This is a genomic window from Micromonospora sp. C28ISP2-4 (assembly GCF_030519385.1).
Classification (GTDB): domain Bacteria; phylum Actinomycetota; class Actinomycetes; order Mycobacteriales; family Micromonosporaceae; genus Micromonospora; species Micromonospora tulbaghiae.
This window is the reverse complement of the sequence record NZ_JAUMKG010000003.1, coordinates 55409-110812: the sequence shown is the minus strand read 5'-3', so window position 1 is coordinate 110812 and position 55404 is coordinate 55409. Positions and strand designations below refer to the sequence as shown.

Sequence of the window (55404 nt, the reverse complement as noted above, 5' to 3'; positions counted from 1 at the left end):
CGGCTGCACGAGATGCTCAGCGCCGCGCTCGCCGAGCTGTCCGACGTGGACGTCGAAGTGGTGTACGTCGACGACGGCAGCGAGGACGGCACGCTGGCGGCGTTGCGCCGGCTCGCCGCGGCCGATCCGGCCGTCTGCTACACGTCGCTGAGCCGCAACTTCGGCAAGGAGGCGGCCATGCTCGCCGGCCTGCGCCGGGCCACCGGCGACGCGGTCGTCATCATGGACGCCGACCTGCAACACCCGCCGCGGCTGCTGCCCGAGATGGTGATGCTCTACCGCCAGGGGTTCGACCAGGTGATCGCCCGCCGGGACCGCCGTGGTGACCGGTTCATCCGGATGGTCGCCTCGCGCTCGTTCTACCGGCTGGTCAACTGGTGGATAGACGTCCGCCTGCTCGACGGCGCGGGCGACTTCCGGCTGTTGTCCCGGCTCGCGGTGAACGCGATCCTGGCGATGCCGGAGTACAACCGTTTCTCCAAGGGCCTGTTCTCGTGGATCGGTTTCCGCACCGCTGTGGTGGCGCACCGCAACGAGACCCGGCAGGCCGGGCGGAGCCGCTGGACGTTCGGCAAGCTGTTCAACTACGCGTTCGACGGCCTGCTGTCGTTCAACAACCGGCCGCTGCGCCTGGCCATCTACGGCGGCCTGTTCCTGACGCTCATCGCTGTGGGCTACATGGCCTGGGTGGTCGCGGACGCCGTGGAGAAGGGCATCGACGTGCCCGGCTACACCACCATCATCGTCAGCGTGATCGGGCTCGGCGGCATCCAGATGATGATCCTCGGGGTGATCGGCGAGTACATCGGCCGGATCTACTACGAGACCAAACGCCGTCCGCATTATCTGGTGCAGGAGACCGAGCGCGTCGTCGATACCCCCGGCCGGGCGTCCCGGATTCCGGAGCAGCGTACGGCCGCAGGCGAATCGATGGCCGACGAAACCGGCTGAACGACCCCGATCGGTGGCCGCCGATCACCTGCGAAAAGCGCTCTTTTCGCAGGTGGCGGGCGGTTGCTATGGTCGCCGCGACGCCGGAGACCGGCGCCGAGGAAAGGGTTGCGATGGGGCTGATGGACAAGCTCCGGGGCGAACTCATCGACATCATCGAGTGGCTGGACGACAGCCGCGACACGATGGTCTGGCGGTTCCCCCGGTACCAGAACGAGATCAAGATGGGCGCCAAACTGGTCGTCCGGGAGTCCCAGACGGCGGTGTTCGTCAACGAGGGGAAGATCGCCGACGTCTTCCCGCCCGGGACGTACACGCTGGAGACCCGCAACCTGCCGATCCTGTCCACCCTGAAGGGCTGGAAGTACGGCTTCAACTCGCCGTTCAAGGCCGAGGTGTACTTCGTCAACACCCGGCAGTTCACCGACATGAAGTGGGGCACCCAGAACCCGGTCATCCTGCGCGACGCCGAGTTCGGCGTGGTCCGGGTGCGGGCGTTCGGCGCCTTCGCCGCGCGCGTGGTGGACGCGGCGCAGCTGCTGCGGGAGCTGGTCGGCACCGACCCGCAGTTCCGCACCGAGGAGGTGCAGGAGTACCTGCGGCAGCTCATGGTCGGACGGCTGGGGGGCGCGCTCGCCACCGCCGGCGTGCCGCTGCTGGACCTCGCGGCGCACCAGGACGCGATCGGCCGCCGGCTGGCCGTCGTGCTGACCGAGGAACTGGCCGAGGTCGGCATCGCGATCCCCAAGTTCGTCATCGAGAACGTGTCGGTGCCGCCGGAGGTCGAGCAGGCGCTGGACAAGCGGACCAGCATGGGCGCGGTCGGCGACCTGGACCGGTACACCCGCTTCCAGGCCGCGAACGCGATGGAGGCCGCGGCGAACAACCCGGGCGGCGAGGCGGGCGCGGGCATCGGCCTGGGCCTGGGCATGGCGATGGGCCAGCAGATGGCCCGGACCATGGGCGGTGGCGCGGGCACACAGCCGACGCCGGCCCAGCCGGCCCCCGCCCAGCCGGCCGCCGCCGAGCCGCCGCCGCTGCCGGGCCAGGCCCAGTGGTACGTGGGCGTCGGCGGCCAGCGGCAGGGCCCGTACGACCTCGGTGGGCTGGCCGAGCAGGCGGGTGCGGGCGCGCTCGGCGCGGACACGCTCGTCTGGCGTGCCGGCATGGCGCAGTGGCAGCCCGCCGGGCAGGTGCCCGAGCTGGCGTCGGTGCTCGCCAGCGTCCCGCCGCCGCTGCCGCCGCAATGAGCGACACGGCTGTCTCCCCGCCCTCGTACCAGTGCGGGGGTTGCGGTGCCCGGGTCGAGTTCGCGCCGGGCACGACCGCGTTGAGCTGCCCGTACTGCGGGCACCGGCAGGAGATCGCCGGCGCGGGCCGGGAGGTGCGCGAGCACTCGTACGCGGAACTGGCGTCGCTGCCCCGCAAGCCGGCGGCGAGCGTCGCGGCGCACACGTTCGTCTGCCCGGGCTGCGGCGCCCGGACGGAGAGCGACGCGCTGGCGCAGCGCTGCCAGTTCTGCGCCACCCCGCTGGTGGCCGACGCCGGGGCGGGCGAGCTGATCGCGCCGGAGGCGGTGCTGCCGTTCGCTGTGGACCGCAACGGCGTGCGGACGGCCCTGGGCCAGTGGTGCCGCAGCCGCTGGTTCGCCCCCGGGAGCCTGAAGAAGATCAGCGAGGCGGAGACGCTCAAGGGCACGTACCTGCCGCACTGGACGTTCGACGCGCGGACCGTGTCGGACTACCGGGGTCAGCGGGGCGAGCACTACTACGTCACCGAGACGTACACGGTGACAGTCGACGGCAAGCAGGAGACGCGGACCCGGCAGGTGCGGCACACCCGGTGGCATCCGGCCGCCGGCACGGTCCGCCGGGACTTCGACGACGTGCTGGTGCCGGCCACCACCCACCTGCCCACCGAGCAGCTGGACAAGCTGGCGCCGTGGCCGCTGGCCGAGGTGACCGCGTTCCACGGCGACTACCTGGCCGGATACCAGGCCCTGCGGTACGACACCGAGCCCGAGGCGGGGCTGACCGAGGCGAAGGCGCGGATGGCGCCGGTCATCGAGCGGGACTGCCGGTCGGACATCGGCGGTGACGAGCAGCGGGTGTCCGCTGTGGACACCACGTACTCCGACGTGTCGTACAAGCTGGTCCTGCTGCCGGTGTGGATCGCCGCGTACCTGCACGCGGGCCGGTCGTACCAGGTTCTGGTCAACGCGCGGACCGGTGAGGTCATCGGCGAACGCCCCTACAGCACAGCGAAGATCGCGGCGGCGGTGCTGGCCGCGCTGGCGCTCGTCGCGCTCGTGGTGGCGTACGCGATGAGCCGCTGACGCGCGGGCCACCGGCATGCCGTGCCGGTGGCCCGTGCGCATCGCGCGGCGGGACTTCCCGTTCCGGCCCGCTCAGGCCCGCGCGCCGCCGTCGACCCGCAGCACCGTACCGGTCACGAAGGAGGCGCGGTCGCTGAGCAGCCACGCGGCGGCCTGGGCGATCTCGTCGGGTTCGGCGGCCCGGCGCAGCGGCGTGTGCGCCGCGAGACGGTCGATGATCCCGGGCGACTCGGCGTCCCAGGCCCGCATCATCTCGGTGAGCGTGCTGCCCGGGGCGATCGCGTTGACGCGGATGCCCTCCGGCCCGTAGGTCACCGCCGCGGACTCGGTGAGGCTGTTGACGCCGCGCTTCATCGCCCCGTACGCGGGCAGTTCGGGGTTGCCCATCAGGCTGCCGACGCTGGAGTTGTTCACGATCGCGCCGGTGCCGGCGGTGGCCCGGATCGCGGCGACCTCGGCGACCATGGCGAGCCACGGCCCCTTCAGGTTGACGGCGTAGACGTGGTCGAAGTCTTCTTCGCGCACCCGGTCCATCGGTCCCGGCGGCACGATCGTCGCGCCGTTGTTGAAGGCGACGTCGAGGCGCCCGTACACCTCGACGGCCCGGTCGACGGCGGCGCGCACGCTCGCCGCGTCGGCCAGGTCGCAGACCACGTACTCGGCGGTGCCGCCGGCCGCCCGGATCTGCTCGGTCACCGCCTTCAACTGCTCCTCGGTGCGTGCGGCGAGCAGCACCCGGGCGCCCTCGGCGGCGAACAGCCGGGCCGCCGCGGCGCCGATGCCGCGACCGGCGCCGGTGACGAAGGCGACCTTGCCGGCCAGCAGGCCGGCGGTGTGGTGGGCGGTTGCGTCGGTTCGTGTGGTGTCCATGGCGGCAAGCCTGCGTCCGGCCGCGGAGCCCATCCAGGCACCGCCGGTACCTGGTTACGCTCCGCCGCACACGGGCACACTGGGGTCGTGGACCGACGTGAGCTCGCGGTGTTCCTGCGCAGCAGGCGGGAGCGGACAGCCCCGGCCGACGTGGGCCTGCCCGCCGGGCGGCGACGCCGCACCCCCGGGCTGCGCCGCGAGGAGGCGGCGCGGCTGGCGTTCATCTCGACCGAGTACTACACCCGGCTGGAGCAGGGCCGCGGCCCGCGTCCGTCGCGGGAGGTGCTGGCCGGACTGGCCCGCGCGCTGCGGCTGTCCGACGCCGAACGCGACCACCTCCACCACCTGGCCGGGGAGCCGCCGGGACCGCCGCCCGGGCCACCCCGGGAGGTACGGCAGAGCGTGCTGGACCTGCTGCACCGGCTGCCGCAGGCGGCGGCGTTCGTGACGTCGGCGGCGTTCGAGGTGATCGCCTGGAACGACCTCGCGGCGGCCCTCATGGAGGACTTCTCCGCAGTGCCCCGGCGGGACCGCAACCTGGTCCGGCGGGCCTTCCTCGGTCCGCACCTGCAGGGCGCGGGGCGCGACGACGGGTCGGGCGCGGGTGAGTTCGGCCGCCACTCGGTCGGACGGCTGCGCGCCGCCGCGGCCCGCTACCCGGACGACCCGGAGATGACCGCGCTGATCGCGGAGCTGCGGGCCGGGAGCGAGGAGTTCGCCCGGTTGTGGGCCTCCCACGAGGTGGGCGGCGCGCGGACGCTGTGCAAGACGTTCCGGCACCCGCTGGTCGGGCCGGTCACGGTCAACTGCGACGTCCTCGACATCACCGACCGCGACCAGCAGGTGGTCATCTACACCGCCACGCCGGGCTCCCCGTCGGAGGAGGCGCTGCGGCTGCTCTCCGTGATCGGCACCCAGCGCATGACGGTCGAGCACTGAGCCGCCCGCGCTCTGTGGAACGCCACGGGTGTCCGGGCTGCCGTGCGACACCCGTGACGTTCCACTCTCGGTGGGTCAGCAGCCGATGCGGGTGGATCCCATCGCCACGTCGTCGTACCAGAGGGTGTCGGCACCGCCGCCGTAGCTCTCCCAGCCCAGCTTCAGGTCGGTGAGCTGCGGCCGCCAGGTGCGGTTGTACCACTGGCCGTCGATGTCGTGCGTCGGCACGCCGTCGGCGGTCAGGCCGGTCACTGCGACACCGTCCAGCCAGGTACGCAGCTGGCCGGCGGAACCGTCCACCATGAACTCCAGGCAGGCCCAGCGGTTGGCGGGCAGCGGCACGCTCTGCGCCACACCGGCCGGGCTCTGCTCGGGCAGCGTGGCGTCGTCGGAGGCGCGGTTCCACTGGAGCGCGCCGTTCTGACCGCCCAGCCGCAGGTCCCGGTTGCCGTCGGCGGCGTCGGACATGGTGATCATCGTGGTGTGGTCGGTGGGCTGGGCGGTGGTGTGCCGGACCCAGATCCGGGCGTACCTGATGCTGCCCAGGTTGCTGAGGTTCTTCGTGGTCCGGACGAACACGTGGTTGCAGTACCCGGCGGCGCCGTTGATCCGGACCGCGCGGCTGCCGCTGTGCGTGGTGGTCGTGTCGATGGTGGCCGTGCCGGCGCCGGAACAGTCAGGGCTCACCACGCTCCAGTCACCCGACGGCGTAGACCCGGTCTGGTTCTCGAAGCCGTCGCAGAGCACCGCTCCCGCGCACCCGCTCGGCGGCGGGGTGGTCGGCGGAGGCGTCGTGGTCGGCGGGGCCGTCGTGGGCGGCGCGGTGGTGGGCGGCGCCGTGGTCGGTGGGGCGGTGGTCGGCACCGTCGTGGTGGGCGGCGGCGTGGTCGGGCCGGGCCCGGTGCCGTTGCACGGTACGCCGTTCAGGCTGAATCCGGTCGGCGCGCCGCCGGCGGTGCCGAACGTGCCCTGCACGCCGAACTCGGTCGAGCCGCCGGCCGGAATGCTGCCGTTGTACGACATGTTGCGCGCGGTCACAGTCGACCCGGACTGGCTCACTGTGGCGTTCCAGCCGTTCGTGACGCGCTCGTCCCCGGCGTACGTCCAGGTGACCGTCCAGCCGGAGACGGCTGTGTCACCCGGTGACACCTTGATGTTCGCGGTGAACCCGCCGGGCCACTGGTTGGGTGTGTAGTCGACCCGGCAGCCCTGTGCGGCTGCGGCCGGGCCGGTGAGCAGGGCCGTACCGGCCGCGGTGACGGCGGCCAGCGCGGCGACGGCCGCCACGAGCGGGGCGGGGCGGGCACGGAGAATCGTCATGGGAAGTCCTTCGGCGTCGGACAGGGCGCAGCGACGCGCGTCCGGGACGGACGCCGCAGCGCGGGAGGGTGCGGCGCGGCGGTGCGCCACGTGGTCGATGCGTACGACCGATGTGCCCGGCTCGAAGGCGGCCCGGTCAGCCGCCGGGGTCCGGTCTGCGGACCTCGGCGGCGCCCGAGCCCAATCTATTTACCGTCGCCTATTCAATCAAGGTCTGCGCGCGCCCGTCATCCCGGATCGGCGCTCGCGCCGCCCAGCTGTGGTTGCCAGCCGTCGCGATAGCGGACACCACCGGGTCGCAGCCGGATCCGGTCGTGCGGCGTGCCCGGGACCGGCTCGGTCCGGATCGCCTGTGGCCGCTCCACGACGACGCAGACCTCCTCCCCCGGCCACCACCAGCCGCAGGAGCGGGCCAGGTCGGCCCAGGTGTCGAGGTGTCCGGCCTCGTCCGGCCCGTACCGGGCGAGGCCGAGGCGACGCAGCACGTCGTAGTACGCGATCCACGACGCGTCCTGCTGCCCGTACCAGCACACGGGCACCGGGCCGTCGCTCGCGAGCGCCCCACGCACCGGCAGGTAGAACCCGTGCGCGAGGCTCCGGTGCAGCGCCGTCCGCACCCCCTGGTGCAGCACGACCGCGAGCGGTACGCCGCCGTCGAGAGCCCGCAGCGGCGCCAGCTCGGGCCACGGCTCCTTGGCCTTGCCCGTACGCGCGGGTGACAGTTCGGGATCGGTGTGCACGACGCCCGCGCTCAGCGCGCCCCGGAGCTGGGAGACGACCATGGCGATGTCGCTCGCCAGCAGGGGTGTCCGGGGCGGTCGTACCGCCCGGATGCGTTCGCGGAGGTGGTCGAGTGTGGGCCAGCCGCTGACCAGCGGCATCGCCTTGTCCGGCGAGTCGACCCATTCGAACCGGGGCCGGGGTCGCGATGCCCTCGCGTAGACGGCGGTCAGGCACCGCTCGGCGGCCGGCCGGTCGGCCGGTTGCGTGGACAGGGCGTGGTCGAGCCATTCCTGGCGGATCCGGACCGCCTGCTGCCACAGGTCGTGCGGGGTCTTCGCGGCGCCGTCGCGCCGCGTGGGGGCGCTCATCGCGCCGGGGCGTCGCCGCCCTTCCGGTTGGAGATCATGGCATGACTGTGACTCACGTCGCGGCACCGCTCAAGCGAATTCCACCCCGTCGGTGACCGACCTGCTCACGCGACGCCCCGTCGCGTGGCCCGCAGGCCGCCCCACAGCAGGAGGAAGGCGCCGGCGATCAGGATCGGTTCCAGGGCGAAGCCCGCAGCCAGCCCGTACCGGTCCGCGAGGCCGCCCAGCACGAACGGGGCGGCTGCGGCGATCAGGCCGAGGATCAGCTGCGAGCGGGCGTTGGCCCGGTCCTCCTGCCCGTCGGCGGCGCCCAGGGTCAGCGCCAGCGAGAGCGGGTAGAGGTTGGCGATGCCGACCCCGGACAGGAACAGCGCTGCGACGGCGAGGACCGGCCGGCCGCTCAGCCAGAACAGGACGACGCCGGCGAGGGAGACGGCCAGCGAGGCGTACAGCAGGGTGACGGTGCGGCCGGGACGGCGGGTGAGCCGCGCACCGGCCAGGCGTCCGACGAGGATGCCCAGGAGGTTGCTGCTCAGTGCGGTGCCGGCGGCCGCAGCGGAGAAGCCGGAGTCGATGAGAATCTGAGGGCCGAAGTACACCAGGCAGAACTCGACGGCCGAGCCGATCGCCGTCAGCACGGCGAACAGCCAGCAGGCCGGCGGCAGCCGCCCGGTGTCCCGCGCGGCGTGCCGCTGCGCCGGCACTGGTAGCGGCCGGTTCCGGTAGCGCAGGTGCAGCACCACGAAGGCGACGGCCGGCAGGACGAACGCGGCGCGCCAGCCGATCACGGTGGCCGCCAGCGCGCCGACGGCCAGCGGGGCGAACACCGCCGACACTCCGGCGCCGATGTTGGCCTCGGTCAACGCGCGGTCGCGCCGGCTGCCGTGCCGGTCGGACAGGATCGCCTGGATGACTGTGAGCAGCATCGTTCCGGCCGTGCCGAAGACGGCCGCTCCGGCGAGCGTGGCCGGCACGCCCCGGCCGAGAGTGAACAGGCCGGCGCCGATGGCGGTGGCCAGGGCCGAGCCCCACAGCAGCGCGCCGCGGGAGAGGTGACGGGCGGTCCACGCGAAGCCGGCTCCCGCGAGGGCGGCTCCCGCGGACCAGCACACCTCGTACGCGCCGAGCACCGAGTAGGAGAAGCCGAGCTCGTCCCGCAGCAGCGTCACCGCAGGCGCGAACGCGTACAGCCAGAACGTGAAGCAGCCGAGCGCGGCATAGGAGAGCACCGTCGGCGCGTCGCGGACGAACCCATCAGCGCCGGCGAGCGGGTCCGACTCCTTTGTGTATCGATACACAGCTAGAGTATGGACATGGATCGCTCTGTCGACAACCCGAGGCGACGGCCGACGATGAGCGACGTGGCACGGGCGGCCGGAGTGTCGCCCATGACCGTCTCCTACGCCTACTCGCAGCCGGAGCGGGTCTCGGCCGAGGCCGCGGCGAAGGTGCGGGAGGCCGCCCGGCAACTGTCCTATCCCGGGCCGCACCCGGCCGCCCGCTCGCTGCGTCGCGGGCGCGTGGGGTCGCTCGGCGTCGTGCTGGGCGAGCGGCTGAGCTACGCCTTCGACGACCCACAGGCGGCACGGTTCCTCGCCGGGGTGTCCGACGTGTGCGCCACCGAGGGCGTCGGACTCACCCTCGTGCCGATCACCGGCGCGCCCTCGGACGCGCAGCGCGTCGCCCAGGCCGCTGTGGACGGCTTCGTCGTGTGGACCACGAGCGACGACGATCCGGTCCTGGAAGCCGTGGCCGACACCGGCCTGCCCGCTGTCGTCCACGCCGGCCCGGGCCGGCCGGGGATACCGGTGATCGGCATCGACGATCGCGCCGCGGCCACCGCGATCGGCCGGGTGGCGTTCGTCCGCGCCCGCCGCCCGGTCGTGCTCGGCTTCCCGCTCGACCGCGACCGCATCCGTCAGCTCCTCCCCGCCGGCCGGGTCGCGGAGGTGCGGTTCCCGGTGACCCGCCGCCGGTGGGAGGGCTTCCGCGACGCCTGGACCGACGACGCCCGCGCGGCCTCGCAGCTGCGGCTGGCCGTGTGCCCGGTCAACCATGTCGCCGAAGGTGAGCGCTTCGCCCTCGAACTGCTTCAGGGCGACGAACCGCCCGACGCCATCGCCGCGATGAGCGACGAACTGGCGCTCGGCGCCCTCCGCGCCGCAGCGCGCGCCGGGCTGCGCGTACCCGAGGACGTGGCGGTCACCGGCTGGGACGACAGTGACGCCGCCGGGCCCGCCGGCCTCACCACCCTCGCGCAGTCTCTGCGCGAGCAGGGGGCCGACTGTGCCCGTACGGCGCTCGGCCGTCCCCCCGGGTGCCCGGCGGGGCACGAATGGCGGGTCGTGATGCGCACGAGCACTCGTCGTCCACCCGGTCGTCACGGTCCGGCCATATAGTGACCGCGTTCGCAGTGTCCGACCAGGAGAGAAGGGAACACCACCGGCCCGTGGACAGTGACCACTTGACCCGACCCCCTGTCATCACCGCGCAGATGCTCATCCGCCGTCCGGCCGCCGAGGTCTTCCAGGCGTTCGCCGACCCGGCGGTGACCACGAAGTTCTGGTTCACCAGGAGCAGCGGCCGGCTGGAACCCGGCGCCGTCGTCACCTGGGACTGGGAGATGTACGGCGTCTCCACCGTCGTGACCGTCAAGGACGTGGAGGAGAACCGCCGCATCCTCGCCGAGTGGGATCCGGACTCCCCCACCCAGGTCGAGTGGCGGTTCCTGCCGGGCGAGGGCGACACCACGCTGGTCCGGGTCACCGAGACCGGTTTTGCCGGCACCGCCGACCAGGCCGTGAGCAAGGCGATCGACTCGATGGGCGGGTTCACCATGGTCCTCTGCGCCTGCAAGGCGCTGCTGGAGCAGGGTGTGCTGCTCAACGCGGTCGGGGACGCCCACCCGGCAGGCTTCGGGGACTGACCGCGGCGTCCGCCACAGCCGCCGGCGGTGCGAACCGGTCAGGCGCCGGCCACCGCCACCGGCGCGAACAGGGGCGGCGCCGGATCGGCCGCCCGGATCGCGGCCACGAGCTGCGCCAGTTGCGGGTAGTCGCCGCGGGCCGCACGGAGGAGGCGGTCCGCGGCGACGTGGTTGCCGAGGTACGACTCGGCGGCCGCCCGCAGAAGGAGCGCGACGGCGCAGAGGTCGGTCGGCTCGGCACCGGGGCGGACGTCGAGAAGCAGCGATCGCGCGTCCTCGGGCCGCTGGTTGAGCAGGTGGGCCAGGCTCATCGCGATCCGGGCGGTCAACACGCGCGGCTGCGGCCGGGCGGCGATCCCTGCGAGTTCCGAGATCTCCCGCACCTCGCGGCGTGCCACAGGCGAACCGGTCACCACCGCGGCGTACAGGTACCACAATCCGAACTGGACGCTCAGCGTCTGCCCGATGGCCGCTGCCGCAGCGGGATCGGTGCTGCCCGCACGAGCCAGCGCCGCAAGCCGCTCGGCTTCCCCGACCAGCTCCGCCGACTGCGTGTGTGCAGCGGTCAATCTCCGCTGGTAGGCGGCGAGGGCGAGGAGCGGATCGCCGCCGCAAGCCTGGATGCCGACCCCTTGCACATCGACACCCGCTCGGGCGACCGCCCGCAGTGCCCTGACCACCTCCTCCTGGTAGTAGCCCGCCCGCAGCGCTTCGCGGGCGGCTGCCGGAGCCCGGAGCCAGCGGAGCAGGTTCTGGCCGTCGCTGCGGGTCGAGCGCCCCGGAACGAGGTTGGTCAGGCCGAGCAGCGCCCCGACGAACGCGGCGGCGAGCAACGCAAACCGCGTCAACGCCGTACCGGTGGAAGTCGCCGCGACCACGAGTGCCGTCGCGGTGCCCAGGTTGGTCAGTGGGCCGCCGAGATGGAACAACACCATCCGCAGCGGTAGCGCCGCCGTCGACGGCGAAGGCCGGACCGACACCTCGTTGCGCCAACCGTTGAAGGGCGCGATCCGGACCGCGACGACCGGCAGCCCCAACAGCTTCGCCACGACGAGGTGCCCGCACTCGTGCAGGACGAGGTGCAGCCACAACGACACGCAGGTCAGGCCGGCGACGGCGATCGCATCCGGCACGGACTCGGTGACGAGCAGCGCGAACGCCGCCGTCTCCACCGCCAGGAGGAGTGACACGGCGACCAGCCGACGGCGGACCTTCACCGGGAGATGGTACGGCCGCACGGGCGGCGGCAGGGGTACGCGCGCCCTCGCGCCCGGCATCACCGCAGCCCGACGGTACGGCCGTGAAGCCGCAGCCCGGGCCAGGCGACGTGTCGTAGGCTTCGCCGGTGCTTGAGGTGTCGGGGGACTTCGAAATCCATGTGACGGCCCAGCCCTATGACGCGGAGAGGTTGTCCGCCCTCGCCGCGCGGCACGGGCTGAAGTTCGTCCACATCGTCCTCGACCAGGGTGCCTACGCCTCCCAGCCGATGGTCACGCTGACCGGGCGGGGCACGCACGCCGAGCAGCAGGCCGCGGCGGAGCGCCTGCAGGGCGAGGTGGAGGCGTCCGGGATCCACGTGTGCCGCACGAAGATCGAAGTGGCGCCGTGGGCTGCCGGTGTGCCGAAGTCGGACGAGGAGGCCGCGGCGGAGCCGGCCGCCCGCTACTTCGAGCATCACGTCAAACTGCTGCTGGCCGGGCCGACGGTGGCTCGGACACTGGCGCTCACCGATCTGGTCGAGCCGCACGGGGCACGACTGTCCCGCAACGCGCGCCGGGTACGCGCCGACGGTGTGCAGGAGCGGTTCGTCACCCAGCGCTGCTACCGCGTCGGGCTCGCCACGGCCGGGCAGCGCCTGGAGGCCCTCGTCGCGGCCGTGTCCGCCGCCGGCTTCGAGATCGCCGCGGTAGAGCAGGAGTACGTGGTGTTCGACAGCGGACCGGCCCGCGACCTCGGCTGGCTGCATCCGCCCGGAAGCCCGGAGGAGACGCGGCCGAACGACTGGATGACGAGGCGCGAGAACGCCATGCGGTCCGCGCCCGCACGGTCCCGGGGTTTCCCGCCGACCTACCAGCCGCTGCCCGCCGACGCTCCCGTCCGCCAGCGCGCCGCGTTCGATCCCGCGCTCAAGCACTACCCGAACGCGTACCGCGCCGGTGAGCCGGAATTCCTCGCGCCCGAGATCGGCCGGCGGTGGAGGGCCGCCCGGCGTACCGCGCTCACCGGCGTGCTGGCGGCGATCGCGGCGGCCCCCGTGGGCCGCCACCTGGTGCTGCGGGGCAGTGCGCTGATGCCGGTCCAGGTCGGCGCCGCCGCACGTGAGCCCGGCGATCTGGACTTCGTCGTCGTCCCGCACACGGTCACCAGCGGCAGCGACGAGGCCCGTACGCTGCTCGACGCCGTCAAGGCCGCCGTCCGGAGCATGCCGGACGCCGGCCTGCGACCGGACCGGATCAGCGAGGCGGCCATCTGGACGTACGAGCGGGCCGACGGCCGCCGCCTCGTCGTCCCGTTCGGCGTCGCCGGAGCGCCGGACGGCCACGTTCAGATCGATGTCGTCTTCGGCGAGGAGCTGCCGCTCCCACCGGAGGCGGTGATGCTCCCCGGTGTCGCCGATGCGGTGCTCGCCGCGCCCGCCGCGCTGGCGCTCGCCTGGAAGCTGCTGTGGCTGGCCACCGACGCGTACGCGCAGGGCAAGGATCTGTACGACGCGGTTCTGCTGGCCGAGACGACAAGCGTGGACCGGGATCTCGTCCGCCGCCTGATGCGGCCGGAGCTGGGCGCCGAGGCGGACGGCTTCGTCGCCGAGGACGTGCTGACGTGGAGCATCGACTGGGACAACTTCGTCGACGAGTACCCCGGGATCGAGGGACCCGTGGAGCAGTGGATGAGACGGCTAGCTCTGGCCCTCGAACGCGCCTGGGGACAGCCCGAGTCAGCTGAGCCGGCCGGACCCAGCGATGAGTTCGCTCGCCCTGGCCGGTCTGACCTGGTGTATCCGATCGGATGCGGAGAACCGGCAGACCGCCAGGAGGGACGAGAACCATGACCGTCGTAGACACCACTCCCCCGCCCGTCACGCGCGGGTTGCACCGGACCCTCTGGGCGCTGCAGGGCGTCCTCGGAGTCTTCCTCATCGTCGCCTCCGCCGGCCCCAAGCTGTTCGGCGAGACGAACGCGGTCCAGACCTTCGAGGACATGGGTGCCGCGCCCTGGTTCCGCTATCTCGTCGGCCTGCTGGAGCTGGCCGGTGGCGTCGGGCTGCTGGTGCCGCGACTCGCCGGGCTGGCCGCCGTCGGGCTCGCGCTGCTCATGGTCGGCGCCGCCGTCACCCAGGCGTTCATCCTGGACGGCGGCGCGCTGCTGCTCACACCCGTGGTGCTGTTCGCGCTGTTCGTGTTCATCGCGTGGGGCCGCCGCCACTCGATCCGCCGGCTCCTCAAGCGCTGAGCTGGGGGTGCGCCGGCCGATCCGTCAGGGCGTCCAGCGCACCCCCGGGTTCACCCGCCCGAACCAGTCGAAGACTGCCATGTTGTCCCACTGGTTCCCGGTGCCGTTGATGTTCGCCGGGTCCCACCCGTTGCCGCTTACTGCGTACCAGGTCGGTTCCCAGTAGAAGACGCCGACGGCGCCGGCGTTGCGGGCGGTGTTCTGGACCCAGTCGAACTCCTGGGCCTGCCCGGCCCAGGTCGCGCCGATGCCGTCGCAGGTGGCGTCGCCGATGGCGTTCGGCTCGCTGTCGGCGTTGTCCCGGGTGAAGGGGTACGCGGTCTCGACGATCACCACCGGCTTCCCGTAGCGGTTCCGCAGGTCGACGATGTTGTTGTAGAGGTTCGCCAGGCTGCCGTGCCACATGCAGTAGTACGACAGGGCCGTCATGTCCCACTGCACACCCTGGGCGCGGATGCCGTCGTAGAACCACCGGGCGTTCGGGTTGCTGTCGGCGTTCGCGGTATGGATCATCACCGGGATGCCGCCGCCGCAGGCCTTCACCGCGTTGTAGCCCTGCTTCAGCAGGCCGGCCAGCGGGGCGAAGTCGTTGTCGACGACCTTCCCCTCGTTCCACAGCATCCCGACGTTGATCTCGTTGCCGATCTGCACGCTGTCCGGCAGGGTGCCCTGCCCCCGCAGGGCGGCACAGACGTCGTAGGTGAAGGCGTACACGTCGTTGCGCAGCTGGCTCAGGCTGTGCCCGGCCCAGGCGGCCGGCTTGTACTGCTTGCCGGGGTCGGCCCAGGTGTCGGAGTAGTGGAAGTCGATGAGCACCTTGAGGCCCTTGGCCTTGGCCGCGCGCGCCTGGGCCAGCACCCTGCTCTTGTTGTTGTAGCCGCTGGCCGGGTTGTTCCAGACGCGCAGCCGGACGTAGTTGACGCCGGCGGACTTGAGGATGTCCAGCGGATCGCGGGCGACCCCGCCGGCGTCGTAGTACTTCGCGCCCAGGTCCAGGCTGCGCTGCAACGACGAGACGTCGGCGCCCCGCATGCTGAGCGTGTTCGCGGCGGCGGCGGGCGCGGGCGTACCCCCGAATGTGGTGGTGGCGGCGAGGACGACGGCCGTGACGGCCCCGGCCAGGCTGCGGCGGCGGTGTCGGGGTGTGGTCATGAGACTCCCTCTCAGCCGACAGTGCAGGGGGCGCCGTTGAGCGAGAAGCCGGTCGGTGGCGCGTCGCTCGCGCTCCACCGTCCCTGGAAGCCGAAGGTCGCGGAGCCGTTCGGCGCGACGACGCGGTTCCAGTCGGCGTTGCGGGCGGTCACGGCGGCGCCGGTCTGGCCGACGGTGGCGTTCCAGGCGGTGGTGACGTGCTGGTCCCCGGGGAAACTGAAGGTGACGACCCAGCCGTCGACAGGCGCCGTCCCGGTGTTCTGGACCGTCACCGCCGCCACGAAGCCGCCGGGCCACTCGGACTGGTTCCGATAGGTCACCCGGCAGGTCGAGGGCGGTGGGGGCGGCGGAGTGGACGTCGTGGGCAGGGTGACCGTGTCGGACGCGATCGACACGTTACCGGCCGCGTCCCGGGCCCGCACGTAGTACAGGTTGCGCAGCGGCGTCGACGAGGGCAGCGACGCCGTGTACGTGGTGCCCGCCACGGTGGCGACGCGCGTCGAGGTGAACCAGCCGTCGAACCGGTAGACGTCGTACCCGAGCACGCCGGTGTTGTCAGTCGACGGCGACCAGGACAGTGTGGCGGTCGAGGCGGTCACCTCGCCGACTGTGAGGTTCTGCGGTGCGCTCGGCGGGGCGGTGTCCGGGCCGGTGTCCGTCACCGGGGTGACCACCGTGAGCGCGTCGGTGGAGGGCGAACGGCGGCCGTCGCCGTCCCGGGCGGACACCCGGAACGAGTACTGCCGGCCCGGCTGGATGTAGCCGGTGATCGTGGTGGTGGTGACGTCGCCGAGGCTGACGCCGTAGACCACGTCGTCGAACGCCTGGTAGTAGGTGATGTCGTACCCGACGACGGGGCAGCAGCCGCGGGTGGCGGCGGTCCAGGTGAGGGTGACCGACGTGGTCCGTACCTCGGTGGCGGTCAGGTTCGTGGGCGCGCTCGGCGGGAACGGCGTGGTGCTGGGCGTGCTCGGCGTCGACGTGACCGGCGGCGCGGTCCCGGTCGGCTCCGCGACGGACACCGCGGCGCCGCCGGGCGCCGGCGCGACCTGAGGGTAGGCGGTGCCGGCGCCGGCCGGCGGCACGGCGCCCAGCACGGTGGCGAGCACCGCCGCGGACAGCACGGCGGCGGCGAGCAGGCCCGGCCGCAGGCGGCGGAACGGCGAGGACGAGGAGACGGCTGCCATACGTCGACGATGCGGTCAACCCATCGATGATCGCCAACGTATCTCACGTCTCGGTCGGTGCGGCGGCCCAGCCGGCCCGTCGTGAGGGCGGAAGCTCCGTCTCATTCGTCGTTTTGCGCCGCTCTTGTGGTGAATCGCCCACAATCGAGCTGACGGGTGAGCCGCCGCGGAACGGCCACCGCACGCACGAGAGGCCGGGACGGGAAACGGCGATGGCCACCTTCGAGTACCGCTGCCAGCAGGACGGCAACTTCGACGTCACGCTGCCGGTCGGCGCCGCGGACCCGTCGACTGACTGCCCCCGGTGCGGGGGCCCGGCGACGCGGGTGTTCTCCGCGCCCCGGCTGGGCCGCATGCCGGCGGCGCTGCGCGAGGCCATCGACCGGACCGAACGCAGCGCGGAACAGCCGGAGGTGGTCGGGCGGTTGCCCGGTCGCCGCCCGGTACGCCGCTCGACGAACCCGGCCCACGCCCGCCTGCCGCGATGGTGACCACGAGAAGGGCTCAACGCCGTGCCTGAACTGCTGTTCCCCCTCGACTCCGCCAAGAGGTTCACCGACCAGGAGAAGGTCGGGCACAACCGCTGGCATCCCGACATCCCGCCCGTGGCGACGGTACGGCCCGGACAGTCGTTCCGCGTCCACTGCCGGGAGTGGTTCGACGGCGCGATCCACAACGACGACTCCGCCGAGGACATCCGGGACGCGCCGCTGACCCGGGTCCACGCTCTCAGCGGCCCGTTCGCCGTCGAGGGCGCCGAGCCGGGCGACCTGCTCATGGTCGACATCCTCGACATGGGGCCGATCCCGCAGGAGTCCGGTCCGCTGGCCGGCCAGGGCTGGGGCTACACGGGCATCTTCCCCACCGGCAACGGCGGCGGCTTCCTCACCGAGCAGTTCCCCGACGCCTACAAGGCGGTCTGGGACTTCACCGGCCACAAGGCCACCTCGCGGCACATCCCCGGGGTCTCGTTCACCGGGATCTCCCACCCGGGGCTGATGGGCACCGCCCCGTCCGCGTCGCTGCTGGCCACCTGGAACCTGCGGGAGGGTGCGCTGATCGCCACCGCGCCCGACCGGGTGCCGCCCCTGGCCCTGCCCCCCGAGCCGCAGGACGCGATCCTCGGCGGCCTCACCGGCGCCGACTTCGACCGGGTGGCCGCGGAGGCGGCGCGGACCGCTCCGCCCCGGGAGAACGGCGGGAACCAGGACATCAAGAACTTCACCGTCGGCAGCCGGGTCTTCTACCCGGTGTACGTGCCGGGAGCCAACCTGTCCGTCGGCGACCTGCACTTCTCCCAGGGCGACGGGGAGATCACCTTCTGCGGCGCCATCGAGATGGGCGGGTTCATCGACCTGCACGTGGACCTGATCAAGAACGGCATGCAGACGTACGGCGTCGCCGAGAACGCGATCTTCATGCCGGGCGACACCCCGCCGCAGTTCTCCCGGTGGCTGGCCTTCTCCGGGATCTCGGTCACCCTCGACGGCGAACAGCGGTACCTCGACTCGCAGCTCGCCTACCAGCGCGCCTGCCTGCACGCCATCGACTACCTGACCCGCTTCGGCTACCAGCCGGAACAGGCGTACCTGCTGCTCGGCGCCGCACCGATCGAGGGCCGGCTGTCCGGCGTGGTGGACATCCCCAACTCCTGCGCGACCGTCTACCTGCCCACCGAGATCTTCGACTTCGACATCCGCCCCTCGGCCTCCGGTCCGACCCGGATCGATCCGGGCAGGGGCGCCCCGAAGGCCACCATGAGGTGAGCAGGTGACAGCACCACCGTTCCGGCAGGCTGATCAGGAGGTTCGCGCCGCGCGGGGCGCGGGGACGTCGGCGGTACGGCGCATCGCGGCGGCGCGACCCGGCGTGTAGCCGTACTCCCGGGCGAAGGCGGAGATGAACGCGGACGGGCTGGCGTACCCGATCCGGCGGGCGACCTCGCCGACCGGTCGGGTCTCCAGCAGCGCCAGCGACGCGCGCAGGCGCAGCTTCGTGCGCCACTGCGAGTACGACATGCCGAACTCGCGGTCGAAGTCGCGTTGCAGCGTCTTGACGCTGACGTGCAGGCGGTCCGCCCATTCGGCGAGCCCTGTGGTGTCACCCGGGTCGCTGGCCAGTGCCGTGGCGACCGCCACCGCGACGCCCGTACCGCCGGGCGGCCGGTCGTCGGGGCCGGACCGGGGAGCAAGCCCGGCCATGACGCGGCTGCGGGCGGCGGGGGCGTCGCGTTCGTCGTACCCCGGGGTGGTCAGTGCCAGGACGAGCCCAGCGGCCCCGGCATCGATGGCGGCGACGCCGGCCCGCAGCCCGTCGAGGGCGGCGGGCACCTCGCGCAGGCAGATCCGGTACACCGTCTGCCGGTCCGCCGCGTGCACCTCGTGGGTGACACCCCGGTGCACCCAGAAGACCTCGTCCGGTCCGAGGAAGGTCGTGTGCGGGCCGTGGCGGGCGGAGAGCAGACCGTCGGGTGACCAGTAGAGCTGGTGCAGGAAGTCCTCGCGGTTCTCGGCGAACGCCAGCCGGGTCACCGACCGGTAGCGCAGGACGAGGATGCCGTCCGGGCGGCCGAGGCCGTAGCCGAACTCCTCGCAGCTGACCGGATCCGCCGTGATCGGGCCGGTGACCATCACGCTCTGACCTCTCCCCGACATCGGTTGACCTCTGGGCGACATTCCGCCCGCGCGAGTAAGGCTAGCCTAAGCTCTGCAGCCCAGCGGGGCTGCACCTCTGTGTTGAGACCCCGAAGGAACTGGCAGATGTCCGTACGACAGCACTGGCGCGTGATCGCCGCCGCCGCGGTGACGCTCGCCGTGGTCACCGGTTGCGGCTCCGACGGAGGCGACTCCGCCGCCGAGTCCGGCGACGCCGCGACCCGCGTCTTCGCCGCCGACAACGGTGAGATCACGATCCCGGCCGACCCCAAGCGCGTCGTCGCCACCGGCTACGCGGTGCCGGTCCTGATCGAGGCGGACGCCGCCCTGGTGGGGATCTCCAGTTGGAAGCGCGGCCTGGCGCTGATGACCGAGCAGGACCGGGCCACCTACGAGCGGCTGCCGAAGGTCGCCGGCGAGGCCGCCGCCGAGACCAACTACGAGGCCGTCGCCGCGGCGAAGCCGGACCTCATCGTGATCGGGGTGCCGAAGCCGGCCCTCGGCAGCCTCGACATGAAGCGGCTGGAGAGCATCGCGCCGGTCGTCGCGATCGGCCCCACCACGCCCGCCGCGTGGCGTGAGCTGTCCCGCCGTCAGTCCGACGCCGCCGGTCGCGGCGCGAACTTCGAGGCGGCCAAGGAGGCGTACGAGAAGAAGGCCGCGGAGCTGAAGGACAAGTACGGCACCGCCCTCGCGGGCCTGAAGTTCGGACACGTGGGCAGCTACGGCGAGATCGCCAAGGGCACCTTCCACCGCGAGTTCGCCGGGTCGTGGGGCACCAACATCGCCCAGGACGCGGGCGTGACCTACTACGGCGAGGTCAAGGAGAAGGGCGGCGGCGGGCTCGACGTCACCGAGTACCCGGCGATCGAGGAGCTGCCGAAGAGCCTCGGCGAGGCCGACGCGATCACGTACACGCTCCAGCCCGACGGCACGCCCGCCGAGGCGGTGAAGCAGGTGCTCGACTCCGCGCTGTGGAAGAACCTGCCGGCGGTCAAGGCGGGCCGGGTGTTCGGGTTGCAGTACACGGAGGCGTCCACGTACGAGTCGGCCCTCAGGACGCTCGACTCGATCGACAAGGCATTCGCGCCGCTGCTGAACCGATGATCGATCGCACCGACCCGGCGGGCCGGGTCGCCGCCCACCACCGCGCAGGCAGTGGCACGGTCCGGATCGGCTACCCGATCGGGGTACGCACGGTCCGGGTCGTCGCCCGGCGGCGGCTGACCCCACGCATGCTGCGGCTGACCCTCGGCGGCCCGGCCCTCGCCGGCTTCCACACCTACCAGGCGGACGACCACGTCAAGCTCGTCTTCCCCGATCCGGACGGCACCCGCCGCGACCCTGTCCCGGACGGACGGGGCATGCTCGACTGGCCGCGCCCGCTGCCGACCACCCGCAAGTACACGGTGCGCCGCCACGATCCCGCCACCGGCGAGATCGACCTGGACTTCGTGCTGCACGACGGGGGTGTCGCGTCGGCGTGGGCGGACGCGGCGGCGGTGGGCGACGAGGTGACGATCGCGGGCCCGCCCGGGGCGAAGGCGTTCCCGCACAGCTACGACCACTACGTCTTCGCCGTCGACACCACCGCCCTGCCGGCCGTGGCACGGTGGCTGGAGGAGTCGCCGGCCGACGTGTCGGCGCACGTGGTCGCCGAGGTCGACGACCCGGCCGAGCGGGACTATCCGCTGGCCGCCCGCGACGGGGTGACGGTGACATGGCTGGTGCGCGCGGCCACCGGGTCCACGCTGGCGCGGCAGGTGACGTCGCTGCGGCTGCCGGCCGGGCGGACGTTCCTCTTCGCCGCCGGCGAGGCCGGTGACATCAAGCCGCTGCGGGCCTGGAGCGCCCGCCGCCTCGACTCGCTGATCACCGGGTACTGGAAGCGTGGAGTCGCCGGGCTTGAAGACTGACCTGTCCCGGCGGGTGGCGTTCCTGCTCGTGTCCGTCGCGCTGCTGGTCGTCGCGGCGGGCGCGAGCATGGCCGTGGGCGCGCGGCCGGTCGCGCCGGTCGAGGTGTGGCGGGCGCTCACCGACTTCGCGGCCACGACCGACCACCTCGTCGTACGCGACATCCGGCTGCCCCGGACGATCCTCGGCGTCTGCGTCGGCGCCGCCCTCGGCGCGGCCGGGGTGTTGATCCAGACGCTGACCCGCAACCCGCTGGCCGAGCCCGGCATCCTCGGCGTGAACGCCGGGGCCGGCTTCGCGATCAACCTGGGCGTGCTGGTGGGCGTCGCCGGGTCGCAGGCGGGCCAGCTCGTGCTCGCGGTGGCCGGCGCCGCGCTCGCCGCGGTCGCCGTCTACGCGGTCGGACGGACCTCGCCGCTGCGGCTGGTCCTGGCCGGTGTCGCGCTGAGCTGGGTGCTGATGGGCGTCTCACTCGGCCTGCGACTGGGCTTCCCCGACGTCTTCGACAGGTACCGGTTCTGGTCGGTCGGGGCACTGGCCGGCGCCGGGCGGACGCCGCTGGTGCTGCCCGTGCTGGTGACCGTGGTCGCCCTGGTGGCCGCGATGGCCGCGACCCGGCCGTTGAACGCGCTCGCCCTCGGCGAGGACGTGGCCCACGCGATCGGCGCTCACGTGACCCGGACCCGGATCACGGTCCTGGTGCTCGTCACGGTGCTGACCGGTGTCGCCACAGCGGTGGCCGGCCCGATCGCGTTCGTCGGGCTGATGGTGCCGCACCTGGCGCGGCGGCTCGCAGTCGACTCGATTCCGTGGATCATGGCGTACTCGATGCTGCTCGGCCCGATCCTGCTGCTCCTCGCTGATGTCGGCTCGCGGGTCCTGCTGCCCACGGGCGAGGTCCCGGTGTCGATCGTCACGGCGTTCCTGGGCGCTCCGGTGCTGATCTGGGCCGTCCGCCGCTACGGGGCGGCGGCGCTGTGAGCACCGTGACGCTGCGGGCGGGACGGTTCCTGGTCCGGGTCGAACGGCGCACGGCTGTCGCCTCGGCCGGGCTCGTCACGGCAGCGGCGGCGCTCGCCCTGCTGGCCCTGAGCCACGGGCCGCAGTGGGCGACACCGGCGGAGGTGTTCGACGCCCTGTTCCGGGGCGGCGACGCGGGATTCGTGATCCGGGAGTGGCGGCTCCCCCGGGTGGTCGCGGCGCTGATCTTCGGGGCCTCGCTGGGACTGGCCGGGGCGGTCTTCCAGAACCTGACCCGCAACGCGCTGGGCAGCCCCGACGTGATCGGGCTCGACGCGGGCGCGTACACCGGGGCGCTGGTGGCGATCACGCTGCTGAACGGCACCGCCGGGCAGCTCGCGGCCGGGTCGGTGGCGGGCGGGCTGCTCGCCGCCGCCCTCATCTACCTGCTGTCGCTGGACTCCGGGCTCAGCGGCGTCCGGCTGGTGGTCATCGGCATCGCCGTCAACGCGATGCTGACCGCGCTGAACTCCTGGATCGTGCTGCGGGCCGAGATCGACGTGGCGCTCGCCGCGACCGGGTGGAACGCCGGCTCTCTCAACGGCGTCGACTGGGCCGAGGTGCGGCTCCCGTTCGTCGTCATCGGCCTGTTCGTCCTGCTGCTCGTCGTCGTCTCGCACGCCATGCACCAGGCGGCGCTGGGCGACGAGATCGCGCGCACCACAGGCGTACGCCTGGGCCGGCTCCGCCTGCTGCTGGTCCTGGCCGGGGTGGGCTGCACCGCGACCGTGACAGCGGTGGCCGGGCCGGTCGTGTTCATCGCGCTCGCCGCGCCCCAGATCGGCCGGCGGCTCGCGCGGGCCGCGGGTGTCCCACTGGTGCCGGCGGCGCTGACCGGCGCGGTGCTGCTGCTGGCCGCCGACCTCGTCGCGCAGATGCTGCTCGCGCCGGTCGCCCTGCCGGTCGGGGTGGTCACCACGGCGATCGGCGGTTGCTATCTGATCTGGCTGCTCGGCATGGAGGTGAAACGGCGGTGACCAGTCGTCTGATCGCGGAGGACGTCACGCTCGGCTACGGCGAGCGGGTCGTGTCGGCGGGGGTGAGCCTGGCCGTGCCGGACGGCGCGTTCACGGCGATCGTCGGGCCCAACGCATGCGGGAAGTCGACGCTGCTCAAGGCCATGGTCCGGTTGCTCACGTCGACGTCGGGCGCGGTGCGCCTGGACGGCCGGGACGTCGCCGAGCACCGGCCGAAGCCGTTCGCCCGCCAGGTCGGCTTCCTGCCGCAGGGCCTCGTCGCGCCGGAGAACATCGTCGTCCGGCGGCTCGTCGCCCGGGGCCGCTACCCGCACCAGTCGCTGCTCGGCACCGGCACCGCCGCCGACGAGGAGGCCGTCCGGTCGGCCATGGCGGTTGCCGGCGTCACCGACCTGGCCGAGCGGCCCGTCGAGGAACTCTCCGGCGGCCAGCGGCAACGGGTCTGGATCGCCATGGTGCTGGCGCAGGAGACGCCGTACCTGCTGCTGGACGAGCCCACCACGTTCCTGGACATCACGCACCAGTACGAGCTGCTGGCGCTGTTCGCCAAGCTGCGCGACGAGGGACGCACCGTCGTCGCGGTGCTGCACGACATCAACCAGGCGTGCCGGTTCGCCGACCACATCGTGGCGATGAAGGCCGGCCGGATCGTCGCGCAGGGGCCGCCGGCCGACGTGGTGGACGCCGACCTCATGCGGGAGGTCTTCGGTCTGCCCAGCGTGGTGATGCCGAACCCGGTCACCGGCACACCGATGGTGGTGCCGACCGTGTAGAACGCTTCGAAGAGCGCCGTCACGTTGCGGCGAGCGCCTTGGTGATGTTCCGCTCGGCCAGATCCAGCATCCACTGCCGGTCCGGGAAGTCGGTGTCCGCGATCCGCAGTGGCCCTTCGATCAGGGACAACGTCTGCGCGTACCGGTAGAGCTCCAGCCGCTGGGGATCGAGATCGACCGGACGCAGCGCCGCGTACGTTTCACCGAAGCGCATCTGCAGCCAGGCGTGGTCCCATTCGACATCGAAGTACGTCAGCCCTTCGAAATCGATCATGACGGCCTCACCGGCGGGTGTGACGAGCACGTGATCCGGGCCGAGTTCACCGTGCACCAGCCCGTACTCCTCGCGCGGGGTGACCGCGCTCCTGAGGTGGCGTACATGGGCGGTGACCCGGTGATGGCCATCGGCCAGCCGGGCGTCACGGGCCGCTGCCGCGTCGAGGTGGCCGAGCGCACGGTCGACGATCACGTCCTCCGTGCGTCGGACCTGGGATGCCTCACCTCGGGCGACGGCCGCTACCTTGCCGTAGTGCGGCCCGCAGGCGGTGTGCATGCCCCGCAGGGCGTCACCGAGCGCGGACAGCGGCGCGGCAGCGGCGGCCGGGTCGTGTTCCAGCAACGCCTCCAGCCGTACCGAGCCCGCGTCCTCGACGAGCGCGATGTCGGCGTCGAGGTGGCGGCCCTCCCGGTCGATCATCATCAGATGCGGGACGCGCACACCCGCTGCGGTGAGCGCCGCGTGACCGGCGGCGAAGAGATCCGCGCCCGACGCATCCGTGAACGGGTCGTCCGGGACAGCCGGCGACGGAGGCCAGTAGTTCTCGTCCGCGGCCCACACGTACAGCATCACGGTTGTCCGGTCGTCCAGCCGAAGCCGGTAGACGCCCTTCTTCGTGCCGCCGGTCAGCCGGTCCAGGGCAGCGAGCCGCCGGTCGGAGCCGAACTGGTCCGACACGAGGTCGTGCAGGTCATCCGGCTGCAGGAAGGTCCGCGTCATGGCCGCCTCTCGTCGTACCGAGGCGGCAAGGTTGCCAGGCCGGGAAGCGGCGCACAACCGAGTTGACGGCCGTCCGGCGCGCCCTCGCCCGGTCCGCGACCCGCCACCACAGCTCTGCGGCCGGTCGGTGCTCGACTCTTCGCGGGGCGGTCAGGCCGGGGCCGGACCGCCCCGCCGCCGATCAGGCGCGAGTGCGCTGCCGCTGCCGGGTCGACACGACCGCGACGACGGCCATCAGGACCGCGACGACCAGGGACGGCAGGGCGTCCGGCCGGCGCAGCAGTTCCCCCGTCAGCCCGGCGTTGTCCAGCTGGTGCAACGTGCCCAGCAGCAGGGTGGGCACGACGCCGATCAGCAGTCGCTGGTCGGCGGTCGCCACCCACAGGAAGGCGGCCACCCCGGCGACGACCATGACGGCGGCGACCATCCGCGGACCCGCGTCGACCATGCGAAGGCCGCCCGCGGGGATCAGGTGCAGGGCGAGGATGCCGGCGGTGGCCAGGGCGGCGTTGGCCCGGGGCGCCGGCGGCACGTCAGCCGGGCGCCGCAGACCCAGCACGATCAGCGGCGCGGCGACGACCGGCGCCCACCACTGCGGCAGGCCGTTGAGGAACAGGTGCTGAGAGATCACTGTCGGCACAACCGCCGCGGTCACCGCCAGAACGGCGGCGGTGCGGGTACGGCCCGCAACGAGCGCCACCAGTGCGGCGGTCAGCACGACCTCGTGGATGCCCTGATTGCGCAGGACGGTCAGCGGGTCCGCGAACCCGCCGTACTGCAACGCCTCGGCGATGTCGTCCAGGCCGATGAGCACTCCCAGCGCCAGCACCGCCAGGGCTCCGAGGTGGATGCCCTGCCAGAACAGCACGGCGGCGGGCCGGGGCGCGGTGCTGCCGCCGTACACCCTCAGGCCGCCCCGGACGAGCGCGGCCGCCTCCCGGAGGCTGGGCCAGCGACGGTCGGTGGGGTCGTCGCCGATCAACGTGTCGATCAGCTCGTCGGCGCGTTCGCGGCGGTAGCCGGCCGGGTAGGCCCGCAGCAGCATGCGGTAGCGCTTCTCCAGGACATCGGAACTCATGCGGGTCTGATCCTCACTGTGGAAGGTTGACTGGCACTTGCCTGCGATGCGACACGGCGTGGCAGGCGGTCCATGACCACCCGGGCGGCCTGGGCGAGCCGGTCGGCCTCTTCGGTGAGTACGCGACAGCCCTCGTCGGTGAGCCGGTAGTAGCGACGGGCGCGCCCGTTGACGATCTCCTCACCGTCGGCGGTGACGAGTCCCTCGCCGAGCAGCCGGTCGATCACCGAGTACAGCGATCCGGCGGCGAGGGTCACCCGCCCGTCGGAGAGCTCGGTCACCCGCTTGATCACGGCGTAACCGTGGAGCGGACCGCCGAGCAGGGCGGCGAGGACGAAGTACGACGGTTCCCGTAGCGCGGGACGCGAAGCAGATCCCATGCCGCCGAATATACAACCAACTTGAATATCCGTCCAAGGCGACTGTTCACAGTGCCCCTTGCCCAAATTATCTTAATGGTTAAGGTAATCGGATGAGCGCATCGACCGACTTCTCCGTGGCGATCGCTGGCGCCGGCCTCTCCGGCCTCTGCCTCGCCCAGTACCTGACGCGCGCCGGCATCGACGTCCACGTCTACGAGCGGGACCCCGGCCCGTTCGTCAGGCGGCAGGGCTACCGGATCATCCTCGACCGGTACGGTCTGGCGGCGCTGCGCGAGAGCCTCCCCCGCCCGCTGTACCGCCTGGCGCTGGCCACCGGCGACGAGCCCGGGGGGCACCTGCGCTTCACCGACAGACGGCTGCGGGACGCCTTCACGATCACCTTCAAGGACGATCCGCACGAGACCCGTCAGGTGGACCGGCTGACGCTGCGGTCGATCCTCCAGTCCGGGCTGGACGGGCGCATCCACTACGGCAAGGCCGCAGTCGCTGTGGACAGCGGCGGTCCGGCCGGGCTGCGGCTGCGGTTCTCCGACGGCGGTGCCGCCGCGGCGGCAGTCGTGGTGGGCGCGGACGGCGTCGGTTCGGCGCTACGCGCGCAGCTCATGCCGGACGCCGACCCGGCCGACACCCCGATGGCGGGCATCTACGGCCGGTCGCCGCTGTGGCGCGACGGCACGAGCGTCATCCCGGACGCGCTGCGCACCAGCGGAGTCCTGTCCATCGCCGACCGGCCGGGCAGCGCCTTCTTCTTCACCTCCATGCGGTTCGGCGAGAGCCCACGGGAGGCGTTCACGCGGCTGGCCCCGGGCAGCTACGCCCCCACCGGCGACGACTACGTCATGTGGGCACTGCTGCTCCGGCGGGACGAACTGCCGACCGGCGTCCGCGGCGACCTGCGGGCGCTGTGGCACGTGGCGGCTCGGAGGAGCATCGACTTCCACCCGCTCGTCCGGCGGCTGGTCGACACGGCCGAGCTGGACGCCACGGTGCTCAACCTGTTCGCCACCGGCCGGCGGCCACACCGGTGGGCGGTGCCCCGGGCGACGATGACGGGCGACGCCGTACACGTCATGCCGCCGTTCGGCGCCCACGGCGGCAACACCGCGCTGCGCGACGCCGCCCTGCTCGGCCGCAAGCTGGTCGAGGCTCGAACGAAGGGCACGCCGGTGGAGGAGGCGATCGCCGCATACCAGGACGAGATGGTGCCGTACGCCTTCCGCGCCGTCGACACCGCCGCCAGACTGATGCACCGGCTCACCGGAGGCGCCACGGCACCGCACTGGGTGCTGACCCGCGTGCTACCTCGGCTGCACCGGGTCACCGTGCCGGAGGCATGATTGCCCGCATGTCCCACGATCCGGCCCGTGTCTCCGCGGTCGCCGACCTCATGCGCGCCGGGCGGGAGACGTCGCGGCTGTCCATGGTGTTCCGGTACGCCATCGCGGAGCGGCTGGGCGTCACGGTGAGCGACCTGGAATGCCTGGACTACCTGGCGGACGTCGGATCCGCCACCGCGGGGCAGATCGCCGAGCGGACCAGCCTCACCACCGGCGCGGTCACCAGCATGCTCCGCCGGCTCCAGCAGGCGGGTTACGTGACGGCCGAACGCGATCCGGCAGACCGGCGCCGGGTCGTCGTCGCGATACGGCCGGAGCGGATCGCCGACCTGGAGCGGCCGTACGAACGTTTCGCCGAGCGGGCGGAACGGCTCGTCGAGGGCTACCGCGCCGAGGAGGTCCAGCTGCTGGTCCGGCACCACCACCGCCTGCAGGCGATGTACCTCGCCGAGCTGGACCACCTCCGCGACCACGGCACCGCGCAGCGGCCCGCCTGAGCCGGCGCCTCCCGTCGCTGCCCCGCTATCCCACGGTCGCCAGGAAGTCCGAGTAGAACAGGCCCAGGCCCGCCGCGACGCAGACGCCGGCCACGATCCAGAACCGGACCACGATTGTCGACTCGCTCCATCCGGCCAGCTCGAAGTGGTGATGCAACGGCACCATCCGGAACACGCGTCGGCCGGTGGTCCGGTACGAGACGATCTGGATCACCCAGGTCGTGGTGATGATGACGAAGAGCCCGCCGATCAGGATCGAGAGCAGCGTCGTACGGGTCACCACCGCGAGCCCGCCGATCAGGCCACCCAGCCCGAGCGCCCCCACGTCACCCATGAAGATCCGCGCCGGGGACGTGTTCCACCACAGGAAGCCCACACAGGCACCGGCCGCGGCTGCCGCGATCATGGCGATCTCCAGGGGATCGCGGACCTGGTAGCAGTACTCGTTCACGCGCGCGTACCCGTCGTCGGCGCACCAGTGCCGGTACTGCCAGAAGCCGATCAGCGAGTACGCGCCGAGCACCAGGATCGACGCGCCGGTGGCGAGGCCGTCGAGGCCGTCGGTGAGGTTCACCCCGTTCGACATCGCCGTGATCACGAAGATGAAGACCATGACCGCGCCGACCTTGCCGACGTCCAGCCAGCTGATGTCGCGGATGAGCGAGATGTGTTCGCTGGCCACGGTCTGGCCGTTGGTGCTGGGCACGTAGAGCGCGGCCACGCCGAATCCGCCGCCGACGAGCGCCTGGCCGAGCAGTTTGCCCTTGGCGGACAGCCCGTCGGAGTTGCGCCGGCGCACCTTGAGGAAGTCGTCGAAGAAGCCGACCGCGCCGCAGAAGACGAACAACCCGAGCAGCACCAGGGCCGTCATGGTGGGGCCCTCCTGCGCGATCTGCCGTTCCGGCAGCGTGGTCAGGGCGAGATGCCCGGCGACGTACGCGAGGACCGTCGCCACGATGAAGACGACGCCGCCCATCGTGGGCGTGCCCACCTTGTGCTCGTTGCTGGCGAGCCCGATGGACCGGATCGGCTGACCGGCCTTCAGCGCGGTGAAGACGCGAACCGCCACCGGCGTGCCGAACAGGGAGATGACGAACGCGACAGCGGCCGCCACGATGACCGCCCTCACCGGCGGACCTCCACGAGGTCCGGATTTCGTACCGCTTCCCCACCGCTGTTCGCGAAGTCGTCGACCACGACACGTGAGCTTGCCATCCGGCGGCGGACGGAGCAGCCCCCTGACCGTCACCACGCCGAGGCTGGCGCGTACCCCGTAGCGTCGACGGCATGAGAACGCTGCTGGTGTCGCTCGCGGTGCTCGTGGTGGTGGTGCTCGCGCTCGTCGTCTTCGTCGCCCGGCGCGACCGGACGAGACGCCCGTCGGACGAGGATCCGGCTGCGGTTCGCCGGGCCGGCGCCGAAGCCACCACCCGGATCACCGCCCACCCGGGAGCGCCGCGCGTGCTGATCGTCACCACCTACGACTCCGACGCCGACACCCTGCCCGCCATCGAGGCCGGCGCCACCGGCTACCTCCTCAAGGACGCCCCACCCGAGGACCTGGCCGCCGCCGTCCGCACCGCCGCCGCCGGACGCACCACGCTGGCGCCCGCCGTCGCGGACCGGCTGATGAACCGCCTGCGTACGCCGGGCACCGCCCTGACCCGACGCGAGGCCGAGGTCATCGCGCTGGTCGCGGACGGCCTGTCCAACCAGGCCATCGGCGCCCGCCTCCACCTGACCGAAGGCATGGTGAAGTCCCACCTGGCCCGCATCTACGCCAAACTCGGCGTCGACTCACGCACCGCTGCCGTCGCCACCGCCACCGACCTCGGCCTCATCCGCCGCTGACCGGGCGTCCGACCGGCGGGCGGGCTGGAACAGCTCGACGAGGTTGCCGGCGGGGTCGGCGAGCAGGATCTGGCGTCCACCGGGGCCGCTCACCGGAGCGCTGCGGAACGGCAGGCCGGCGGTGCGCAGCCGGTCGATCTCGGCGTCGAGGTCGTCGACGGTCAGGTGGATCCGGTTGCGGCCGGCGGTGGTGGCGTCGGCCGGGGTGGCCCGGGCGCCGGAACTGGCCGGCCCGGACAGCAGCAGTCGCAGCGGACCGCGGATCACGTCGGCGAAGGCGGGCGCGGCGCTGGTGTTCAGGGTGAAGCCGAGATGGGCGGTGTAGAAGTCGACGGCGGCCTGGACGTCGTCGACGAGGTAACGGACGCTGGCGTACTGATCGGAGGCTGTCACGGCGGGACCTCTTTCATGGACGGATGGCGTCGAGGACCGGCAGCAGGCGCCGGACGCGGGTGTCGATGTCGGCTGCGACGTGCTGGAAGGCGAGGTAGCCCGCCTGGTCGGTGCCGTCGGCTGCGGGATCGGGAATGCTCCAGTGCGCGCGCCGGGGACGCCCCGGGAAGTCCGGAAGGACCTCGCGGGCCTTGTCGCACAGGCTGATCACGAGGTCGAAGCGGCGACCGGTGACGGTGTCGAGGTGTCGAGGGCGCTGCCCGGCGACATCGATGCCGAACTCGTCGTGCAGGACCCGGACGGCGTCGGGGTGAAGGCGGTCCTTGGGACGGCTGCCGGCGCTGACCGCCTCGGCCCGGCCACCGGCGCGGTGCCGAAGCAGCGCCTCGGCGACCGGCGAGCGGGCGCGTTGCCCGTACACACGAACAGCACGCGGACGCGGGGCGATCGGCGCGGGCCGGCCGAGGGCGGCGGGGGTGCCGGTTCCCGACGCAGCTCCGGGTGCAGCGCGGCGCCGGCGTCGGCCAAGGCGACCGCGCAGCGGTCCAGGTCCAGATGGTAGTAGGTGTCGCGGCCGTCGAAGCGGCTGCGCGTGGCGGTGACCAGTCCACCGTCGCGCAGCAGCCGCAGGTGGTAGGAGACGAGGCTCTGCGGCTCGCCCGTCCGCGCCACCAGCTCCCGGACCCGGTAGTCGCTGACGACGAGTTCGGACAGCAGTCGCCATCTCAGCGGATGAGCCGCCAACCGCAGGAACGCCGGAGCGAGTCGACTCGGCGCCATGATCGACATCATACATCAAACCAAATTGATGGAATGTGTCTTGGCCGGGCGGTCAGGCGTCGAAGCGAGAACCTAGACGGCCGGGCTCGGCCGGCGAAGCAGTCCGTTGGCGACCAGCTCGACGGTCACCGCGACGGCGATCGCCTCGACGGCCAGGAGCGCGACCAGGACCAGCAGCTGGGCCGCCCCGGCCTGGACGGGTGTGCCGCCGCCGAGCAGCACGCCGACGAAGGCGCCGGGAAGCGTGACCAGGCCGACCGTGCGTGTCTGGTCCAGCGCGGGCACCAGCGCCTGCCCCGCGCTGGACCGGCAGATCTCCAGCGCCGCGTCCCGCGGCACGAGGCCCAGCGCCAGGGCCGCCTCGTACTCGCCATGGCGGTCGCGAAGCTCGTCCAGCGCGCGGCGGCCCGCCAGGGACGTAGCCGTCATCGCCCCGCCGATGAGGATCCCGGCGATCGGAACGACAGCGACCTCGGTCAGCGGCACCGTGCCGGAGGCCACGACGAGGGCGCAGGCCGGGAGCGCGCCGGCCGCGATCGGCGCCAGCACCGGCCAGCCGAGGCGAAGCGAGCTGACCCGGCGCGCGGAGGTCGCCGCCGCGACCAGGATCATCAGCGTGATGAACCCGGCGCTGGCCCACCACGACCGCAGGACGGCAGTGATGAGCAGCGCCACGGCGCACAACTGCACCACCGCGCGCAGCGCCGCCGTGGCGATGCCACGGGCGTGGCCGAGCCGACCGGCCCGCACCGTCGCCACGGCGACGAGGACGAGAACGACGAGTACGGCGGCGAGCGCCGGACCCACCGCGACTGCACCTTGATCCATGGGACCATTCGACCAGCCGGCGCTTGCTCAGATGTTGGAGCCGTCCGGCGGCAGCCCGGGCGGCGGCTCCCCGGCCGGCAGCCGGTGGGCAGGACATGCCCAGCGTGTAGGCCGTCATGGACAAGGAGCCGTAGGCGTAGCCGTCGACGAGGACCTCGGTGTCGGGGGTGTCCATGGCGGCGGCCAGACCGGCGAGATACAACGCGGGGATGAAGTGATCCGGTGTCGGTACGGCACGGCGGAAGTCCCCGTGCGCGTCGAGGGTCGCGTACTCGCCCGGGTCGGTCAACATCCGGGCCTTGGCGTCCTCGTCGAAGCGTTGCGCCCAGTCGAAGCCGTCGTCGGTCAGCGCCCAGTCCATGCCGCGCAGGTTGTGCACCACGTTGCCGCTCGCCACGATCAGCACACCGCGCCGGCGCAGTGGAGCGAGCCGGGCGCCGAGTTGAAGGTGGTAGTCCATCGGCTTGTCGGCGTTGATGCTGAGCTGGACGACGGGAATCGACGCGTCCGGAAAGGCGTGCATCAGCACCGACCAGGTGCCGTGGTCGATTCCCCAGCTGTCGACGTCCGCCCCGACCCAGGTCGGGTGGACGACGTCACTGACCTCCTCAGCCAGTTCGGGCAGTCCCGGCGCCGGGTACTGCACGTCGAACAACTCCTGGGGAAACCCGTAGAAGTCGTGAATGGTCCTCGGTCTGGGCATCGCGGTGACGGCCGTGGCGTTGATGTACCAGTGGGCGCTGACCACCAGGATCGCGCGGGGACGCGGCACCGCGGCGCCGAAGGCTCTCCACGCGGAGGTGTACCGGTTGACCTCGAGGGCGTTCATCGGGTTGCCGTGGCCCAGGAACGCCGCGGGCATCAAGACCTCCGAGCCCGGATGTACGTCTGAAGGCACGTGGACTTCCCTCCCTGGAGGACCGGTTCGCACGGCGCGGCCTGCCGGACCTGAGGGCCACGATAGTGCCACCGCGCAGCAGTTCCGGCCGGAATCACGCTCCCCGGGGGATCGGTGATCGGGTCTCCCGGATCGTGGCTGCCGATCGCCGTTCGGCAGCCTGCCCGTTCGGGCGGCTGCCGAGTGACTCCTTGCGATGGGAGCATGATCGGGTGACGCCCTTCCACATCGATGTGCCCGAAGCCGTCCTGGACGACCTGCGGGCTCGGCTTTTGCGGACGAGGCTCGCGCCGGCCGCACCAGGAGAGCCGTGGGCCGCCGGCACCGACCCTGGCTATCTGGCAGGTCTGGTGCGGTACTGGCTCGACGGATTCGACTGGCGTGCGGCCGAGCGTGCCCTCAATCGGTACCCCCAGTTCGTCACCACGGTCCGGGGCGCGCCGGTCCACTTCGTTCATGTCCGCTCGGCGTCGCCCGACGCCACGGCGCTGATCCTCACCCATGGCTGGCCCGGCACGTACACGGAGATGTTGCCCCTGGTGTCCCGGCTCGCAGACTTCGACCTCGTCATACCGAGCCTGCCGGGCTTCGTCTTCTCCGGACCGCTCGCCGAGGGCCCGACGACCGAGGCGGCCGTCGCGGACGTGTGGGCGGAGCTGATGACCCGTCTGGGCTACGACCGCTTCGGCGCCTACGGTGGCGACATCGGGTCCGGCGTGACCACGTGGCTCGGCGCCCGCCACGCAGATCGGATGATCGGGGTCTTCTCGCAGCACATCAAGTTCCCGCCGGCGGACCGCAGGGACGACCTCAGCCCGGCCGAGGAGGCGTTCATCGCCATGCTCGACGCGAAGGCCCAAGACGACTGGGGCTACGGAATCATCCAGGAGACACGGCCCGACACCCTTGCGGCGGCGCTGAGCGACTCGCCGTCCGGGCTGGCCGCATGGATCGTCGAGAAGTACCAGCGCTGGAGCGACTGCGGCGGCGACATCTCCCGCCGGTTCGGCTTCGACGAGCTGCTGACCACCGTGATGCTGTACTGGGTCACCAACTGCATCGGCACGTCCTTCCGGCCCTACCGTGACGACCACCTGGCCCCGCATCTGCCCATGGTCGACGTGCCCGCCGGCATCACGGTCAGCGTGGAGGATCGCGGCCTGCCCCGGTCGTTCGCCGAACGCACCTATGCCAATCTCACCCACTGGCGCGAGCCCAGCGTCGGCGGCCACTTCCTCGCCCAGGAAGAGCCCGACCTGCTCGCTGCCGACCTGCGCGCCTTCTTCAACGCGCTGCGGTGATCCAGGAGCTCGACCTCGTGTGCGGCTGGTCAACGGTCGGCTTCGTAGCGGTAGGTGGAGCCTGTCGGTGTGAGGGTGAAGGTGTCCGCGAAGGCGCCGTCACCGTGGCGGATCGCCAGCAGCACCGGTGGAGATTCCGGCTGTGGCTGTGTGGCGTTCCAGTCGCACGTGCCGGCGAAGTGCAGGCAGATCAGTCCGGCGGCGCGGTCGGCGGCGTAGGCCAGGGTCTTGCGATAACAGGGATTGCCACCGCCGAACAGCACGGCGGGTGCCCCGAGTTCGACCAGGGCCTCATCGAGGTAGCGGTCTTGGGCACACCAGCGGGTGGCTTCGTCACGTAGCCGCTGGAAGTCATCGGCGGAGAGCGTCCGATCAACCTTGAGCCAGCCATGCCGCCAGGCGATGTCGGCGTAGACCGAGGCCACCGCTCCGTCGTCGCGGTACCCGGGCAGGACCTCGGAGAAGGCTCCGCGCACACCGAGCGAATTGACGGCCCCCCGCTCATTGAGCTGCTCACACTCTGCCTGCCAGACCTCGTCGAGCCCGTCGACGAAGGCCACCGCGTCCATCAACAGCCGCAAGGCGGTCTCGCCGCCCCACATCCCCGGCCGGCGCAAGGCGTGGTTGAGTCGCGTCACCTGGTATTCGCGTACCTCGTCCAGGTCGGGACGGCCTGTGGCATCAGCCCTCACGTCCAGATCATTTCAACCATGGCAAGAGTGGCCCAGATCCTCTCGACTCAACGTCCGGGCCGCGCTGATGGGCGACATGATCAGCCATCGGGACGGCCAGGCGTTCGCCGCGTAGCCGACCGAGCAAGCGCCGGTCGGGGCGGCCGGCACGACGGGCTGAGCGACCCGGCCAGGTCATCGGGTGCCCTCTGGGCATGCGCCGAAGGTGATCGTGGACAACTGATGCGGGGCGCCGCTTCCTCGCCTAAGCTGCGTCACATATAAATCGATACTGATCAATAGTAAGTGTCGACGGCCGGGGCCGGTCAGGCAACCACGGCCCTCGCATTCACCGACGCCGATTGGAGTACCCGATGACCTGGCGTCCAACCATCGCCGCACTCACCGGCCTGTGCCTGGCACTCGCCACCGCACCAGGCCCCGCCGGTGCCGCACGCCCGACACCTCGCGACGCCTCTGGTGTGAACGTTCACACCTACGCGTTCACCGCCCCACCCGGCGCGCCCCCCGGGGTCTGCCCGGGCGGCACCGGGTACGGCCCGCCCCTGCCGGCCGGTTCCGTGTCCGCGACGAAGATCCGGAGCGGGTTCTCGTTCCTCGAAGGACCGGTCTGGATCGCCGACGGCGGCTACCTGCTGGTGTCCGACATGGCCGCGGGCACCGGACCGAACAACGTGCAGCCCTCCACGATCCGCCGGTTCACCCCGCCCGCGACCTTCGACACCTTCGTCGCCGACGCCGGCAGCAACGGCCTGGCGCTCAGCCCCGACGCCCAGCAGGTCATCGCCGCCACCCACGACCAGCGGACCGTCTCCGCATACCGCCTGAACGACCAGGCCCGCAGCACCGTCGCCGCCGACTACCAGGGCCGGGCGTTCAACTCACCCAACGACGTCACGGTCCGGTCCGACGGCGGCGTCTACTTCACCGACCCCACCTTCCAGCGCGGCAACCGGCCCGACCAGATGAACGGACGTACCGGTGTCTTCCGCGTCTCCGGCGGGCAGGTGTCACTGGTGGACGACCGGCTGCGGCAACCCAACGGCATCGCGCTCTCCCCGGACGGCGGCACGCTCTACGTGGGCGCCTACTCCGAGAACAAGATCTACAAGTACGTCGTCCAGCCCGACGGCAGCACCGGCGCCCGCAGCGTCTTCGTGAACTACATCGGCGGTCCCGACGGGGTCACCATCGACTGCGCCGGCAACGTGTACTGGGCCTCCGGCTCGGACGGGTTGATCCACGTCTACTCGCCCGCCGGCGCGCAGCTCGGCACGATCCGCTCCGGCGGCACCGGCACCACCAACGTGGCGTTCGGCGGACCCGACCGGCAGACCCTCTACATCACCTCTGGCCGAACGAACGACTCGGGCCTGTACAGCGTGCGGCTCAACGTCCCCGGCTACCCGTACTGACCAAGCACCCGGGAAGGAAAGCACCCGTGCGGACTAATCCTCGCCAGTTCCGACACCGCGTCCCGCTCGCCCTGCTGATCTGCGCCGGCACCATCCTGACCGGCGTACCCGCCAACGCGGCGCCGGCCGCACCGGCGACCGGGAGCCGTCCGGCGACCGGGCTCGCCGCCGACACCAGCCCGCCCACCCGGCCGACCGGCCTGCGCAGCACCCGGCTGACCTGCCAGTCCGTCACTCTCGCCTGGTACGCCTCCTGGGACAACGTCGGCGTCGCCTTCTACGACATCTACCACGACGGCCAACTCGTCACCTCGGTCCCGGGCCGGACGCGGACCGCCACGCTCAGCGTCGTACAGGGCGTCACCTGGGGCTGGTACGTCAACGCCCGCGACGCCGCCGGTAACGTCTCGCAGGCCAGCTCCACGCTCTCGGTCACCCCGCCGTTCTGCCAGCAGGACACGTCACCGCCCAGCACGCCGACCAACCTGGCCGCGACTGTGAACGGCACGGACGTGACCCTCACCTGGTCGGCCTCCACCGACAACGTCGCGGTCACCGGCTACACCATCCTGCGCAACGGTACGGCGGTCGGCTCCACCACCGGCACCGCCGGCAACCCGCCGGCGACCACGTTCACCGACACCGGGCTGACGCCCGACACCGACTACCGGTACACCGTGACCGCCCGGGACGCCCAGGGCAACGTCTCGGGGGCGAGCGCCGCGGTCACCGCGCACACCGGCTCGGGCTGCACGAGCCCGATCTGCGGCGCCACGGCGATCACCACCGAGAAGGACCTCCCCTGGGGCCTGGTGCAGCTGCCCGACGGCACGGTCCTCTACGGCCGGCGGGACCTGTTCGACATCGTCGCCATGAACCCGGACGGCACCGACAAGCGCAGCATCGGCACCGTGCCGAACGTGGCCGGCACCAGCGGCGAGGGCGGTGTGCTCGGGCTGGCCGTCTCGGCCACCTTCACCACCGACCGGTGGCTGTACATCTACCACACCACCACGACCGACAACCGGATCGTGCGCATCCGCTACGACGGCACGCTGCAGACCGGCACCGAGCAGGTGCTCGTCACGGGGATCCCGCGCAACAAGTACCACAACGGCGGCCGGCTGCGTTTCGGTCCCGACGGCAAGCTCTACGCCGCCACCGGCGACGGACAGGACCCGGACGTGGCCCAGGACACCGGCAACCTGGGCGGCAAGGTGCTGCGGCTCAACCCCGACGGCACCGTCCCGGCGGACAACCCCTTCGGCAACTACGTGTGGAGCTACGGCCACCGCAACCCGCAGGGACTCGCCTTCGACTCCCAGGGCCGGCTCTTCGAGCAGGAGTTCGGCAACAACGTCATGGACGAGACCAACATCATCGTCAAGGGCGGCAACTACGGCTGGCCCGCCTGCGAGGGCACCTCCGGCGACTGCGCCAACGCGAGCTTCAGGGCCCCGATCCGGACGTACCCGGTGGCCGAGGCCTCGTGCAGCGGCATCGCGATCGTCCGGGACGTGCTCTACATCGCCTGCCTGCGCGGCAACCGGATGTACCGCGCGGAGATCAGCGGCGACACGCTCACCAACGTCCAGCAGTACTTCGTCGGGACGTACTTCCGGCTGCGCACCGTCGAACCGACCCTCGACGGCAACCTGTGGCTGACCACGAGCACCGGCGGGGACAAGGACAGCACCCCGAACAACAGCAACGAGAAGATCCTCAAGGTGACCCTGGGTGGGGCGGCGTCCGGCCCCACGAGCTGAGGGCGAGCCGGAATCCGGCACCGCCGGCCCTTAGGAGGGTGCTCGCGTCCGCGCGGGCACCCTCCGAGCGGTCCGGACTAGTACTGCAGAACGGCCCGGCCAGGCGCGATGCTACGACGCGCTGAGCCGCTCCTGCGCCTCGAACAGTTCGTCGCCGTGCTCGGTGACCCAGGCGCCCAGCGCCCGCATCGGGCCGTCGGCGAAGCTGCGGCCGAGATCGGTGAGCGCGTAATCGACCCGGGGCGGCGCCTGGGGGAAGAACCGCCGCTCGACCAGGCCGTTGCCGACCAGCCTGTGGATGGCCTCGGTGAGGGCCTTGTCGCTGATTCCTCCGATACGTGCCCGTAGTGAGCGGCGGCGGAGGGCGCCCTCGGTCAGCGCGGCCAGCACGACCGCATCCCACGTGTGCGCGAACAGGTCCGCCGCCATCCGCATCCGGCAGTCAGCCACGAGTTCCTCGCAGAGGTCGCCGTCACCCATGCGCCCATCCTGGCACGCGCGACATGCACCATCCGGTGCGCATCGACCTGCCTAGCGTGACGGTATGCGTATCGGAATCCTCGGCACCGGCAACCTCGCCACGGCACTGGCCACCGGCTGGGCCCGGGCCGGACACGACATCATCATCGGCGGTCGCTCGATGGCCGCCGCCGAAGCGATCGCGAACCGGATCGGCGGCACCGCGCGGCCCGTGCCGGCGGTCGCCGCCGGCGCCGACGCGGTTCTGCTCGCGGTCCGCTGGGACGGCGTCGCCGAGATGCTGACAGCGGCCGGCGGGCCCGCCGGCGCACTGGTCGACCTCGCCCTGATCGACCCGACGAACGCCGTCGAGCACGGCGTCGGCACCCTCCAGACGGAACCCGCCCGGTCGGCCGCCGGCCAGATCGCCGCCCTCGCACCCGGCGCGCACGTGGTCAAGGCTTTCCATCTCTTCCCGGCCGAGCGGTGGGTGACGCCCCATGCCGGACCGGTCACGGTCGCCATGTGCGGTGACGACGAGCGCGCACTCGATGTCGTCGGGTCGCTCGTGCGAGACGTCGGTGGAGTTCCCGCGGTCCTCGGAACACTCGACCGGGCACGACAGTTGGAGGAGGTCGCCGGCTTTGTCATCGGGCTGGCGTTCGCCGGGGTCGACCCGCAATCGGCGATTCCGTCGGTTCCCCGCTGACATGTGTCGCCACTTGTAGTCCCCGGCACCGATTGACGGAACGGTCTTCCTGCCATCACTGTCTGCCGTCGACGGACAGGTCACGCCTTCCGTCGTTGTGGACGCCGAGACCCTGCCTTACGGACTGCGGACCGATGCACGCGACCGACAGCCTCAGGCCTGCTCGGTATCACCGTTCCGCTTGGGCATGGAGGGCCGGCCCTCAGCCCCTGCGCCCTGGCCGAAGTAAGCCGGGTCCTGGCGAGCGTCGAACGGGCAATCGCGCAGATTTCGCAGGCAGCACTTCCTGTCGTCGACATCCTCGTGGTGTGGGACGGACCCGCGATTCCCACGCGCGTCTGCGCCGGCGCGCGAGCGCGCCGGCGCAGCGGTAGCGCCTTGGTGTCAGCCCTGACGGAGGGGGCGCAGGTGGCGGTCGGCCCACTCGGCGAACGGAGTCAGGGGGATGCCGAGGGCGCGGGCGAACTCCGGCCGGGCCGGCTGCCCGGCGACGTTCAGGAACTCGTGGGAGGTGGTGGCCCACGGCGGCATGCCGGCGGCAATCGCTTCCAACTCGGTCATGTCGGGAGCGGTGCCGTCGACGCCGAGCGACTCACCGATGATTTTCGCGATCTCTGTCATCGGCAGGTGGTCGCCGGCCAGTTCGAGTTCGACGCGGTGGAAACGGTCGGGGTCGGCGACGGCCGCTGCGGCCGCTCGGCCGATGTCGTCGACGGCGATCAGCGACAGGTGCGTCTGCGGCCGGAGGACCGTCGCGAGCCCGCCCGCGATGCCCCGCGGTAGCAGGTAGGCCAGGTCGGGCAGGAAGTTCTCCATGAAGAAGGCCGGCTTGATCAGCGTCCACCGGTCGAAGCCGGCGGCCCGGACGCGTTCCTGCATGCCAGCCTTGGGCAGGAAGACGCGCTCCATCGCGGCCCAGCGTCCGTCGCTCCAGCCCGGGGCGTCCTCGTGCTGCCCGGCGCCGGACACCGAGGTGTGCACGAACTGCGGGACCTCCGCGGCCAGCGCGGCCTCGATCAGGTTGACGCCCTGGGCGAGTTCGCTCTCGAAGTCCCAGGTGTCGCCGCGCAGCTCCGGCATCTGCACGGAGAAGACGGCGCGGGCGCCCCGGGCCGCCGGGACCAGCGATGCGGGGTCGCGGAGATCGCCGGTGGCCAGCTCGGCGCCGAGGGCGGCGAGGGCGGCGGCCTTGTCGGCAGCAGGGTTACGGACCAGGGCGCGCACCGGGACGCCGGCGGCGAGCAGTACGCGGGCGGTTGCCCCGCCCTGCCGGCCGGTGGCGCCGGTGACCAGGACTGGTGCTCGATCTGACATGGATGCACTCCTCGACCCAAGAAACGGCGGGGCCCGCCGTTTATGCTTGCTAACATACGGCGGACCCCGCCGCTTAGCAACGCCGAGGTGAGACATGCGAGCAGACGCCCGCCGCAACTACGAACTTCTGCTCGCGGTGGCAGCAGAGGCGGTGGCCGAGCACGGGGCGGATGCGTCGCTGGAACAGATCGCCCGGACCGCCGGGGTGGGCTCCGGCACGGTCCGCCGCCACTTCCCGACCCGCCACGCCCTGCTCGAAGCCGTCTTCCGGGAGCGCATCGACGCCCTCTGCGCCCGCGCCGGCGAACTAGCGGGCGAACCGGACCCCCGGGCCGCGCTCGTCGAGTTCCTGGTCGAGATCACGCGGGCTGCCGCGACGATCCGGGGCCTGGCCGAGGCGCTGAACCGCGGCCGCACCGAAAGCGTCTACTGCGCGTCCGACCAACTGGCCGAGGCGGGTGAGCCACTGGTACGCCGGGCCGCCGAGGCCGGAGTGCTGGCGCCCGACGTCACCTTCGCCGACCTGTCGACGCTGGCCACCGGGATCGCCCTGGCAACCGAGAACGACCCCGACCCCGGCACCACCGCGACCCGCCTGCTCTCGCTGGCCATGACGGGGTTCACGGTGACACCGCAGGAACCTAAACGGACGCCCGCCCGCCTTCATGAACGGCCGGTTGGACATTGACTCCCGGAGAACTCGCGTCCGCGCGGCTCGCGGACCAGCTCGCCCTTCTCGTGGTCGACCGGTTGCGCCGCCTCTTCGGTGCAAATCTCGGCGAGGCGGTCAGATCAGGCTCGATGCGAGGTCAGAGAGCCTTGTGGGACTCGTCTCGACCGGGTTCGGCTGGCACGGTTGCTGCACCTCGCTGCTGCACCACCGGCATGAGGTGGCCGGTTTCCCTGGTCCAGTCGAGGAATCGGCGGTGCAGCACGCCGGCCGGCGTCCAGGGCATGTCCTCGGTGGCCTGGACGAGGTAGGCACTGAGGTAGAGGGCCAGCGACACCGGGGCGTCCGCGTACTCCGCCCGCAGCTCCCGCTTCCGGGTCGGGCAGGGCCAGGGCCCGTCGCAGCCACCGCAGCCCCAGACCGGCATGACCGGACCGTGGGTGGTCACCGCACACCCTCCAGGAAACGCGCGGTGATCGCCCGCGCCTGCCGGCTGGTCGCCCATTCCACCTGCCAGCACGGGTACGGCGTCAACCGCGCCCACCACACCCGGCACCCGGCACACATGCCGTCGAGCCCTCGTACATGAACCGCGACGATCGCCTGCTCCTGCTCACTGGTCACTGCTCACCCTCCGACGGCCAGTGGCCCCGATTGGTCGGTATCCGGTGCCGGACGCGGCAGGGAAGGTCGGACCCACAGCAGCAGATGCGCCGCCAGGGCCGCCACGACCACACCGGCCGGTGTCTGCGAGCAAGTGTCAGCGCGGTGGCAGAAAGGTATTCGTCATACGAGACACGCCGCACGGACCCTCCCTCGCTCACGAACGAGGGCGCCCTCCTGCCCCCGAATCTGAGGGGGACGCGGCGGCCAGGCGATACCCGCACCACCCGCCGCATCCCGTGAGCAAGAAGCTACGGTCGGTCGCGGAGCGGAATGGGTAAGGTTCCTACCCCTGGATCACGAGAGCAGCCCGACCTTGACCGCGAGGTCACGGGCGTCGTCACGGGTGGAGCGCGGGCCGTCGAGCAGGTCCAACGTGATCTGGCGGGCGTTACCGCCATGGCGGTGTCCCAGTCCCCGGCATCCCGATGCACCTGACACAGGAACCATGCCGCGAGAGCCACCGCCTCCGGGTCAGCCGAATCCTGCGCCGCCACCATCGCCCGGTCCGCAACCCGCCACAACAACTCAGCAGCCGGCTGGTACGCAGAAACATCTGCGTCAACCCGAACGCCTCCGCCAACAGCGACTGCGCCTGCCGACGCTCAACGCCCTCGTACACCAGCGCGGCCCGCTGCACGTCGTGCAGAAGTCTCGGCAGCAGCCCACCCAGCACCGTCCGGTGATCGGACGCCTGATTCGGCATCATGGCATGTCGGACGCGGCGGCGAGGCGGATGATGATCGGCACCGTCGCAAACCATCAACCGTCTGCTTGCCCCACCTTGTCAGCTGTGATCGTTGGCTGCGAGTTCCAGACCGGTTATGACGCGGTGGCTGCGCGACCACGGGTCTCGTCGGAAGGCGTCGGTTGACCTCAACCAGACTTGAGGTGACACGCTTTCGGCGTTCGCGTCGGCGAACAGACGGGAGCTAGTCATATGCGAGTGGTCCAGGCGGTCCGTTTCGGGGGTCCTGAGGTGCTGGTTCCAGGTCAGGCGCCGGACCCGGTGGCCGGGCCGGGCCAGGTCGTGGTCGATGTGGCGGTGGCGGGCATGACGTTCGTCGAAACGCAGATCCGGCGTGGCATCGACAGGTGGCATGAACGGCCGCAGTTGCCGTACGTGCCGGGTGGTCTGGTGGCCGGGCTTGTGAGCGCAGTCGGCGCCCAGGTGGATGATGCCTGGCTGGGGCGGCGTGTCCTGGCCAGCACGGGAGAGACCGGTGGTTTCGCCGAGCGGGCGGTGGCGCTGGTCGGGGACCTGTTCCCGGTGCCGGACGGCCTGAGTCTGCCGGAGGCCACCGCCCTGTACAGCGACGGCAGCACGGCGCAGGGGCTGGTCGAACACGCCGAGATCGGCGCCGGTGACTGGGTTCTGGTCGAAGCGGCGGCGGGTGGGGTGGGCAGCCTGCTGGTGCAGCTCGCCCGGGCGGCGGGCGCGCGGGTCGTCGGAGCTGCTCGCGGAGGCCGGAAGCTCGATGTGGTCCGGGAGCTAGGCGCCGACGCGGCGGTCGACTACTCCGAACCAGGCTGGGCCAAGCGGGTGCTCGAAGTGACCGGTGACGCAGGACCGGATGTGGTGTTCGACGGCGTCGGCGGAGAGATCGGGCGGGCCGCCTTCGAGGTGACAGCCCGCGGCGGCCGTTTCTCGGTGCACGGCGCCTCCAGCGGTGCGGCCACGCTCATCGACCCTGCAGAGGCGAGCCAAAGGGACGTGAAGGTGATCGGCATCGAACAGCTCTTTGATTTCGGACCGCACGTGGTGCGGTGGGCGGAGCGGATGATGTCGCAGGCGGCAGCGGGACTCGTCCGGCCGATTATCGGGCAGACCTTTTCGTTGGAGCGTGCCGCCGACGCGCACGCCGCGGCCGAGAACCGCACGGCCGTGGGGAAGACCCTGCTGCTGATTTGAGGCCTGCACCTAGTACTCCAACGTCACTCGGCTTCGGCGTTGGGCGTGGCGCGGGCATGAAGACGGCCACCCCGTTGATCATCGATGGCTTGTGGACAACCGAAGATCGTGCGGTGGCCGCGTGCCACAGCGTAGACGTTGATCGGTGGCGGGTCATCCTGGACGAGGCGGTGACGGGTGTCGCCGGCCGGTTCGTGCGGGCGAAGCCACATCGGACCGCCGGGCAGTTCGTGGAAGGGCTGCTGTCGGGTCTGGAACGTAAGACCTGCTGGTCGCTTGCGGAGCGGGCGGGCCATGGTGATCCGCAGGCGATGCAGCGGCTGCTGCGTACGGCGGTGTGGGAGGCCGACACCGTCCGCGATGACGTTCGGGCCTGGGTGTTCCTGGCCTACGTGTCGATGAAGCTCAAGCCCTCCTCCACGCCGGCCATGCTGGCCGCGCTCGACGGCGTGATCGCCGACAAGAAGCCGATCGTGGTCACCCTGTGGCACCCGCACTGGTACGCCAAGTACGAGCTGAAGGACCTGGCCGACCGGAAGGGCACCCCGGGTGCCGCCGCGCAGATCAACACGTTCGGCCGCAAGGGCTTCGGCAAGGACTTCCCCGAGGTCACGAAGATGCTGCAGCAGTTCAAGATGGACAGCCAGCAGCTTGCCTCGCTGGAGGACCTGATGTTCAACACCCACAAGGGTGACGAGAAGAAGGCCGTCGAGGAGTGGCTGAAGCCCAACCCCGACTACCTCAAGTCCCCCGCCTGACAGTAGGCCCAGCCCGTGGTCGGGGCCTGCCGTTGTCGGCGGGCCCCGGCCACGGATCCCGCGCGCTACCCGTGGCCGCCCGGCGACGGTGGCTTTCCGGCACCGATGTTCACCGCAGGGTGAGTGGGGTTTCGGATTGCACGCGGGAGAGCTTCTCCGGGTTGCGGACGTAGTAGAGGCCGGTGATGCGGGCGTCCTCGACGCGGATCGCCATGATGCCGTCGATCTCGCCGTCCAGGCGTACGAGCAGTGCCGGGTTGCCGTTGACGACGCCCGGCTCACCGGTGAGCGTGCCGTGCACCTTGCCCAGGCCACCGAAGAACATGCGGACCACGTTCTCCGCCCCGGTGATCGGCCGGAGCGCGGCCCGCTTGACGCCGCCGCCGTCGCCCACCAGGACGACGTCAGGGGCGAGCACGTCGAGCAGAGCCTGCAGGTCCCTGGTTTCGACCGCACGCTGGAACGCCCCCAGGGCCGCCCGGGTCTCGCCCGCGGAAACCACCCGGCGGGGATGGCGGGCATCGACGTGCTGGCGGGCGCGGTGCGCGATCTGGTGGACGGCCGCGGGGCTCTTGTCGACGGCCGCCGCGATCTCGTCGTAGCTGACACCGAACACCTCACGCAGCACGAAGACGGCGCGCTCGGTCGGCGACAACGTCTCCAGGACGACCATGAGCGCCATCGAAACGCTCTCGGCGAGCGTGACGTCCTCGACAACGTCCGGCGCGGTGAGCAGCGGCTCGGGCAGCCAGGGGCCGACGTACGCCTCCCTGCGGCGTCGCATGGTGCGCAGCCGGTTGAGCGCCTGCCGGGTGGTGATGCGGATCAGGTAGGCGCGGTGGTCGCGCACGTGCTCCGCGTCGACCCTGATCCACCGCAGCCAGGTCTCCTGAAGGACGTCCTCGGCGTCGGCCGCCGAGCCGAGCATCTCGTAGGCGACGGTGAAGAGCAGGTTGCGGTGGGCGACGAAGGCCTCGGTCGCCCGATCGGCGGTGTGGCTCATGTCTTGTTCCTTCTTCTTAGCGGACGGACCCGACTGCCGCCAGCACTCCGGCAGCGATCCGCAGCGCGAGGCTCATTCGATTCGTTCCTTCCGGTAGGTGAGTCCGGTGCCCTGGAACTGTCCGGGTGGAGCCCCGACAGGGCTCCACCCGGTCGTTTGGCGGCCGTTCGAGCCGAATCGCCGTTCAGCGGGGCAGCGCCTCGCCGCGGGTCACCCGCAGCCGCTCCTGGCGCCTGTCGTCCTTGACCCAGGTGAGCGAACCGGGTTTGCGTGCCTCGTCCGCCAGATGCTTGACCGTGTGCTTGCAGACGAACTCCTTGAGTTTCGCGCCCGGGCCGCCGCCGATGTAGAACTTGGTCGCGGTGTCGTCCCTCGAGGCGAACTGGAAGATGCCGGCGCCCCGCCCTAGGCTGATGCACTGGCCGAAGAAGCCCAGGTTGATGGGCGTCGGCTGCTCGCCCGCGATCCGGGCCAGCACGGTGTCGGCGGCGTGCGCGCCGATCCTCGTGGCGGCCTGACAGCTCATCCGGAAGGGCAGGTCCGACGGAGCTGCCGAATCCCCGGCCCCGACGATGCACACGTCATCCACGCTGGTCAACGTCTCGTCGGTGAGCAGGCGGCCCAGCGCGTCGGTCCTCAGGCCGCTGCGGCCGGCCAGGTCGGGCACGCCGAACCCGGCGGTCCAGATGGTCACCTGGCTCGGCAGGGTGCGTCCGCCGTCGAGGCGTACGGAGTCGCGGGTCACCGCCGCCACCCTCGTGCCGGATCCGTCGAGCACGGTCACCCCGAGCTTGGCCAGTCGCCTGGCAACCGAGCGCCGGCCCCGCTCGTGCAGGTACGGGCCCAGCACCCCGCCGCAGACCAGGGTCACGGTACGGCCCGCCTCCGCCAGTTCGGCGGCGGTTTCGATGCCGGTCGGGCCGGCGCCGACCACCGTCACCGGGGCTGTCGCCGGCGCGGCGGCGATGACCGGCCCCAGCCGTTGCGCCTCCTCAAGGGTGGTGAGCGGGTAGGCGAACTCGGCTGCTCCGGGCACGCCCGGGTCGGCGCTGCCACTGCCCACCGCGTAGATCAGGTAGTCGTAGCCGACCGTGCCGCCGGCGGCCAATGCCACGCTGCGCTCGGCCGCATCGATGCGGGTCACCGCATCGACTACCAGTCGGACGCCCTCGGCCAGGACCTCCCGATAGTCGACGACCGCGTCGTCGGACCCGCCCACCAACTGGTGCAGGCGGATCCGCTCGACGAACGCCCGACGCGGATTGATCAACGTCACGGCCACGTTCTCGCGCTGCGTCAGGCGATTGGCCGCCATGACACCGGCGTACCCGCCGCCGATGACAATTACGTCAACTCTCCCAGTCATGCTGTCTCCTCCGTCTTCAGGGGTTCAGCCTCAAGACACCAGGCGACCGACCGCTCTGACAGCGTGTGACGCAGGGCACTGGGCAGGTCTCAACCACCTGGCGGACGCGCTGTTCGCCGCGCCCCAACTCGAGTAGCCCGACGCCCGCGCATCAATCGGCGCGGGCCTCGGCCGGGTGTCCCGACGGCGCAGGGCTCGGGCCGTGACACCGGTGGTCGGCGGCATTGTCGGGGGCGAGGAAGCCCTCGTACACGCCGGCCTTGAACCTGATCAGGTCCAGGCACTCGGTCAGCTTGCCGATCTGAGTGGTGACGTTCGCCTGGTGCTCACGCATGAGCGCGAGTCGTTCCTCCTCGTTTCCGGCGCCCTCCCTGACGAGGTCGGCGTACCTCAACGCCCCTCGTCCTCATCGAGCCGCTACCGCCAGAGCACACCCTGCACTGGTCGATTTGGCGACGAACATCCCAAGCCCGAGCCCGACGAGCCCACTACCAGCGCAGACAGGCCAAGTGACGTTGGCGCTCCGTCCGGGCCCGTCCGCGCGTGTCTCTGACCTCGACCCGTGGTCCACGGCTGCACGGCTTGGCCCTTCTCCGTCCAGCCTTGTCGCTGTCACCGTCGCTGTCGACAGCAGCGGCCGGCCTGCTCAGACGAGGGCTCCGGCCGGCGCGGTCGTCCTCAGCTCCCGTATCCCGGCAACCAAGGCAAAGAGTCAACCTGGGTCGTCCTCCCCTGCAAGAGCATCGTGAACAGGTCCATCATCCCGGCCCGCGAGTAGCCCTCCATGTGCAGCGGGCCACGGACCTCGTCGTGGTCCTCCGAGATCACAAGCCCTCGGCTTCCCGCGAACACCGACACGCTGTACCCAGCCTCGTTATCGCTGATCCACACGTCAGGATGCTCCGGGTCATCGACCTCTAGCCGGCAACAGCTCGCTACTGAAGCGTGTCCTCTGTCGGGCTGATGTGCGGCACCTCGGCGCGCTGATCGCGGCCAGAAGCGTTGCTGCGCCGAGCCGGCCAGACGCGTCGGCCGTTGCCACCGCTAGAAGCAACCTGAGCAGTGACATGATCCAATGGCGCGTGGAACTTACCAAGCAGTTCAGTGAGCGGGAATACGCTGCGGCGCTGGAATCATGGTCCTGGCTGGATCTCGGCGGGAAGGCTGCGCGGTTCACCTCGCTGTTCGGCGATGTGTTCCTTGAGTCTGCCGACGGCGCGTGGTGGTTCCTCGACACCTTTGAAGGGCAGCTCGTACGGGGGTGGAACTCCCGTGCTGACCTGACTGCCGAACTGGACACCGAGGGTGGCCAGGACCGGTACCTTCTGGCCCCCTCGCCAAGGGCGCATACCAGCGGCGCGGGCTCCAACTGGACGCCAGTCAGATCTGCGCCTACGCGCCACCGCCGATCGTCACCAAAAGTTTTGACGTCGATCGAATCGAGGTGTTTGGCTTCGTCGCAGTGGTCAACACCGCCGGTCAGCTCCACCGGCAGCTACGGGACGAGCCCAGCTAGGAGCTGGCGACGACCCGGCGGAGCTGCGTCGCACATCAGCTGTCGGAGCGCACTCGCCACTGAAGCGAAGGACAAGGCGGAGGTCATCGGCCGCCCATCGCTAGCCGCAGCTTCGTGACCGCCGTCCACAGCCATCAAGGGCCTGCGTCGGTTCTCAGGCGGAGGGGTGAGGTTCCCCCGGTTTGCCGGAGGGTTGGTTACCTGGCGCCGGTGGGCTCAGGCTGAACGATAGCCGTCTGGTCTTGTCGGGCCTGGTGGGCATGCCAGGCGGCTTCGTACTCGTCTGGGGATCGCCAGCCGAGGTCGTTCTGAATGCGGCGGGTGTTGTACCAGCCGTCGATGTAGGTGAAGATCGCGTTCTCTGCTTCGTCGCGGGTCCGCCAGGAGTTTCGGTAGACCAGTTCGATCTTCAGCGTTGACCAGAAGTTCTCCATCAGCGCGTTGTCGAACGAGTCGCCGACCGAGCCCATGGAGGGCAGGATGCCGTTGTCGGCCAGGCGTTGGGCGAAGCGGAAGGACGTGTAGTTCGACCCCCTGTCCGAGTGGTGGATTAGGTGGCCGTCGCGGACGTCGCGGGACCAGATGCCGTATTCGAGGGCGCCGAGGATCAGGTCGGTGTCGCACCGGTCGGAGCAGCGCCAGCCCACGATGCGGTTGGAGAACACGTCCCGCACCGCGGCTAGCCAGAACACGCCCTGCCCGCAGGGGATCCGGGTGGCGTCGGCGACCCAGAGCCGGTTCGGCGCCGCAGCGGTGAACTGCCGGTGGACCAGGTCCGGAGCCGGTGTCGCCTTCGGGTTCGACCGCGTCGACGGGATGCGCCACTTCTTGCGCAGGAACGCGCCCTGCAGACCGTGCTGGCGCATCAACCGCTCGACCCGCTTGCGGCCCACGTGCCGGCCTTGCCGGCGCAGCATGGCGTGCACCCGTGGGCTGCCGTAGGTGCCACCGGACACGTCGTGGATCTCCGCGATCTCCACGATCAGATCCGCGTCCTCGCGTCGGCGAGCAGAGGGGTTGGCGGCTTGGGCGAGCCAGCCGTAGTAGGTCGACACGGCGATGTTGAGGACCCGGAGGACGGGCTCGACCCCGAAGCGATCTTTCAGCTCGTCAACGAGCGTCACGACCGTCGCCGGGTCGGGTCGAGTTCCGAGGCGAAAAAAGCCGAGGCGGCTTTCAGGATCTCGTTGGCCCGCTTCAGTTCGGCGTTCTCCCGCCGCAGCCGCCGAAGCTCCTCCAGCTCAGAGGTCGTCGGCCGGTCGTCGCGCTGACCGCGGTCGGCCTCATCCTGGCGGATCCAGTTCCGCAACGCCTCGTGATGCACGCCAAGCTGGCGGGCCAGCTGGCGGATCACGGGCTTCGGGTCCGACTCCCGATACAACCGCACCGCACGTTCACGCAGCTCATCGGGGTACTTCTTCGGTGCTGCCACGGATGACTCCCTTCAGCTCCATCAGAGCATGATCGAAAGCCTCCGAGCTACCGGGGGAACCTCAGGGGAACTGGCATCGGCGGAGCGGCCGAACCTACCCGCTGCACGATTGCAGAGGCAGCTCACGTTTTGGCGAAGGGTTCGATGACCATTCGCTGACGCCGTTGCTGTACGGCAGCAGAAAGGCCACCTCCCGAAGCCGGGAAGTGGCCTTTGACCTGCGTGGGCGATACTGGGATCGAACCAGTGACCTCTTCGGTGTGAACTGTCGGCGAGCCGGTCGGATCAGGATCGATGCGAGGTCGCGGGGCCTGTTGATGCGCTGCTCGGCCTGGTTCGGCTGGCACGGTTGCTGTACTTCGCTGCTGTACTGCTGGCATCAGATCAGACGTTGGATGCGGACCTTCGGGCGCTCGTTTCGGAGGTGCCCCTGCTTGTGCTGGCGGACCTGCTCCTCCCAGACCTCCTGGTCGTAGTCCAGGTCTGGCGGGGTCCACTTGTGGGAGCCGTCGCTGTAGTGGAACTTCTCGTCCCCGGGCCGAAGGATGCTCATCGGGTCCAGCCGAGGAATCGGTGGTGCAGGTGGCCGGCGGGGACGTGGGCCAGATCCTGGGCGGCGTCGACGAGCTGGGCGGCGAGGTAGAGGGCCAGCGACACGGGGACGCGATCATATTCGGCTCGCAGTTCGCGTCGTCGGGTCTGGCATGGCCACTCTCCCGCACAGCCGCCGCAGGACCAGGCCGGTTTGATCGGGTGGTGGGTGGTCATCGCGGGCCGTCCTGGCTGGGCCAGTGGCCGCGGTTGATCGGGATGCGATGACGGCTTCGGCAGGGCAGGTTGCTTCCGCAGCGGCAGACGTGTCGCCAGTGCCGCCACGACCAGACGGGCCGATGACGGCGGGCGAGGGTGAGCGCCACCGCCAGGACGTACTCGTCGTACGAGACGCGCTTCATCGGGTCGCCGGAGCCGTTGGGGCGACTCTTCGCCGCGTCAGAGGATCGGAAAGGAGCACTGCCGCCTCCTCGTGCCGCAGGTGTCCGGGGGCGTGGATGCCCGATCACGGGGGATGCGCCGGGCACCCACGCCGGTGAGGACGGCCCACAGCGCCAACCGAGGGAATCGACCTCCTCGGCAACCTCCCATAGGTACCGTTGGGTAGTCAAGGGCTGACGTAGGTGGTCTACTCGTGTTGCCAACCGAGGGGAACACCGTGCCACCGCGTTACCGCTACGAGCAGATTGCCGACGACCTCGCCGAGCGCATCGCCTCCGGCGAGTTCCCGCCGGGCTCCAAGCTGCCCAGCCGTCGAGAGTTGATCGAGCACTACGGCGTTACCGAGCCGGTAATCGACCGCGCCATGCAGGTGCTACGGATCAAGGGGATGACCGAGACGCTGCCCGGCGTGGGCGTCTTCGTCGCCGAATAATCGCCCAAGGTCAGCCAGCCGCCTGGACCCCTCGCTTGTAAGTTCTGGGCGCTTCGTCCGGTGGCGTCCATCCGCGTACGCGACCTCTGGCGACTGTCCGCGCTCGGCAGCCGGCGGCCGTCCTCGTGCCATCCCGTTGCTGTCACCGTTGCTGTCGCTGGCCGCTATGCCTCCGACTCGGGAGCCTAGTGTCGAAGCCCGCTTGCTCGGTGTAGAGGATCGCAGCCCACCGGTCGAAGGTGAGCCTGTGAATGGCTCGCACGATCGCCCAGTCCAGCAGGTAGCCAGACGTAGCGACCTCCGCGAGCGTGTCACAGAAGGTCAGGTCAACGGGGCCCCCTTGGTCAAGCCCGTGATCGATGGCGCTCTTGACGGCATCGGGTCGGGTAACCACACGCAGGACAATAGGAGACGTTTGCTCGCCGGCGGCCACGGCCGTCGGATATCGGTCGCGGGCTTCCGCAACAACGTCGCGGTCGCTGGACAGCTCGTACGATGCCCAACCGACACCATCCCCAGCCGGCGTAGCAGCCACCACCGGGTACCGCCTTCGAATCTCCGCGACCAGCTCGTCCAGGAGGCGCTGCGCCACTGGCTCGCCGGACCGCATGAACAAGGTCATCACTTCCGCCACGCAGACATCCTTGCTCAGCCTGCACACCACTGGCACGCAGACGAACCCACCCTCAGCTTGGGAATCGCATTGATCTACACGTTAGGTAACCGTCTCGCCTGGATATACGCTACAGAGCGTCAAGAGCGGCCCTCTCGGTACACGGTTGCGTGCCCGTGCTGACCGCCATGTCGGGCACGGATCGGGCACGCCGCTCGCTGCACACCCGGCGGGCACCCGGACCATCGAACACTTCTTGCCTACGCGAGCACTACACGAAGGTGCTCCCGGATCGCATCGTGAGCAACGGTGAGCTCTAGCCCGAGACGCTCGGCACACTCGCGCTCAAGTCGTTCAAACAGGTTGACGGTCACCCACAAGGCACGGGCGACATCGTCCGCGTCGTAGCTGGCATAAGCGCTGCGGAGATCGTGGAGAGCTTGTCGGTCGGCCCACCGTTCCAGAAACCGTCCGCCATGCCACGTGTCTACCTGCGGATGCGACGCCTGCGCGTGCCACGCGAGCAGCCTGACCAGCAAAGTCTTCAGGTAGCAGTCGCAGCACTCCTTGGCGGTCCAGACCTCGCCCCGTCGTAGCTTTTTGGCGGTCCACAACGCGTGATACCAGAAGTCGTGGGTCAGGTGCCCGAACACAGCGGCATCCGGCGGAGCCGGCGGCACCGGTGCACCGGCACCCGGCAGCATCCGCTGCAGGTTGACCTTATCGACCAGCACCCGGAACCCCCGGCCCAACACCGCAGCGGCCTCGGGATCCGTACCGATCTGCTCCGCCGCGCCAGACGGCAGCAGCGCGAAGTCGACGTCCTGTCCGTTGTCAAAGAGCACTCGCCGCTCGATGAACCCCCCGACCGCAGTGGATTCGGTAAAGGTCAGCAACGGCCGACCAAACGTTGCCAGCCAGCTGCCGTCGGCCGCGTAGGTCATCGGATCGTCGACCACGAGGACGATGTCAATGTCGGACCACTGATCCGCTGGAACGTCAGCGCGGGCGTGAGATCCGACCACCAGCGCGGCATGGATGTCGTGTCGCTGTTGAGCCCACAGTTCGATGGCGGCCAGCAAGCTCTCGATATTGTCCACCACGGCAGCGTTCACGGTCGCAGCCGGCAGTGACAATCCATCGCCCGACAGCACGGGCCATAAAACACCTCTGGCATCTCCTGCCCGGTTGCCCACACCTGCCATTCCCGTATGCCGTCGACCCGCCTTCCGGGGAGCGGGCCGCCGCCCGACCCGCCACCTCAAGCGGACCTTGCCGGCTCGTACGGACGCTGGCGGGTCGGGCGGTGGTCTGCTCGGCTCGCCCGGGTCGATGGCAGGCGGGATGGCCTACCGCACCCACCCACGGACCGTGACTCGCCGGCGGAGCCCCGGCCATCCTGGAGCCGGAGCGCCCCCGCCGGAGGCGCAGTAGCCGCGACCGCGCGAGCGCCGCCAGCTCGCCGACGCGGCCGGCGTGCGCTCCCCTACGCCGCGCGGGCTCGTGGCCGCGTGGCCCGGCCGGCTGCCGGCCCACCCGCACCGGTCAACGGTCTGTCGTTCTGGTGGCGGCCCTCCGGGCTTCCCGCTGTCCGCGCCAGCCGCCGGGCATCAGGCGTGACGGCCGCAGAGCGACAGCGGCAGCGGCCGGCGCGCGCCCAGGCGGCGGCGCGTGCGGCCCGTTGCGGGCCGCCTTGATAGACGTACAGAAAGTCCTCCCAGACGGGGGCCGGCGGCCAGCTGTCGGATCACAGGGCCGGCGGCCGGCTCCTGCGCCGCTTGATGGGTCGCATGTGAGCGCGTAGAAAGCCGGTGGTTCGGCAACGGGCGGTCGGGCTACGGTTCGCGGATGAGCATCCCGCCCGGGGCGACGAGACAGTCGTTTGCGGGTCGCAATCTTCGGCATCGCACCCTGGACAGGCACTCCTTCAAGTTCTGCGATTTCCGGGGCGCCGACCTTCGGGGCGCCTCTCTTCGAGGTGCTCGCTTCGCTGGCTGCGATCTGCGGGATGCTGACCTGCGCGATGCGGATCTTTCCTACGCACAGTTCAGCTACGTGAGAACACACGATCCGGAGTACGGGCGCACAGACGTAACCGGGGCCCGGTGGGACGGGGCCATCCTCCGAGGCGTAATCACCGAGCGCGTCCTCGGGTGGCCGGATGGCCTCCCAGGCTCCGGCATTACTTCGGGTTGACGTGTCGGTACCCGGTGCTACTCTGGCGTTCGTCGAGCACGCCAGCGCGGCCTTTCTGCCGGATCGCTGAACTCGACTCTGGAGATGCCGAGCGGCCTTCCTGCCGCTGATGCGGGCCATGTCCCGCCGACTCTCGATCACACCGGCCGCCATGCCGGACCCCCGAACCGCTGAGAGGCCCAGCACGGCTTTCGCCTGCCGTCCACGATGGCCCGGATTCGCACGTCTCCACGGGTGGGGCAGCCTGCGGCAACCCGCCGGATGCCGATATCCCAGGCTCCCCACCCGTGCCGGCCCTCATCACCGAGTTCACGAGCGTGAAAGGACATGACCCATCGGCGGGAAGTGGCATCACCACGATTCCGCCCTCCGGCGTCAGCCGCCCTCTCGGCGGTGCCAGGAGACACGACGAACACCACCAGCGGACCTACGTCCACGGCTGTGGTGCTTCGTCTCCCGTCCCTGCCACCCCCGCACGAGGAGACAGCCATCTTCACCACCTACCGCCCCGGCCTCGCCGCCGGTCGTGACGCCCAGGTCCTGCACCGCGCCGCTACGCCGGAGTTCTCCGGCTGGCTGGAGCACACCCGCCCCGCCGGCGGCTGTGCTCGCCCGGTCCGCCTCACCGGCACCATCGCCGCCGTCGACCGGAACACCGGCCGAGTCCTGAGCGAGCAGCACACCGACGAGCTGCCCGACCGGACGCTCTACAAGGCGTGCGGCAACCGCCGCGAATCGGCGTGCCCCGACTGCGCCTGGGTCTACCAGGGCGACGCCTACCAAGTCGTCTGTCGCGGACTGACCGGCGGCAAGGGCATCCCCGAATCGGTCGCCCGGCACCCGGTCGTCTTCGCCACCTTCACCGCGCCGTCCTTCGGCCCGGTCCATCACCGCCACGTCCCGCGCCACACCTGCCGTAACCGGCAGCGCTGCGACTGCCGACCCGCACCCTGCCGCGCCCGCAGCAACGCTGGAGCCTGCCCGCACGGTCAGCCCGGCGCGTGCTTCGCCCGCCACGACGCAGACGATCCGCGGCTGGGCCAGCCGTTGTGCCTCGACTGCTACGACCACGCCCACCAGGTCGTCTGGAACCACTTCTCCGGCGAGTTGTGGGGACGCACCAAGCAGGCCGCCGAACGTCACGTCGCCGTGCTCTGCCGTCAACGCGGCATCCCGAAGGTCGGCATCGTCACCGCCTCCGGCAAGGTCCGCTGGGTGCCGCCCGTGCGGGTGTCCCACGGCAAGGTCGCCGAAATGCAGCGCCGCGCAGCCGTGCACTTCCACGTCCTGCTGCGCCTGGACGGCGTCGACCCCGACGACCCGGACGCCCTCGTACCTCCACCGGCCGGCATCACCGTCGACGACCTGGAAGACGCGATCCACGCCGCCGCCCGGCAGGTCGCCGTCACCACACCCCCGCACCCCGACCAGCCCGACGGCTGGCTGATCGCCTGGGGCGAGCAGGTCGACGTCCGGCGCATCAACAGCAGCGACGGCGAGCTGACCGACGGCAAGGTCGCCGCCTACCTCGCCAAGTACGCCACCAAGGCCACCGAAGCCACCGGCCACTCCTCCACCCGACTCACCACGGC

57 protein-coding genes and 3 pseudogenes (2 of these 60 only partly in view) are annotated in these 55404 nt (G+C 71.2%); 28 read left to right on the top strand and 32 right to left on the bottom strand.

The features are described 5' to 3' along the window. The 3 genes from Q3W68_RS13835 to Q3W68_RS13825 form a co-directional block, all read left to right on the top strand. Nucleotides 1-951, top strand: the 3' portion of a protein-coding gene (locus tag Q3W68_RS13835; RefSeq protein WP_302906183.1) for a glycosyltransferase family 2 protein. The gene continues 60 nt to the left of window position 1, outside the view; only the last 951 of its 1011 coding nucleotides appear in the window; its start codon lies beyond the left edge, outside the window; its stop codon occupies nt 949-951. Nucleotides 952-1064: 113 nt separating this feature from the next. Beyond that, nucleotides 1065-2201: an SPFH domain-containing protein gene (locus Q3W68_RS13830; protein ID WP_368045739.1), complete on the top strand. Its 1137-nt coding sequence runs from the start codon at nt 1065-1067 to the stop codon at nt 2199-2201. Next, nucleotides 2198-3286 carry a hypothetical protein gene (locus tag Q3W68_RS13825; protein WP_302905801.1) on the top strand — a complete coding sequence of 363 codons (1089 nt, stop codon included), beginning with the start codon at nt 2198-2200 and terminating at the stop codon, nt 3284-3286. The genes Q3W68_RS13830 and Q3W68_RS13825 overlap by 4 nt, the downstream gene beginning before the upstream one ends. A gap of 72 nt (nt 3287-3358) precedes the next feature. Here the strand turns inward: Q3W68_RS13825 and Q3W68_RS13820 are convergent, their stop codons facing one another. Further along, nucleotides 3359-4156 (bottom strand): SDR family NAD(P)-dependent oxidoreductase, encoded by a 798-nt coding sequence (locus tag Q3W68_RS13820; RefSeq protein WP_302905800.1) that lies wholly within the window; start codon nt 4154-4156, stop codon nt 3359-3361. A gap of 87 nt (nt 4157-4243) precedes the next feature. On the opposite strand from Q3W68_RS13820, the gene Q3W68_RS13815 reads away from it, so the two are divergent. Continuing rightward, complete coding sequence (locus Q3W68_RS13815) at nt 4244-5095, top strand: helix-turn-helix transcriptional regulator (protein ID WP_302905799.1); 852 nt, start codon at nt 4244-4246, stop codon at nt 5093-5095. A gap of 75 nt (nt 5096-5170) precedes the next feature. On the opposite strand, the gene Q3W68_RS13810 is transcribed toward Q3W68_RS13815, so the two are convergent. The 3 genes from Q3W68_RS13810 to Q3W68_RS13800 form a co-directional block, all read right to left on the bottom strand. Beyond that, complete coding sequence (locus tag Q3W68_RS13810; protein ID WP_302905798.1) at nt 5171-6415, bottom strand: cellulose-binding domain-containing protein; 1245 nt, start codon at nt 6413-6415, stop codon at nt 5171-5173. A 227-nt stretch (nt 6416-6642) separates the two neighbouring features. Beyond that, nucleotides 6643-7506 (bottom strand): DUF6745 domain-containing protein, encoded by an 864-nt coding sequence (locus tag Q3W68_RS13805; protein WP_302905797.1) that lies wholly within the window; start codon nt 7504-7506, stop codon nt 6643-6645. Nucleotides 7507-7610: 104 nt separating this feature from the next. Continuing rightward, nucleotides 7611-8804, bottom strand: a complete 1194-nt coding sequence (locus tag Q3W68_RS13800; protein ID WP_302905796.1) for a sugar MFS transporter — start codon at nt 8802-8804, stop codon at nt 7611-7613. Nucleotides 8805-8819: 15 nt separating this feature from the next. On the opposite strand from Q3W68_RS13800, the gene Q3W68_RS13795 reads away from it, so the two are divergent. Both Q3W68_RS13795 and Q3W68_RS13790 read left to right on the top strand, forming a co-directional pair. Then, nucleotides 8820-9905, top strand: a complete 1086-nt coding sequence (locus Q3W68_RS13795; protein ID WP_302905795.1) for a LacI family DNA-binding transcriptional regulator — start codon at nt 8820-8822, stop codon at nt 9903-9905. A gap of 65 nt (nt 9906-9970) precedes the next feature. After that, nucleotides 9971-10432 carry an SRPBCC family protein gene (locus Q3W68_RS13790; RefSeq protein WP_302905794.1) on the top strand — a complete coding sequence of 154 codons (462 nt, stop codon included), beginning with the start codon at nt 9971-9973 and terminating at the stop codon, nt 10430-10432. A 38-nt stretch (nt 10433-10470) separates the two neighbouring features. Here Q3W68_RS13790 and Q3W68_RS13785 read toward each other — a convergent pair whose 3' ends face one another. Then, a complete protein-coding gene (locus Q3W68_RS13785) occupies nt 10471-11649 on the bottom strand; it encodes a hypothetical protein (protein WP_302905793.1) in 1179 nt (392 codons plus the stop codon). 128 nt (nt 11650-11777) lie between these two features. Here Q3W68_RS13785 and Q3W68_RS13780 point away from each other — a divergent pair, with 128 nt between their 5' ends. Further along, a complete protein-coding gene (locus Q3W68_RS13780) occupies nt 11778-13481 on the top strand; it encodes a nucleotidyl transferase AbiEii/AbiGii toxin family protein (protein WP_302905792.1) in 1704 nt (567 codons plus the stop codon). Further along, nucleotides 13478-13882 (top strand): DoxX family protein, encoded by a 405-nt coding sequence (locus tag Q3W68_RS13775; protein WP_302905791.1) that lies wholly within the window; start codon nt 13478-13480, stop codon nt 13880-13882. The genes Q3W68_RS13780 and Q3W68_RS13775 overlap by 4 nt, the downstream gene beginning before the upstream one ends. A 24-nt stretch (nt 13883-13906) precedes the next feature. On the opposite strand, the gene Q3W68_RS13770 is transcribed toward Q3W68_RS13775, so the two are convergent. Together Q3W68_RS13770 and Q3W68_RS13765 are read right to left on the bottom strand one after the other, a co-directional pair. Continuing rightward, nucleotides 13907-15034 (bottom strand): glycosyl hydrolase 53 family protein, encoded by a 1128-nt coding sequence (locus Q3W68_RS13770; protein WP_302905790.1) that lies wholly within the window; start codon nt 15032-15034, stop codon nt 13907-13909. An 11-nt stretch (nt 15035-15045) separates the two neighbouring features. Beyond that, nucleotides 15046-16221, bottom strand: coding sequence for a cellulose binding domain-containing protein (locus Q3W68_RS13765; RefSeq protein WP_302905789.1), 1176 nt, complete (start codon nt 16219-16221; stop codon nt 15046-15048). A 212-nt stretch (nt 16222-16433) separates the two neighbouring features. On the opposite strand from Q3W68_RS13765, the gene Q3W68_RS13760 reads away from it, so the two are divergent. Together Q3W68_RS13760 and fmdA are read left to right on the top strand one after the other, a co-directional pair. Then, nucleotides 16434-16712, top strand: a complete 279-nt coding sequence (locus Q3W68_RS13760) for an FmdB family zinc ribbon protein (RefSeq protein ID WP_302905788.1) — start codon at nt 16434-16436, stop codon at nt 16710-16712. 21 nt (nt 16713-16733) lie between these two features. After that, on the top strand, nt 16734-17987 hold the full coding sequence (fmdA, locus tag Q3W68_RS13755; RefSeq protein WP_302905787.1) for a formamidase: 1254 nt from the start codon (nt 16734-16736) through the stop codon (nt 17985-17987). 33 nt (nt 17988-18020) lie between these two features. On the opposite strand, the gene Q3W68_RS13750 is transcribed toward fmdA, so the two are convergent. Further along, entirely contained in the window at nt 18021-18875 is an 855-nt protein-coding gene (locus tag Q3W68_RS13750) for an AraC family transcriptional regulator (protein WP_302905786.1), read from the bottom strand. Nucleotides 18876-18980: 105 nt separating this feature from the next. Between Q3W68_RS13750 and Q3W68_RS13745 the strand changes: the two genes are divergently transcribed. Genes Q3W68_RS13745 through Q3W68_RS13725 form a run of 5 tightly spaced genes read left to right on the top strand, consistent with a single transcriptional unit; the run spans nt 18981 to nt 23559 of the window. Next, complete coding sequence (locus Q3W68_RS13745; protein WP_302905785.1) at nt 18981-19982, top strand: ABC transporter substrate-binding protein; 1002 nt, start codon at nt 18981-18983, stop codon at nt 19980-19982. After that, nucleotides 19979-20791, top strand: coding sequence for a siderophore-interacting protein (locus Q3W68_RS13740; RefSeq protein WP_302905784.1), 813 nt, complete (start codon nt 19979-19981; stop codon nt 20789-20791). Before Q3W68_RS13745 ends, Q3W68_RS13740 begins: the two co-directional genes overlap by 4 nt. Next, nucleotides 20781-21770 (top strand): iron ABC transporter permease, encoded by a 990-nt coding sequence (locus Q3W68_RS13735; protein WP_302905783.1) that lies wholly within the window; start codon nt 20781-20783, stop codon nt 21768-21770. The genes Q3W68_RS13740 and Q3W68_RS13735 overlap by 11 nt, the downstream gene beginning before the upstream one ends. Continuing rightward, nucleotides 21767-22786, top strand: coding sequence for an iron chelate uptake ABC transporter family permease subunit (locus Q3W68_RS13730; RefSeq protein WP_302905782.1), 1020 nt, complete (start codon nt 21767-21769; stop codon nt 22784-22786). The genes Q3W68_RS13735 and Q3W68_RS13730 overlap by 4 nt, the downstream gene beginning before the upstream one ends. Beyond that, complete coding sequence (locus Q3W68_RS13725) at nt 22783-23559, top strand: ABC transporter ATP-binding protein (RefSeq protein WP_302905781.1); 777 nt, start codon at nt 22783-22785, stop codon at nt 23557-23559. Before Q3W68_RS13730 ends, Q3W68_RS13725 begins: the two co-directional genes overlap by 4 nt. 19 nt (nt 23560-23578) lie before the next feature. Here Q3W68_RS13725 and Q3W68_RS13720 read toward each other — a convergent pair whose 3' ends face one another. From Q3W68_RS13720 to Q3W68_RS13710, 3 genes are all read right to left on the bottom strand, one after another. Further along, entirely contained in the window at nt 23579-24556 is a 978-nt protein-coding gene (locus tag Q3W68_RS13720; protein ID WP_302905780.1) for a phosphotransferase, read from the bottom strand. A 181-nt stretch (nt 24557-24737) separates the two neighbouring features. Beyond that, the gene (locus Q3W68_RS13715) at nt 24738-25634 is read right to left on the bottom strand and encodes a hypothetical protein (RefSeq protein ID WP_302905779.1); all 897 of its coding nucleotides are present in this window, start codon (nt 25632-25634) and stop codon (nt 24738-24740) included. Beyond that, nucleotides 25631-26014 carry a PadR family transcriptional regulator gene (locus Q3W68_RS13710; protein WP_302905778.1) on the bottom strand — a complete coding sequence of 128 codons (384 nt, stop codon included), beginning with the start codon at nt 26012-26014 and terminating at the stop codon, nt 25631-25633. The genes Q3W68_RS13715 and Q3W68_RS13710 overlap by 4 nt, the downstream gene beginning before the upstream one ends. A gap of 92 nt (nt 26015-26106) precedes the next feature. On the opposite strand from Q3W68_RS13710, the gene Q3W68_RS13705 reads away from it, so the two are divergent. Both Q3W68_RS13705 and Q3W68_RS13700 read left to right on the top strand, forming a co-directional pair. Then, a complete protein-coding gene (locus tag Q3W68_RS13705; RefSeq protein ID WP_302905777.1) occupies nt 26107-27354 on the top strand; it encodes an NAD(P)/FAD-dependent oxidoreductase in 1248 nt (415 codons plus the stop codon). 8 nt (nt 27355-27362) lie between these two features. Then, the gene (locus Q3W68_RS13700) at nt 27363-27851 is read left to right on the top strand and encodes a MarR family transcriptional regulator (RefSeq protein WP_302905776.1); all 489 of its coding nucleotides are present in this window, start codon (nt 27363-27365) and stop codon (nt 27849-27851) included. A gap of 25 nt (nt 27852-27876) precedes the next feature. On the opposite strand, the gene mraY is transcribed toward Q3W68_RS13700, so the two are convergent. Continuing rightward, nucleotides 27877-28980, bottom strand: coding sequence for a phospho-N-acetylmuramoyl-pentapeptide-transferase (gene mraY, locus Q3W68_RS13695; protein ID WP_269696431.1), 1104 nt, complete (start codon nt 28978-28980; stop codon nt 27877-27879). A 158-nt stretch (nt 28981-29138) separates the two neighbouring features. On the opposite strand from mraY, the gene Q3W68_RS13690 reads away from it, so the two are divergent. Further along, on the top strand, nt 29139-29702 hold the full coding sequence (locus Q3W68_RS13690; RefSeq protein ID WP_302905775.1) for a response regulator transcription factor: 564 nt from the start codon (nt 29139-29141) through the stop codon (nt 29700-29702). Here Q3W68_RS13690 and Q3W68_RS13685 read toward each other — a convergent pair. From Q3W68_RS13685 to ygiD, 5 genes and pseudogenes are all read right to left on the bottom strand, one after another. Further along, nucleotides 29649-30095, bottom strand: a complete 447-nt coding sequence (locus Q3W68_RS13685; RefSeq protein WP_302905774.1) for a VOC family protein — start codon at nt 30093-30095, stop codon at nt 29649-29651. The two genes, Q3W68_RS13690 and Q3W68_RS13685, sit on opposite strands and share 54 nt — an antisense overlap. A gap of 13 nt (nt 30096-30108) precedes the next feature. Then, the gene (locus Q3W68_RS13680) at nt 30109-30516 is read right to left on the bottom strand and encodes an arsenate reductase ArsC (RefSeq protein ID WP_302905773.1); all 408 of its coding nucleotides are present in this window, start codon (nt 30514-30516) and stop codon (nt 30109-30111) included. Nucleotides 30517-30752: 236 nt separating this feature from the next. Then, nucleotides 30753-30875: pseudogene (locus tag Q3W68_RS13675) on the bottom strand (ArsR family transcriptional regulator); the annotation flags it as partial. A gap of 72 nt (nt 30876-30947) precedes the next feature. Next, nucleotides 30948-31703, bottom strand: a complete 756-nt coding sequence (locus Q3W68_RS13670) for an ABC transporter permease (RefSeq protein ID WP_302905772.1) — start codon at nt 31701-31703, stop codon at nt 30948-30950. Between the two features lie 160 nt (nt 31704-31863). Beyond that, a pseudogene (ygiD, locus tag Q3W68_RS13665) lies at nt 31864-32532 on the bottom strand (4,5-DOPA dioxygenase extradiol); the annotation flags it as partial. A 281-nt stretch (nt 32533-32813) separates the two neighbouring features. On the opposite strand from ygiD, the gene Q3W68_RS13660 reads away from it, so the two are divergent. Next, nucleotides 32814-33902 carry an epoxide hydrolase family protein gene (locus Q3W68_RS13660; protein WP_302905771.1) on the top strand — a complete coding sequence of 363 codons (1089 nt, stop codon included), beginning with the start codon at nt 32814-32816 and terminating at the stop codon, nt 33900-33902. A 29-nt stretch (nt 33903-33931) separates the two neighbouring features. Here the strand turns inward: Q3W68_RS13660 and Q3W68_RS13655 are convergent, their stop codons facing one another. Next, nucleotides 33932-34594 carry a hypothetical protein gene (locus Q3W68_RS13655; RefSeq protein WP_302905770.1) on the bottom strand — a complete coding sequence of 221 codons (663 nt, stop codon included), beginning with the start codon at nt 34592-34594 and terminating at the stop codon, nt 33932-33934. A 353-nt stretch (nt 34595-34947) separates the two neighbouring features. Between Q3W68_RS13655 and Q3W68_RS13650 the strand changes: the two genes are divergently transcribed. After that, the gene (locus tag Q3W68_RS13650) at nt 34948-36009 is read left to right on the top strand and encodes an SMP-30/gluconolactonase/LRE family protein (protein ID WP_302905769.1); all 1062 of its coding nucleotides are present in this window, start codon (nt 34948-34950) and stop codon (nt 36007-36009) included. A gap of 26 nt (nt 36010-36035) precedes the next feature. Continuing rightward, nucleotides 36036-37775: a PQQ-dependent sugar dehydrogenase gene (locus Q3W68_RS13645; protein WP_302905768.1), complete on the top strand. Its 1740-nt coding sequence runs from the start codon at nt 36036-36038 to the stop codon at nt 37773-37775. Between the two features lie 111 nt (nt 37776-37886). On the opposite strand, the gene Q3W68_RS13640 is transcribed toward Q3W68_RS13645, so the two are convergent. Further along, entirely contained in the window at nt 37887-38255 is a 369-nt protein-coding gene (locus Q3W68_RS13640) for a helix-turn-helix domain-containing protein (RefSeq protein WP_302905767.1), read from the bottom strand. Nucleotides 38256-38319: 64 nt separating this feature from the next. Between Q3W68_RS13640 and Q3W68_RS13635 the strand changes: the two genes are divergently transcribed. Beyond that, nucleotides 38320-38943, top strand: a complete 624-nt coding sequence (locus tag Q3W68_RS13635; protein WP_302905766.1) for an NADPH-dependent F420 reductase — start codon at nt 38320-38322, stop codon at nt 38941-38943. Between the two features lie 384 nt (nt 38944-39327). Here Q3W68_RS13635 and Q3W68_RS13630 read toward each other — a convergent pair whose 3' ends face one another. After that, nucleotides 39328-40257: an NmrA family NAD(P)-binding protein gene (locus Q3W68_RS13630; protein ID WP_302905765.1), complete on the bottom strand. Its 930-nt coding sequence runs from the start codon at nt 40255-40257 to the stop codon at nt 39328-39330. Nucleotides 40258-40351: 94 nt separating this feature from the next. On the opposite strand from Q3W68_RS13630, the gene Q3W68_RS13625 reads away from it, so the two are divergent. Continuing rightward, nucleotides 40352-40945 carry a TetR/AcrR family transcriptional regulator gene (locus tag Q3W68_RS13625; RefSeq protein WP_302905764.1) on the top strand — a complete coding sequence of 198 codons (594 nt, stop codon included), beginning with the start codon at nt 40352-40354 and terminating at the stop codon, nt 40943-40945. A 121-nt stretch (nt 40946-41066) separates the two neighbouring features. Here Q3W68_RS13625 and Q3W68_RS13620 read toward each other — a convergent pair whose 3' ends face one another. The 3 genes and pseudogenes from Q3W68_RS13620 to Q3W68_RS13610 form a co-directional block, all read right to left on the bottom strand. Continuing rightward, the gene (locus Q3W68_RS13620; RefSeq protein WP_302905763.1) at nt 41067-41375 is read right to left on the bottom strand and encodes a hypothetical protein; all 309 of its coding nucleotides are present in this window, start codon (nt 41373-41375) and stop codon (nt 41067-41069) included. Then, a complete protein-coding gene (locus Q3W68_RS13615; RefSeq protein ID WP_302905762.1) occupies nt 41372-41551 on the bottom strand; it encodes a hypothetical protein in 180 nt (59 codons plus the stop codon). Before Q3W68_RS13615 ends, Q3W68_RS13620 begins: the two co-directional genes overlap by 4 nt. A gap of 402 nt (nt 41552-41953) precedes the next feature. Beyond that, nucleotides 41954-42290 (bottom strand): annotated as a pseudogene (locus tag Q3W68_RS13610) (XRE family transcriptional regulator); the annotation flags it as partial. Between the two features lie 279 nt (nt 42291-42569). Between Q3W68_RS13610 and Q3W68_RS13605 the strand changes: the two are divergent. Both Q3W68_RS13605 and Q3W68_RS13600 read left to right on the top strand, forming a co-directional pair. Beyond that, nucleotides 42570-43502: a zinc-binding dehydrogenase gene (locus Q3W68_RS13605; RefSeq protein WP_302905761.1), complete on the top strand. Its 933-nt coding sequence runs from the start codon at nt 42570-42572 to the stop codon at nt 43500-43502. Nucleotides 43503-43558: 56 nt separating this feature from the next. After that, nucleotides 43559-44260, top strand: a complete 702-nt coding sequence (locus Q3W68_RS13600; RefSeq protein ID WP_302905760.1) for a glycine betaine ABC transporter substrate-binding protein — start codon at nt 43559-43561, stop codon at nt 44258-44260. A gap of 109 nt (nt 44261-44369) precedes the next feature. Here the strand turns inward: Q3W68_RS13600 and Q3W68_RS13595 are convergent, their stop codons facing one another. The 7 genes from Q3W68_RS13595 to Q3W68_RS28335 all read right to left on the bottom strand — a co-directional run bounded on the left by Q3W68_RS13595 (nt 44370) and on the right by Q3W68_RS28335 (nt 50345). After that, entirely contained in the window at nt 44370-45263 is an 894-nt protein-coding gene (locus tag Q3W68_RS13595) for an RNA polymerase sigma-70 factor (protein WP_302905759.1), read from the bottom strand. A gap of 184 nt (nt 45264-45447) precedes the next feature. Continuing rightward, the gene (locus tag Q3W68_RS13590) at nt 45448-46629 is read right to left on the bottom strand and encodes an NAD(P)/FAD-dependent oxidoreductase (RefSeq protein ID WP_302905758.1); all 1182 of its coding nucleotides are present in this window, start codon (nt 46627-46629) and stop codon (nt 45448-45450) included. A gap of 151 nt (nt 46630-46780) precedes the next feature. Continuing rightward, on the bottom strand, nt 46781-47023 hold the full coding sequence (locus Q3W68_RS13585) for a hypothetical protein (protein ID WP_302905757.1): 243 nt from the start codon (nt 47021-47023) through the stop codon (nt 46781-46783). Nucleotides 47024-48342: 1319 nt separating this feature from the next. Further along, nucleotides 48343-49269, bottom strand: a complete 927-nt coding sequence (locus tag Q3W68_RS13580; protein ID WP_302905756.1) for an IS3 family transposase — start codon at nt 49267-49269, stop codon at nt 48343-48345. Next, the gene (locus tag Q3W68_RS13575) at nt 49266-49577 is read right to left on the bottom strand and encodes a transposase (RefSeq protein ID WP_104113285.1); all 312 of its coding nucleotides are present in this window, start codon (nt 49575-49577) and stop codon (nt 49266-49268) included. The genes Q3W68_RS13580 and Q3W68_RS13575 overlap by 4 nt, the downstream gene beginning before the upstream one ends. Nucleotides 49578-49956: 379 nt before the next feature. Next, entirely contained in the window at nt 49957-50130 is a 174-nt protein-coding gene (locus Q3W68_RS13570; RefSeq protein ID WP_167796963.1) for a hypothetical protein, read from the bottom strand. Further along, the gene (locus Q3W68_RS28335; RefSeq protein ID WP_368045738.1) at nt 50127-50345 is read right to left on the bottom strand and encodes a flavin reductase; all 219 of its coding nucleotides are present in this window, start codon (nt 50343-50345) and stop codon (nt 50127-50129) included. The genes Q3W68_RS13570 and Q3W68_RS28335 overlap by 4 nt, the downstream gene beginning before the upstream one ends. A gap of 418 nt (nt 50346-50763) precedes the next feature. Between Q3W68_RS28335 and Q3W68_RS13565 the strand changes: the two genes are divergently transcribed. Further along, nucleotides 50764-51003, top strand: a complete 240-nt coding sequence (locus Q3W68_RS13565; protein WP_013476970.1) for a GntR family transcriptional regulator — start codon at nt 50764-50766, stop codon at nt 51001-51003. 142 nt (nt 51004-51145) lie between these two features. On the opposite strand, the gene Q3W68_RS13560 is transcribed toward Q3W68_RS13565, so the two are convergent. Together Q3W68_RS13560 and Q3W68_RS13555 are read right to left on the bottom strand one after the other, a co-directional pair. Next, the gene (locus Q3W68_RS13560) at nt 51146-51637 is read right to left on the bottom strand and encodes a hypothetical protein (RefSeq protein ID WP_302905755.1); all 492 of its coding nucleotides are present in this window, start codon (nt 51635-51637) and stop codon (nt 51146-51148) included. Nucleotides 51638-51876: 239 nt separating this feature from the next. Next, complete coding sequence (locus Q3W68_RS13555) at nt 51877-52770, bottom strand: aminoglycoside 6-adenylyltransferase (protein ID WP_302905754.1); 894 nt, start codon at nt 52768-52770, stop codon at nt 51877-51879. Between the two features lie 694 nt (nt 52771-53464). On the opposite strand from Q3W68_RS13555, the gene Q3W68_RS28330 reads away from it, so the two are divergent. Both Q3W68_RS28330 and Q3W68_RS13550 read left to right on the top strand, forming a co-directional pair. Next, entirely contained in the window at nt 53465-53812 is a 348-nt protein-coding gene (locus Q3W68_RS28330; RefSeq protein ID WP_368045737.1) for a pentapeptide repeat-containing protein, read from the top strand. Nucleotides 53813-54301: 489 nt separating this feature from the next. Beyond that, nucleotides 54302-55404: the 5' portion of a replication initiator gene (locus tag Q3W68_RS13550; protein WP_302906182.1), read on the top strand. 448 nt of this gene lie beyond the right edge of the window; the window shows 1103 of its 1551 coding nt (coding positions 1-1103); it begins with the start codon at nt 54302-54304; its stop codon lies beyond the right edge, outside the window.

Excerpts from the sequence above, each read along its gene's own strand:
- Q3W68_RS13830 (WP_368045739.1), top strand. The coding sequence starts at position 1,065 with ATGGGGCTGATGGACAAGCTCCGGGGCGAACTCATCGACATCATCGAG.
- Q3W68_RS13825 (WP_302905801.1), top strand. The coding sequence starts at position 2,198 with ATGAGCGACACGGCTGTCTCCCCGCCCTCGTACCAGTGCGGGGGTTGC.
- Q3W68_RS13820 (WP_302905800.1), bottom strand. The coding sequence starts at position 4,156 with ATGGACACCACACGAACCGACGCAACCGCCCACCACACCGCCGGCCTG.
- Q3W68_RS13810 (WP_302905798.1), bottom strand. The coding sequence starts at position 6,415 with ATGACGATTCTCCGTGCCCGCCCCGCCCCGCTCGTGGCGGCCGTCGCC.
- Q3W68_RS13805 (WP_302905797.1), bottom strand. The coding sequence starts at position 7,506 with ATGAGCGCCCCCACGCGGCGCGACGGCGCCGCGAAGACCCCGCACGAC.
- Q3W68_RS13795 (WP_302905795.1), top strand. The coding sequence starts at position 8,820 with ATGGATCGCTCTGTCGACAACCCGAGGCGACGGCCGACGATGAGCGAC.
- Q3W68_RS13775 (WP_302905791.1), top strand. The coding sequence starts at position 13,478 with ATGACCGTCGTAGACACCACTCCCCCGCCCGTCACGCGCGGGTTGCAC.
- Q3W68_RS13770 (WP_302905790.1), bottom strand. The coding sequence starts at position 15,034 with ATGACCACACCCCGACACCGCCGCCGCAGCCTGGCCGGGGCCGTCACG.
- Q3W68_RS13765 (WP_302905789.1), bottom strand. The coding sequence starts at position 16,221 with ATGGCAGCCGTCTCCTCGTCCTCGCCGTTCCGCCGCCTGCGGCCGGGC.
- Q3W68_RS13760 (WP_302905788.1), top strand. The coding sequence starts at position 16,434 with ATGGCCACCTTCGAGTACCGCTGCCAGCAGGACGGCAACTTCGACGTC.
- Q3W68_RS13750 (WP_302905786.1), bottom strand. The coding sequence starts at position 18,875 with ATGTCGGGGAGAGGTCAGAGCGTGATGGTCACCGGCCCGATCACGGCG.
- Q3W68_RS13745 (WP_302905785.1), top strand. The coding sequence starts at position 18,981 with ATGTCCGTACGACAGCACTGGCGCGTGATCGCCGCCGCCGCGGTGACG.
- Q3W68_RS13740 (WP_302905784.1), top strand. The coding sequence starts at position 19,979 with ATGATCGATCGCACCGACCCGGCGGGCCGGGTCGCCGCCCACCACCGC.
- Q3W68_RS13720 (WP_302905780.1), bottom strand. The coding sequence starts at position 24,556 with ATGACGCGGACCTTCCTGCAGCCGGATGACCTGCACGACCTCGTGTCG.
- Q3W68_RS13715 (WP_302905779.1), bottom strand. The coding sequence starts at position 25,634 with ATGAGTTCCGATGTCCTGGAGAAGCGCTACCGCATGCTGCTGCGGGCC.
- Q3W68_RS13710 (WP_302905778.1), bottom strand. The coding sequence starts at position 26,014 with ATGGGATCTGCTTCGCGTCCCGCGCTACGGGAACCGTCGTACTTCGTC.
- Q3W68_RS13705 (WP_302905777.1), top strand. The coding sequence starts at position 26,107 with ATGAGCGCATCGACCGACTTCTCCGTGGCGATCGCTGGCGCCGGCCTC.
- Q3W68_RS13700 (WP_302905776.1), top strand. The coding sequence starts at position 27,363 with ATGTCCCACGATCCGGCCCGTGTCTCCGCGGTCGCCGACCTCATGCGC.
- Q3W68_RS13690 (WP_302905775.1), top strand. The coding sequence starts at position 29,139 with ATGAGAACGCTGCTGGTGTCGCTCGCGGTGCTCGTGGTGGTGGTGCTC.
- Q3W68_RS13670 (WP_302905772.1), bottom strand. The coding sequence starts at position 31,703 with ATGGATCAAGGTGCAGTCGCGGTGGGTCCGGCGCTCGCCGCCGTACTC.
- Q3W68_RS13650 (WP_302905769.1), top strand. The coding sequence starts at position 34,948 with ATGACCTGGCGTCCAACCATCGCCGCACTCACCGGCCTGTGCCTGGCA.
- Q3W68_RS13640 (WP_302905767.1), bottom strand. The coding sequence starts at position 38,255 with ATGGGTGACGGCGACCTCTGCGAGGAACTCGTGGCTGACTGCCGGATG.
- Q3W68_RS13635 (WP_302905766.1), top strand. The coding sequence starts at position 38,320 with ATGCGTATCGGAATCCTCGGCACCGGCAACCTCGCCACGGCACTGGCC.
- Q3W68_RS13630 (WP_302905765.1), bottom strand. The coding sequence starts at position 40,257 with ATGTCAGATCGAGCACCAGTCCTGGTCACCGGCGCCACCGGCCGGCAG.
- Q3W68_RS13625 (WP_302905764.1), top strand. The coding sequence starts at position 40,352 with ATGCGAGCAGACGCCCGCCGCAACTACGAACTTCTGCTCGCGGTGGCA.
- Q3W68_RS13600 (WP_302905760.1), top strand. The coding sequence starts at position 43,559 with ATGAAGACGGCCACCCCGTTGATCATCGATGGCTTGTGGACAACCGAA.
- Q3W68_RS13595 (WP_302905759.1), bottom strand. The coding sequence starts at position 45,263 with ATGAGCCACACCGCCGATCGGGCGACCGAGGCCTTCGTCGCCCACCGC.
- Q3W68_RS13590 (WP_302905758.1), bottom strand. The coding sequence starts at position 46,629 with ATGACTGGGAGAGTTGACGTAATTGTCATCGGCGGCGGGTACGCCGGT.
- Q3W68_RS13570 (WP_167796963.1), bottom strand. The coding sequence starts at position 50,130 with ATGAGCATCCTTCGGCCCGGGGACGAGAAGTTCCACTACAGCGACGGC.
- Q3W68_RS28335 (WP_368045738.1), bottom strand. The coding sequence starts at position 50,345 with ATGACCACCCACCACCCGATCAAACCGGCCTGGTCCTGCGGCGGCTGT.
- Q3W68_RS28330 (WP_368045737.1), top strand. The coding sequence starts at position 53,465 with ATGAGCATCCCGCCCGGGGCGACGAGACAGTCGTTTGCGGGTCGCAAT.